The organism is Mycobacterium mantenii (genome assembly GCF_001667865.1).
Classification (GTDB): Bacteria; Actinomycetota; Actinomycetes; order Mycobacteriales; family Mycobacteriaceae; genus Mycobacterium; species Mycobacterium mantenii_A.
Genome location: NZ_LZJP01000010.1, coordinates 1 through 57671, shown reverse-complemented (window position 1 = coordinate 57671; position 57671 = coordinate 1). Strand labels below are relative to the sequence as shown.

At 64.7% G+C, this 57671-nt stretch carries 50 protein-coding genes (1 of these 50 running past the window's edge); 29 read left to right on the top strand and 21 right to left on the bottom strand.

From position 1 onward, the window contains the following. Together A5688_RS01030 and A5688_RS01025 are read left to right on the top strand one after the other, a co-directional pair. Positions 1-2175: the 3' portion of a cation-translocating P-type ATPase gene (locus A5688_RS01030; RefSeq protein WP_242660406.1), read on the top strand. 528 nt of this gene lie to the left of the window's left edge; the window shows 2175 of its 2703 coding nt (coding positions 529-2703); the start codon falls outside the window, past its left edge; it ends in the stop codon at positions 2173-2175. After that, positions 2172-3593 carry a bifunctional lysylphosphatidylglycerol flippase/synthetase MprF gene (locus tag A5688_RS01025; protein WP_067914656.1) on the top strand — a complete coding sequence of 474 codons (1422 nt, stop codon included), beginning with the start codon at positions 2172-2174 and terminating at the stop codon, positions 3591-3593. Before A5688_RS01030 ends, A5688_RS01025 begins: the two co-directional genes overlap by 4 nt. A gap of 16 nt (positions 3594-3609) precedes the next feature. Here the strand turns inward: A5688_RS01025 and A5688_RS01020 are convergent, their stop codons facing one another. The 6 genes from A5688_RS01020 to acsA form a co-directional block, all read right to left on the bottom strand. Beyond that, positions 3610-4590, bottom strand: a complete 981-nt coding sequence (locus A5688_RS01020) for an Acg family FMN-binding oxidoreductase (protein ID WP_067831706.1) — start codon at positions 4588-4590, stop codon at positions 3610-3612. A gap of 109 nt (positions 4591-4699) precedes the next feature. Beyond that, complete coding sequence (locus A5688_RS01015; RefSeq protein ID WP_067831509.1) at positions 4700-4957, bottom strand: acyl carrier protein; 258 nt, start codon at positions 4955-4957, stop codon at positions 4700-4702. Between the two features lie 6 nt (positions 4958-4963). Further along, complete coding sequence (locus tag A5688_RS01010; protein WP_067914654.1) at positions 4964-6172, bottom strand: dihydrolipoamide acetyltransferase family protein; 1209 nt, start codon at positions 6170-6172, stop codon at positions 4964-4966. Beyond that, a complete protein-coding gene (locus tag A5688_RS01005) occupies positions 6169-7146 on the bottom strand; it encodes an alpha-ketoacid dehydrogenase subunit beta (RefSeq protein WP_067914652.1) in 978 nt (325 codons plus the stop codon). Before A5688_RS01005 ends, A5688_RS01010 begins: the two co-directional genes overlap by 4 nt. Then, positions 7143-8114: a pyruvate dehydrogenase (acetyl-transferring) E1 component subunit alpha gene (gene pdhA, locus A5688_RS01000; RefSeq protein WP_067831514.1), complete on the bottom strand. Its 972-nt coding sequence runs from the start codon at positions 8112-8114 to the stop codon at positions 7143-7145. Before pdhA ends, A5688_RS01005 begins: the two co-directional genes overlap by 4 nt. Beyond that, the gene (gene acsA / locus A5688_RS00995; RefSeq protein ID WP_067914650.1) at positions 8111-9910 is read right to left on the bottom strand and encodes an acetate--CoA ligase; all 1800 of its coding nucleotides are present in this window, start codon (positions 9908-9910) and stop codon (positions 8111-8113) included. Before acsA ends, pdhA begins: the two co-directional genes overlap by 4 nt. 342 nt (positions 9911-10252) lie before the next feature. On the opposite strand from acsA, the gene A5688_RS00990 reads away from it, so the two are divergent. The 11 genes from A5688_RS00990 (at position 10253) to A5688_RS00940 (ending at position 21429) form a co-directional block, all read left to right on the top strand. After that, positions 10253-11239 carry an Acg family FMN-binding oxidoreductase gene (locus tag A5688_RS00990; RefSeq protein WP_082951137.1) on the top strand — a complete coding sequence of 329 codons (987 nt, stop codon included), beginning with the start codon at positions 10253-10255 and terminating at the stop codon, positions 11237-11239. Positions 11240-11481: 242 nt separating this feature from the next. Beyond that, on the top strand, positions 11482-11730 hold the full coding sequence (locus A5688_RS00985; RefSeq protein ID WP_067831520.1) for a hypothetical protein: 249 nt from the start codon (positions 11482-11484) through the stop codon (positions 11728-11730). Between the two features lie 214 nt (positions 11731-11944). Further along, positions 11945-12382 carry an Hsp20/alpha crystallin family protein gene (locus A5688_RS00980; RefSeq protein ID WP_067831522.1) on the top strand — a complete coding sequence of 146 codons (438 nt, stop codon included), beginning with the start codon at positions 11945-11947 and terminating at the stop codon, positions 12380-12382. 9 nt (positions 12383-12391) lie between these two features. Further along, positions 12392-14437: an erythromycin esterase family protein gene (locus A5688_RS00975; RefSeq protein ID WP_207546575.1), complete on the top strand. Its 2046-nt coding sequence runs from the start codon at positions 12392-12394 to the stop codon at positions 14435-14437. A gap of 23 nt (positions 14438-14460) precedes the next feature. Further along, positions 14461-15441, top strand: a complete 981-nt coding sequence (locus A5688_RS00970) for a 1-phosphofructokinase family hexose kinase (protein ID WP_067831711.1) — start codon at positions 14461-14463, stop codon at positions 15439-15441. A 150-nt stretch (positions 15442-15591) separates the two neighbouring features. After that, the gene (locus A5688_RS00965; protein ID WP_067831524.1) at positions 15592-16362 is read left to right on the top strand and encodes a universal stress protein; all 771 of its coding nucleotides are present in this window, start codon (positions 15592-15594) and stop codon (positions 16360-16362) included. A gap of 16 nt (positions 16363-16378) precedes the next feature. Beyond that, entirely contained in the window at positions 16379-17233 is an 855-nt protein-coding gene (locus A5688_RS00960; RefSeq protein WP_067831527.1) for a universal stress protein, read from the top strand. Between the two features lie 81 nt (positions 17234-17314). Next, positions 17315-17971, top strand: a complete 657-nt coding sequence (locus tag A5688_RS00955; protein ID WP_067914679.1) for a response regulator transcription factor — start codon at positions 17315-17317, stop codon at positions 17969-17971. A gap of 216 nt (positions 17972-18187) precedes the next feature. Next, on the top strand, positions 18188-19837 hold the full coding sequence (locus A5688_RS00950) for a GAF domain-containing sensor histidine kinase (protein WP_082951139.1): 1650 nt from the start codon (positions 18188-18190) through the stop codon (positions 19835-19837). Positions 19838-19981: 144 nt separating this feature from the next. Next, positions 19982-20536, top strand: coding sequence for a GNAT family N-acetyltransferase (locus tag A5688_RS00945; protein ID WP_067914648.1), 555 nt, complete (start codon positions 19982-19984; stop codon positions 20534-20536). After that, positions 20533-21429, top strand: coding sequence for a universal stress protein (locus tag A5688_RS00940; RefSeq protein ID WP_431602703.1), 897 nt, complete (start codon positions 20533-20535; stop codon positions 21427-21429). The genes A5688_RS00945 and A5688_RS00940 overlap by 4 nt, the downstream gene beginning before the upstream one ends. A 13-nt stretch (positions 21430-21442) precedes the next feature. Here the strand turns inward: A5688_RS00940 and A5688_RS00935 are convergent, their stop codons facing one another. Together A5688_RS00935 and otsB are read right to left on the bottom strand one after the other, a co-directional pair. Continuing rightward, positions 21443-22252 (bottom strand): universal stress protein, encoded by an 810-nt coding sequence (locus A5688_RS00935; protein WP_067914646.1) that lies wholly within the window; start codon positions 22250-22252, stop codon positions 21443-21445. Between the two features lie 132 nt (positions 22253-22384). Further along, positions 22385-26161 (bottom strand): trehalose-phosphatase, encoded by a 3777-nt coding sequence (gene otsB, locus A5688_RS00930; RefSeq protein ID WP_082955218.1) that lies wholly within the window; start codon positions 26159-26161, stop codon positions 22385-22387. A gap of 51 nt (positions 26162-26212) precedes the next feature. Here otsB and A5688_RS00925 point away from each other — a divergent pair, with 51 nt between their 5' ends. The 8 genes from A5688_RS00925 (at position 26213) to A5688_RS00890 (ending at position 37265) form a co-directional block, all read left to right on the top strand. Further along, complete coding sequence (locus A5688_RS00925; RefSeq protein ID WP_067914643.1) at positions 26213-27097, top strand: universal stress protein; 885 nt, start codon at positions 26213-26215, stop codon at positions 27095-27097. 41 nt (positions 27098-27138) lie between these two features. Next, the gene (locus A5688_RS00920) at positions 27139-28674 is read left to right on the top strand and encodes an AAA family ATPase (protein WP_082955221.1); all 1536 of its coding nucleotides are present in this window, start codon (positions 27139-27141) and stop codon (positions 28672-28674) included. Between the two features lie 20 nt (positions 28675-28694). After that, positions 28695-30995: a phosphoenolpyruvate synthase gene (ppsA, locus tag A5688_RS00915; protein WP_067914641.1), complete on the top strand. Its 2301-nt coding sequence runs from the start codon at positions 28695-28697 to the stop codon at positions 30993-30995. Positions 30996-30998: 3 nt separating this feature from the next. After that, positions 30999-32102, top strand: coding sequence for a 3-oxoacyl-ACP synthase III family protein (locus A5688_RS00910; RefSeq protein ID WP_067914639.1), 1104 nt, complete (start codon positions 30999-31001; stop codon positions 32100-32102). Next, positions 32086-33024, top strand: coding sequence for a 3-oxoacyl-ACP synthase (locus A5688_RS00905; protein WP_067914637.1), 939 nt, complete (start codon positions 32086-32088; stop codon positions 33022-33024). Before A5688_RS00910 ends, A5688_RS00905 begins: the two co-directional genes overlap by 17 nt. Beyond that, complete coding sequence (locus tag A5688_RS00900; RefSeq protein WP_067914635.1) at positions 33012-34430, top strand: WS/DGAT/MGAT family O-acyltransferase; 1419 nt, start codon at positions 33012-33014, stop codon at positions 34428-34430. Before A5688_RS00905 ends, A5688_RS00900 begins: the two co-directional genes overlap by 13 nt. A gap of 160 nt (positions 34431-34590) precedes the next feature. Further along, positions 34591-36009: a PAS domain-containing sensor histidine kinase gene (locus tag A5688_RS00895; RefSeq protein WP_067831544.1), complete on the top strand. Its 1419-nt coding sequence runs from the start codon at positions 34591-34593 to the stop codon at positions 36007-36009. Between the two features lie 473 nt (positions 36010-36482). Next, complete coding sequence (locus A5688_RS00890) at positions 36483-37265, top strand: SDR family oxidoreductase (protein ID WP_067831546.1); 783 nt, start codon at positions 36483-36485, stop codon at positions 37263-37265. A gap of 62 nt (positions 37266-37327) precedes the next feature. Here the strand turns inward: A5688_RS00890 and A5688_RS00885 are convergent, their stop codons facing one another. From A5688_RS00885 to A5688_RS00860, 6 genes are all read right to left on the bottom strand, one after another. After that, positions 37328-40216, bottom strand: coding sequence for an RND family transporter (locus tag A5688_RS00885; protein WP_067831548.1), 2889 nt, complete (start codon positions 40214-40216; stop codon positions 37328-37330). Beyond that, a complete protein-coding gene (locus A5688_RS00880) occupies positions 40213-40647 on the bottom strand; it encodes an MmpS family transport accessory protein (RefSeq protein WP_278184230.1) in 435 nt (144 codons plus the stop codon). Before A5688_RS00880 ends, A5688_RS00885 begins: the two co-directional genes overlap by 4 nt. A gap of 299 nt (positions 40648-40946) precedes the next feature. Beyond that, a complete protein-coding gene (locus tag A5688_RS00875; RefSeq protein ID WP_067831553.1) occupies positions 40947-41555 on the bottom strand; it encodes a TetR family transcriptional regulator in 609 nt (202 codons plus the stop codon). Between the two features lie 212 nt (positions 41556-41767). Continuing rightward, the gene (locus A5688_RS00870) at positions 41768-42694 is read right to left on the bottom strand and encodes an alpha/beta hydrolase (RefSeq protein WP_067831555.1); all 927 of its coding nucleotides are present in this window, start codon (positions 42692-42694) and stop codon (positions 41768-41770) included. Positions 42695-42767: 73 nt separating this feature from the next. Further along, on the bottom strand, positions 42768-43436 hold the full coding sequence (locus A5688_RS00865) for an enoyl-CoA hydratase-related protein (protein ID WP_067914633.1): 669 nt from the start codon (positions 43434-43436) through the stop codon (positions 42768-42770). Positions 43437-43477: 41 nt separating this feature from the next. Next, positions 43478-44107, bottom strand: a complete 630-nt coding sequence (locus A5688_RS00860; RefSeq protein WP_068268021.1) for a TetR/AcrR family transcriptional regulator — start codon at positions 44105-44107, stop codon at positions 43478-43480. Positions 44108-44250: 143 nt separating this feature from the next. Here A5688_RS00860 and A5688_RS00855 point away from each other — a divergent pair, with 143 nt between their 5' ends. The 3 genes from A5688_RS00855 to A5688_RS00845 all read left to right on the top strand — a co-directional run bounded on the left by A5688_RS00855 (position 44251) and on the right by A5688_RS00845 (position 46647). After that, positions 44251-45258 (top strand): CobW family GTP-binding protein, encoded by a 1008-nt coding sequence (locus tag A5688_RS00855; protein WP_067831561.1) that lies wholly within the window; start codon positions 44251-44253, stop codon positions 45256-45258. Positions 45259-45283: 25 nt separating this feature from the next. Continuing rightward, positions 45284-46111 (top strand): acyl-CoA thioesterase, encoded by an 828-nt coding sequence (locus tag A5688_RS00850; RefSeq protein WP_067831563.1) that lies wholly within the window; start codon positions 45284-45286, stop codon positions 46109-46111. A 305-nt stretch (positions 46112-46416) separates the two neighbouring features. Beyond that, positions 46417-46647 (top strand): DUF6400 family protein, encoded by a 231-nt coding sequence (locus A5688_RS00845; RefSeq protein WP_165606900.1) that lies wholly within the window; start codon positions 46417-46419, stop codon positions 46645-46647. A gap of 792 nt (positions 46648-47439) precedes the next feature. On the opposite strand, the gene A5688_RS00840 is transcribed toward A5688_RS00845, so the two are convergent. Next, positions 47440-47946, bottom strand: coding sequence for a nuclear transport factor 2 family protein (locus A5688_RS00840; RefSeq protein WP_242660404.1), 507 nt, complete (start codon positions 47944-47946; stop codon positions 47440-47442). A gap of 190 nt (positions 47947-48136) precedes the next feature. Between A5688_RS00840 and A5688_RS00835 the strand changes: the two genes are divergently transcribed. Then, complete coding sequence (locus A5688_RS00835) at positions 48137-48955, top strand: alpha/beta fold hydrolase (RefSeq protein ID WP_067914629.1); 819 nt, start codon at positions 48137-48139, stop codon at positions 48953-48955. Between the two features lie 140 nt (positions 48956-49095). Here the strand turns inward: A5688_RS00835 and A5688_RS00830 are convergent, their stop codons facing one another. Next, entirely contained in the window at positions 49096-49341 is a 246-nt protein-coding gene (locus tag A5688_RS00830) for a hypothetical protein (RefSeq protein ID WP_067831570.1), read from the bottom strand. A gap of 221 nt (positions 49342-49562) precedes the next feature. Here A5688_RS00830 and A5688_RS00825 point away from each other — a divergent pair, with 221 nt between their 5' ends. Next, positions 49563-51248: a GMC family oxidoreductase gene (locus A5688_RS00825; protein WP_067914627.1), complete on the top strand. Its 1686-nt coding sequence runs from the start codon at positions 49563-49565 to the stop codon at positions 51246-51248. A 130-nt stretch (positions 51249-51378) separates the two neighbouring features. Continuing rightward, positions 51379-52206, top strand: coding sequence for a DUF1906 domain-containing protein (locus A5688_RS00820; protein WP_067831574.1), 828 nt, complete (start codon positions 51379-51381; stop codon positions 52204-52206). 27 nt (positions 52207-52233) lie between these two features. Here A5688_RS00820 and A5688_RS00815 read toward each other — a convergent pair whose 3' ends face one another. Continuing rightward, the gene (locus A5688_RS00815) at positions 52234-52842 is read right to left on the bottom strand and encodes an LGFP repeat-containing protein (RefSeq protein WP_067914625.1); all 609 of its coding nucleotides are present in this window, start codon (positions 52840-52842) and stop codon (positions 52234-52236) included. A 270-nt stretch (positions 52843-53112) separates the two neighbouring features. Between A5688_RS00815 and A5688_RS00810 the strand changes: the two genes are divergently transcribed. Then, positions 53113-53571, top strand: a complete 459-nt coding sequence (locus A5688_RS00810; protein WP_067914623.1) for an MPT63 family protein — start codon at positions 53113-53115, stop codon at positions 53569-53571. A gap of 190 nt (positions 53572-53761) precedes the next feature. On the opposite strand, the gene A5688_RS00805 is transcribed toward A5688_RS00810, so the two are convergent. The 3 genes from A5688_RS00805 to A5688_RS26555 all read right to left on the bottom strand — a co-directional run bounded on the left by A5688_RS00805 (position 53762) and on the right by A5688_RS26555 (position 56577). Next, positions 53762-55840, bottom strand: a complete 2079-nt coding sequence (locus A5688_RS00805; RefSeq protein ID WP_242663190.1) for a putative bifunctional diguanylate cyclase/phosphodiesterase — start codon at positions 55838-55840, stop codon at positions 53762-53764. Positions 55841-56291: 451 nt separating this feature from the next. Then, on the bottom strand, positions 56292-56468 hold the full coding sequence (locus A5688_RS28475) for a hypothetical protein (RefSeq protein WP_431768071.1): 177 nt from the start codon (positions 56466-56468) through the stop codon (positions 56292-56294). Beyond that, complete coding sequence (locus tag A5688_RS26555) at positions 56395-56577, bottom strand: hypothetical protein (protein ID WP_082995926.1); 183 nt, start codon at positions 56575-56577, stop codon at positions 56395-56397. The genes A5688_RS28475 and A5688_RS26555 overlap by 74 nt, the downstream gene beginning before the upstream one ends. A gap of 20 nt (positions 56578-56597) precedes the next feature. Here A5688_RS26555 and A5688_RS00800 point away from each other — a divergent pair, with 20 nt between their 5' ends. After that, the gene (locus A5688_RS00800) at positions 56598-56798 is read left to right on the top strand and encodes a hypothetical protein (RefSeq protein ID WP_068268019.1); all 201 of its coding nucleotides are present in this window, start codon (positions 56598-56600) and stop codon (positions 56796-56798) included. Between the two features lie 5 nt (positions 56799-56803). Here A5688_RS00800 and A5688_RS00795 read toward each other — a convergent pair whose 3' ends face one another. Continuing rightward, positions 56804-57442 carry a TetR family transcriptional regulator gene (locus A5688_RS00795; RefSeq protein WP_067911225.1) on the bottom strand — a complete coding sequence of 213 codons (639 nt, stop codon included), beginning with the start codon at positions 57440-57442 and terminating at the stop codon, positions 56804-56806. Between the last annotated feature and the right edge of the window lie 229 nt (positions 57443-57671).

The window sequence follows — 57671 nt, the reverse complement described above, 5'->3', positions numbered from 1 at the left end:
ATGGCCGACGCGAACGTGCCGCTGCTGTCCGCGCATGAGTTGGTGTTCAGCGGCAGCAACTGCACCAGTGGCGAAGCGCGCGGGGTGGCCTTCGCGACCGGCATGGCGACCGAGATCGGCCGCATCGCGGCGCTTTCCGAGCGGGTCAAAACCGAACCCAGCCCGTTGGAGCATCAGGTTCGCCGCGCGGCCTGGCTGATAGCCGCGGTCTCGGTGATGCTGGCGCTGTCCTTCATCCCGATGGCGACCCTGGCCGCGCACCTGACCCTGATCAACGCGCTGGTGTTCGCGGCCGGCCTGCTGGCCGGGATGGTGCCGGAAGGCCTGCTGCCGGTGATCACGCTGGCGCTAGCGGTGGCGGTGCGGCACTTGGCAAGCCGCGGCGCGCTCGTCAAGCGCCTCTCGGCAGTGGAGACGCTGGGTTGTACCGACGTGATTTGTACCGACAAGACCGGCACTCTGACCGAGAACCGGATGATTCCCGTCGCCGCGTGGGTGCCCGGGCAACGAGTTGCGCTCGGCGACGAGACGTTTGCCGCACCTGGCGCCATCGGCCCGGCGGCTTTGCAGTCATTGGGCCGTGCCGCCGCCGCCTGCAACAACGCGCGGCTGAACGACGGGGACGATCCGACCGGAGACCCCACCGAGATCGCCATTCTGATGGCCGCCGACGCATTGGGCGCCGACCCGGACTGTCGAGAGACGCAGCGCCGCGGTCAATTTCACTTCGACCCCGAACTGAAGCTGATGTCCACCGTCGACCAGATATTCGATCAAACGCCCGTCGTCCATACCAAGGGTGCACCCGAAGCGGTGCTGGCGATCTGCAGTCACATCCTTGACACCGAAGGCCATCCGAAACCCTTGGACGCTGCGGGGCGCCGCGAAGTGGAGGCGGCCATCAACGCGTTCGCCGCCGACGGCCTGCGAGTGCTCGCCTTCGCGTCGCGCGCCCTGGGGGCCGACGGATCGCTACCGCGGCGCCGCAGCGATGCGGAACGGGACCTGTGCTTCACGGGCCTGATCGCGCTGCTGGATCCGCCACGCGCGGGCGTCGCCGAATCTGTCGCTCAATGCCGGACGGCGGGGATCCGCATCATTGTGATCACCGGGGACCACCCGCTCACGGCCAGAGCCATCGCGGAACGGGTCGGCATCACCGGTGATCACCCCACCGTCGTGACCGGCGATCAATTCGAGCGACTCAGCGAGCCGCAACTCGCCGCGCTGATCGAGAGCAACCCGGAGGTGATCTTCGCCCGCGCGTCGCCGGAAGCCAAATTGCACATTGCCGAGGCGCTGCGTGGTGAAGGGCACGTGGTCGCGATGACCGGCGACGGTGTCAACGACGCACCGGCGTTGCGCTGTGCGGACATCGGCGTCGCGATGGGCAAATCCGGCACCGACGTCGCCCGTGAAGCCGCAACGATGGTGCTCGTCGACGACAATTTCAGCACCATCGTCACCGCGGTGCACGCGGGCCGGCGGATTTACGACAACGTGCGAAAGTTCATCGTCTACATCTTCGCCCACGCCACCCCGGAGACGGTGCCGTTCCTGGTGTTTGCGATCGGGGGCGGCTCGATACCACTGCCGCTCACGATCATGCAGATTTTGGCCTTCGATGTGGGCAGCGAAACGCTGCCGGCCCTGTCACTGAGCCGGGAACCCGCCGAACCGGGCATCATGGCGCGCCCGCCGCGCCCGCGCAAGGAGGGCGTGATTCGCGCCCCGATGTTGGCCCGGGCCTGGTTGTTCCTCGGCGCCATCGTCGCCGCCCTGCAAATGGCCGGGTTCTTCTATGTGCTGCTGAAAGCCGGCTGGCACCCGGGCGCACCCGTGGAAGGCAATGCCCCGCTGCATCACGCTTATCAGCAAGCGACGACGATGACGTTCCTGGGCATGATGGCAGGGCAGGTCGGTACCGCCTTTGCCGTGCGAACCCAACGGGCCTCGCTGCGGTCGGTGGGCGTCTTCACCAACCGGTACCTACTGGCCGGCATCGCGGCCGAAATCTTGTTGGCCGTCGTTTTCGTCTACGCACCGCCGATGCAAGCCCTGCTGGGAACCGCGCCGCTGCCGGCTTCGGATCTGCTTCTGCTGCCGGCATTTCCGGTGATCGTCTGGGGAGCCGACGAAATCATGCGGTACCTGCTCAGGAAGCGGGCGGCATGAAAATCGGCCAGCGCAGCAGTCGCGCCGGCGCTAGACCGGGCCCCGAGCGGTTCCTGGTGAGAGGGGATGTGCGGGCCGCCCGCGCCATCGGCACCCTGTTGTTGCTGTCCTCGTTGAGTTGCCTCGCGGTGCTGCTGATGCGCGAACATTCCGGCGCCGAACGGCTCGCTCCGGGCCGATTCGGCTGGTCTCTGGCGTTGCTCGCCGCAGTGGCCTTCATCGCGCGCGGCATTTATCTCGGCCGGCCGGTGACGACCGGGCACGCGGTCGCCGCGGCAACGGTGGTGTGTGCGGGATTGGGTGCACACTTTCTGTCGTCCGGCCTCCTGGGCAACATCCTCGTCGGTGCCAGCGGGTTGACCCTGATGTTGCCCACCCCGGCGCGGCCGCAGCCCGAGTTGCTGGGACCGGTATGGGCGCTGGTCAATGCGACACGGGGGGATCCACTGGCGCCCTTCGCGATGCATTCGAGCAAAAGCTATTACTTCAGCGTCGACAAGACCGCGGCGATCGCCTATCGGGTCCGGCTCGGGTTCGCCGTGGTGAGCGGCGACCCGATCGGTGATGCCACCCAATTCAGCGGATTGGCACCGGATTTCGCGCGAATGTGTCGTTCCCGGGGCTGGCGGATCATCGTGTTGGCGTGCAGCCAGCAACATGTTGGGCTGTGGCGCGACGAGACGATCGGTCGCCCGAGGCTGGCGGTGCCGATCGGGCGCGATGTCGTCGTCGACGTCCGTCACTTCGCCCTCAGCGGCCGCAGCCATCGCAACTTACGCCAGGCGGTACAGCGCACCCACAACTGCGGGTTGACGACCGACATCGTCGGCGAGCAGGAACTCGATGGTCCACTGCTTGCCGAGCTCACCGAGGTGCTGTATGCCGCGCGCCGAGCCGGGCGCACGGATCGCGGATTCTGCATGAACCTCGACGGGGTACTACAGGGCCGCCTGCCCGGTATCAAGCTGGCCGTCGCCCGCGACCGGCACGGGCGCGTCGTCGCCTTCCACCGATACGCCACCGCCGGCGCGGGGTCAGAAGTCAGCCTCGACGTGCCCTTCCGGTGCCCGACCGCTCCCAACGGCGTCGACGAGCGGCTGTCGTTCGACATGATCAGAGCATCGAAAGAGGATGGCGCAGAACGACTGTCGCTCGCGTTCGCGGCCTTTCCGGAGATCTTCGATGCCGCCCACCCAACCAGGTGGCAGCGCCTGGCATACGAGCTGATTCATCTGCTGGATCCGCTGATCCGGCTCGAGTCCCTTTATCGCTACCTGCACAAGTTCCACTCCCTGGCCGAGCGACGCTACGTGGTGTTGTGTGCCCACCACATACCGCTTGCGCTTGCGGTGCTTCTGTCGCTGGAGTTCGTGCCGCGCCCGCTTCGCCCGCAGCGGACTCAGCGCAGTACCAGATAGCGCGACTCCCGCACGATTACCGGCGGATCTCCAGGACCTCGTTCAGCGGGCGTCGCGACGTCGGCACCGGGGGCCGCTCGGTTGGCGGTGCCATCCCCACGCGGACCAGCACCTGCGGCTCGCCGTGCCCAGCGATCAAGCCACGCACGATATCGCGGCTTTCGTCTACTTCGATCAGGTGGGTCAGGGTGCAGGTCGCCATGCCGGCCACGGTGCACTCCAAAAGCACCGTCGACAACGCTTCGCCGCACCTCAACACATCGGTGCGGGTATCTTCCGGCGTTGACAACACAAAGATTTTCGAGCAATCCACCTCGACCTCCATACGCCGTTGCGTATGGCTTCTGACCGGAAACTCTCGTCCCACATCGACGCGGATGTGTTCGCTTTCGGATGCCAACGCCGTAGCGGGGACTCCTTCGGTCACGACGAAGGGTGAAGTCCACCAATCTAATTCGACATGATAAGACCAATCATCGCGGCGGAGCGCCTCGGTGAAGAGCGACGCCTGTACCAGCTGCGGTCGCAGTTCGTCGGGGAGCACGTCAAGGCTCACGACGCTGTCGTCGACGCTGTCCTTGAGCACGGGTTCGAAGACATCCCAGTACCGGGGCCGGCCCAACGGAAGCCGATCGGTTCTGCGCTGCAGGATGGCCTCGGCACGCAGGAGATCGGCATCGGTGACTTGGTCGGCGGGGCTGAAATCGATCAATGCCAGATTGTCGGGTTCATTCGGGTCGGGAAACCGCTTGATCCGGGCTTGCCAACCCGCGGCGAGCATGGCAATCCGAAGGTGATCGAGCACTGCGCCACAACTGATGATCGTCTCTCGACCGGACTGGTCGGCGCCCGGCACCGTCCGATAACGATCGACGAACAAGCGCAGCAGTTCGCCCTCGGCCACCCATCGCCACGGCTGGCTGTTGTGGATGGACGGCGCCCGGCACGCGACGAGTACCGCCTCCCGCAGGATCTGGCTGTTTAGCTTCGGATGCATGACGTCCACCCCTTGCCGAGCTTCCGCTTTGCCTTGACGCTAGGGGCATTACAGCGCTTGGTACTAGGGTCCTACGTCCCGGAGAGCATCGGACGTGCGCAGTCGACGATCAATGCGGGGTTCTAGACGCATTGCGTTCCACGTAGCCCACCACGTCCGCCAACGTCCGTAGCGAAGCGTAGTCGGACTCCGGGATATCGACGTTCAACCGCCGATGTATACCGCGCAGGAAGCTGAGCCAGTCCATGGAATCAAGATCGACCTGATCCCGCAGCAGAACGTCGTCGCGGATTTCGTCGGGTTCGACCTCGGGCGCGATGGTTGTCAGCACGGACAGGACCACGTCACGTATGTCTTCTTCGGTCATGGCGTTTCATTTCTCCAAGAGATCGGGTTGCTGGAGCAACTCGTCGATTGCGGTCAGGAACAACGCACCGCGATGGCCGTCACTTGCCCGGTGGTCTGCGGCGAGGGTGGCTTGCACGGCGGTGACGACTCGGATTCCGCCGTCGATAACGCAAACCCGCTCGGCCGGCTGGCCGAAACCGAGAATGGCCACCTGTGGTGGGTAGATGACTCCGAACACCGCATCGACGCCTTGGTCACCCAGGTTGGTGACGGTGATGGTGGGGTCCGACATCTCCGAACTCCGCAGCGAGAACGAACGCGCCCGGGCCACCAGATCGGTGAGGTCGTCCATCAATTCGTCCAGCTTCTTCTCCGGGACGTCGTGAATGGCCGGGGCGACCAGGCCACCACCGCGCAGCGAGATCCCCACCCCGACATGCACGCCATTCGCGGGCTCGAAGCCGTCTTCTCGCCAGAATCCGTTGAACTCACCGAATCGCTGCGCGGCGATGCCCACAGCTTTCAGCAGCAGGACGGCGGGCAGCACCCGCTCGTCAATGGACCGCTGGGCGTTTCGGGCGGTCAGCCAGCTCAACGACTTCTCCAAGAGGATCTCGTCGGCGAGGTAGTAGTGCGGAATCTCCCGCTTGGACCGGCTCATCGCGGCCGCGATCGACTTGCGCATCTGGGCCGCGCGATCGGCCGGCGTGGCCTTGGTTGCCGGCTTGACCGCCGGTTTGGCGGCCGGTTCGGCAACCGCTGCGGCGTGCTCGACGTCGCTTAGGGTGACGGCACCCTGCGGGCCGGTGCCGCTAACCGCATCGATGGCGACGTGCAGCGATTGGGCCAACCGCCGTGCGGCGGGCGATACCCAGCGCCGATGCCCGGGAGCGGTCGCGGCGGCCGGCGATGGCGCCCTCGACGGCGCGGCCGCCGGCTTTTCGGCGGGTTTCGTCGACGGCCGAGATGGCCGGCGCGGTCGTCGCTCCTCCTTTTCGCCCGGTGCCAGCAAGGTGGCCAATACCGTTCCCACCTGGACGGTTTCGCCGACCGGGATGAGGAGCTCGCTGACGGTGCCCTCCTGCCAGCATTCGACTTCGACCGCGGCTTTGGTGGTCTCGACGACGGCTACGATTTGGCCGCGGGTCACCTTGTCACCGGGTTTGATCAGCCATTCGTTCAGGGTGCCTTCGTCCATGTCGGAGCCCAGAGCCGGCATTGCGAACTCGATCATTGCTGCTCACCGAACAGGCTTTGCACCATCGCGACGATCTTGGCGGTTTGGGGTAGGGCCGCCTGTTCCAGATGCTTCGCGTACGGCATGGGGACTTCCGCGCTGCACACCCGCGCCACCGGGGCGTCGAGGTCGTAGAAAGCCCCCTCCATCACGCGTGCCACGACTTCGGCGGCCAAACTGCCGGTGTGCCAAGCCTCGTCGACGACGACGGCGCGGTGTGTCTTGCGGACCGATTCGAGGATGGTGTCGTCGTCGAGCGGTCGCAGGACCCGCAGATCGACGACCTCGCAATCGATTCCGGCCAGTGACAGCTCATTCGCGGCGTCGAGCGCCTTCCCGAGGGAGCCGCCGTAGGCCACCACGGTCACGTCGTTGCCGGTGCGCCGGACCGCCGCCCGGCAGATGTCGGTGGGGGCGAGGGTGTCGACATCCGACGAGGTGTTGTAGAGCTGAACGTGCTCGAAGATGACCACTGGATCCGGATCGGCCAGCGCCGGTCCGAGCATGCCGTAGGCATCCTCGAGCGTCGCCGGTGCTACCACCTTGATGCCCGGGATATGGGCATACCACGGTTCGAGGCTGTGCGAATGCTGGGCGGCAAGCTGGCGCCCAGCGCCGGTCGCCATTCGGACAACGAGGGGTACCGAGAACTGCCCGCCTGACATATGACGAAGGGCCGCCGCGGTATTGACGATCTGATCGAGCGCCAGCAGGCTGAAGTTGACCGTCATGACTTCCACGATCGGCCGAAGCCCGTTGAGGGAAGCCCCGATTCCGATTCCGACGAAGCCCAATTCGGACAGCGGGGTGTCGCGCACTCGCTCCGGACCGAATTCGTCCAACAGGCCTTTCGACGCCGCGTAGGTCCCGCCGTAACGTCCCACGTCTTCACCCATCAGTACGACGCGCGGGTCGTCGCGCATCGCGTCGCGAATCGCATCGTGGACCGCGGTTCGGTAGGTGGTTTTCATCGCGTGGCCTCCGGCGTCAGCACATCGCGTTCGAGATCCTCCACGTCCTCCCACGTTCCGGCCTCGGCGAACGCCACCGCCTCCTCGATCTCGGTGGCGGCCGCATCCTCGATCTCACCCACGTCGGCCGCCGAAAGGGTGCCGTCGGCCAGGCACTTCTCGGTGAACGCGTGAATCGGGTCGCGTTTGCGCCACTCTTCGATCTCCGCCTTGTCCCGATACAGTTCCGGGTCGAACATCGAGTGCGCCCGGAACCGGTAGGTGCGGAACTCGATGAAAAACGGGCCGCCGGTGTCGCGGACGTGATCGACCCCTTGTTGTGCGGCGGTATGGCATGCCTCGACATCCATCCCGTCGACGGCCAGGGTGGGAACCCGGTACGCCGCCGCCTTGACGGTGAGATCGGTCTGCGACTGTGCTCGATCCAAGGCGGTGCCCATCGCGTAAAGATTGTTCTCGCAACAGAACAGCACCGGCAACTTCCACAGCGCGGCCATGTTCAGCGACTCGTGAAACGCGCCTTCGGCCACCGCTCCGTCGCCGAAATAGCATGCGGTCACCCGCTTCTGCTGCAGCATGGCGTCGGCGAGCGCGATGCCCACCGCGAGCGGCAGGCCGCCGGCGACTATGGCGTTGCCTCCGTAGAACCGCTTGGACGCATCGAAGAGGTGCATCGACCCGCCCCGGCCGCGTGAGCACCCTTCCTGTTTGCCGAACATCTCGGCCATGATCGAGGTCATCGGGATGCCGCGCAGCAGCGCGTGCGCGTGCTCGCGGTAGGTCGCGACCACCGCGTCGTCGTCGGCCAACGCACGCAGCGACCCGGCGGCGACCGCCTCTTCGCCGACGTACAGGTGCAGGAAGCCGCGAATCTTGGCCGCGCTGTAGAGTTCCGCGCATTTTTCCTCCATGCGGCGGACGCGGACCATATCCGACAGGAGTTCGTGGGCCAGTTTGGTATCGGTCATGACGGTACCCCTTCGACGTTCTGGTCGGGGTGCTGCTCGATGGTGGAGGTATCACCTTCGGGCAGTCCCAGTTCACGTGCCTTCAGCAGCCGGCGCATGATCTTGCCGCTGCTCGTGTGGGGCAGCGAGTCGACGAAATCGAGCTCCTTCGGCGCCACCGTGGCCCCGAGTCGCTTGCGCGCGTGGCCAATCAGTTCCAGACGCAGGTCCTCGTCGCCGACTATGCCGTTCTTCAGGGTGACGAAGGCTTTGACCATTTCACCGACGGTCGGATCGGGCTTGCCGATGACCGCCGCCTCGGCCACCGCCGGATGATCGGTCAGCGCGCTCTCCACCTCGAAGGGACCGATCAGATGTCCCGCCGACTTGATCACATCGTCTTTGCGTCCGACGAACCAGAAGTACCCGTCGGCGTCCTTCTTGGCGAGGTCTCCGGTCAGATACAGTCCGTCCGCGAAACAGTTTCGATATCGCTCCTCGGCGTTGAGATAGCCGCGGAACATCGATGGCCAGCCCGGCTTGAGCGCGAGCTCACCCTCGACGTCGGGTTGATCGATGACCGTGATGGAGCCGTCGTCGTTGTGGCCCACGATATATGCGTCCACGCCGGGAAGCGGTCGGCCCATCGAGCCGGGCTTGATGTCGAACGCCGGGGTGTTCGCGATCATGATCCCGCCGGTTTCCGTCTGCCACCAATTGTCATGAATTGGTAAGCCCAGCACTCGCTTTCCCCACCACACCGCCTCGGGGTTGAGCGGCTCGCCCACGCTCGCGATAAAGCGCAGCCGGGGAAAACTGTACTGCGCCGGCAGTTCGGGGCCCGCTTTGATCAGCATCCTTATCGCGGTCGGCGCCGTATACCAGACCGACACACCCTGATCTTGCAGGACCCCGTACCACCGCTTCGCATCGAACTCCGCCTCGTCGACGATCGAGGTGACTCCGTGCAGCAGGGGACTGATGATCCCGTAGGACATTCCGGTAACCCAACCGGGATCCGCTGTGCACCAATAGGTGTCGTCGCGGTGTAGGTCAAGCGCGTACAAGCCGGTGACGTAGTGCATCGCAACCGCGCCGTGGACGTGAATTGCGCCTTTGGGCGTACCGGTGGTGCCGCTGGTGAAGTGCAGCAGCGCCGGGTCGTCGGCGGTGGTGGGTTCGATCGGCGTGTTCTCGTTGGCGGCGTCCATCCATTGCCAGAAGTTCAGCGTTCCGGGCAACTGAACGTCGGATCTGCTTTCGTCGACCACCAATATGTGCCGGACCGACGGTATCCGATGGCGGACCTTGGCGATCTTGCGCTCGTAAATCGCCTTGGTGGTCACCAGCACGTCGGCCTGACCGATGTCTATTCTCGTCGTGATCGGTTCGGGTCCGAAGGCCGAGAACAATGGTGAGACGACACTGCCGTTGCGCAGCGCACCCATGATGGTGATGTACAGCTCGGGGCTACGCCCCATGAGCGTGAAGACGCGACCGCCCTTGTAAATGCCCAGCGAGCGCAGCACGCCGGAGAATCGCCTGGAAAACCGGGCGAGCTCGGCGTAGCTGAGATCGTGTGTGCCGATCGCACCGTCCCAGCCCTTGCCGGTGATGAACCGCAACGCCGTGCGGTTGGCGGTCACGCCGACTGCGTGCCGGTCGACGGCGGCGTAGGCGATGTTGCACCCGCCCGGACCCATGCCCTCGCACAGCTGCGGCACATCGGACCAGCGAAATTTCGCGCGCGCCTCCTCGTAGTTCATGAGGTTCGGCGGGATGGTCAAGTCACGGGGTTGTTTGCGGATGATATCCATGCAGAAGTCCTAGAGGTCTGACCGATCGGTGACAGCAAGGACCTTCCGCAAGCGCGGGTGGGTGCTCCCGGCGTAGTGCTCGACGCGGCAGATGGCTGCCATGACTGTCCCTTTTCGTCGCGTGGGTGTGTTCATCGTTTTCCGGGTACTGCGTGCCGCAATAGAGACGAAAGTCATCGACAGAGACGTGTTTCGTCCTTTGAATCGCTGCCGTTCGACGCGGGAGTCGGCTGCGCGACGTCTTGCCGCCGTAGAGTCCAAGGCCGCAACGGTGGGGACCTAGGACCCTGGCGTCGGGTGCCCGTTTGCCGAAAGGTCGTAACCACCGACTGACAGGTGAAAGTGATGACCCAAATGACGGCGGACACCAACGTGATCACGGCGGCGGTCGAGTTGGCCTGTCACGCTCCGTCGCTGCACAACAGCCAGCCCTGGCGCTGGATTGCCGGCGGCTCCGGTGTGGACCTGTTCCTTGATCCGCACCGGACGGTGACCTCGACCGACAAATCCGGACGAGAGGCGATCATCAGCTGCGGTGCGGCGCTCGATCACTTTCGGATCGCCATGGCCGCGGTCGGCTGGAACACGAACGTCGAGCCGTTTCCGAATCCGAACAATCTCGGCCACCTCGCCTCGATCGACTTTGTGTCGACCGATTATGTCGCGCCGGCCCGCCGCGACCTTGCCGACGCGATATTGCGCCGCCGGACGAGCCGGTTGCCGTTTGGAGCTCCCGAGCATTGGTCGTCGTTCGAACCGGTGCTACGCAACGCGTTGGAGGATGCATTCGTCACCCTCGACGTGCTGGGTGCAGAGGCGCGGCCGCGGCTGGCGGACGCGGCGCGGCTCACCGAAGCCCTGCGCCGCTACGACGACGGTTACCACCATGAATTGGATTGGTGGACATCGCCGTTGAGAAAGTACGAGGGTATTCCCGAAAGCGCACTGATTTCGGAAGCGGACGACCGCAGAGTGGATGTGAACCGCCGATTCCCCATCGACCCGTTGGACGAGCGGAGTTCAGCGGGGACCTACGACGAAGCGAAAATCCTCGTCCTGTCGACACTCGGGGACTCGCGGCTCGATGCGCTCCGATGCGGCGAGGCGCTGTCAACGATCTTGCTGGAGTCCACGATGGCCGGCTTGGCGACATGCCCGGTAACCCACATCACGGAGCTGGAATCGACCAGGGAGATGATTCGGGATCTGACCGGCCGGTTCGCCCTACCGCAGATCCTCGTCCGGGTGGGAGTCGAACCCGAGGGTGAGTTGCATCCGGAGCGGACGCCGCGGCGACCGCTGAGCGAGGTCTTGGAGATCCGACGCTAGGGCCTTCGGCGCGCTGAGTTTGCCGGACGAGTGGCAGTTGTCAGCGGTCGAGCAGCCCGATCAATAGGGACTTCAGGCCCTAGGCGATACCCGATCGCAACGAAAAAATGAGGCGGCCAACGATTTAATCGGGGTCGCCTTGGACCCGCGATAGGGCACTGAAATGACATTGGCACTGCAAAGAAGCTGATATCGACGCGACGGCGCGGCGCATACCGCAGGTACATATACAGGGAAGTGAAATGGTCTCTCCGCTGGGTGATCGATTACTGCTGACTGGTTCCGATGTCGACGCGCTCGCTTGGCAATTCACCATTTCCACCTATGCGGACGACATCTATGCGGATTGGCCGCTGGATCGCCGGCTGGAGGGGTTTCTCCGCCAGCGCGGCCTGTTCAGCATCGCTGAGGATGGCGACGCATTCGGCCTCGTGTTCGACCGTGTCATGGAATGCATCAGTGCGCAGTCGCAACGCATTCCACGCGGCTGAAGGCCGCCCGCGACCACGCGTCGTTCTGCCGCCGAAGGCGTTCGAGGGTGGCCGCCAGATACCTTTCGCCGCCGCTCCGAGTCAATGTCATCGTGGCCGGTCGGGGAGCTGACGAACGACCTACGACCCGGGGACTTCGGTCCCTTTCGGCATTGCCGGCCGATTGGTGCGATGGAAGCGCAACCATTGCAAATCTCGATATCAGGAGATACCCATGAGCACCGTTTCCCTTCGGCGCCGGCCGATGTCGCTGTTCCCGGAGTTCTCGGAGCTATTCGCCGGCTTCCCTTCCCTGGCCGGGCTGCGTCCCGCCTTCGACACCCGCGTGATGCGGCTCGAGGACGAGATGAAAGACGGTCGCTACGTGGTGCGCGCGGAAATGCCGGGCGTCGACCCCGCAAAGGACATCGACATCACCGTGCGTGACGGGCAACTGACGATCAAGGCCGAGCGTAGCGAGAAGAAGGACTTCGATGGGCGCTCGGAGTTCTCGTACGGCTCGTTCGTGCGGAGTGTGTCCCTGCCGGCCGGCGCTGACGAGGGAAGCATCGAAGCCACTTACGACAAGGGAATTCTCACTGTCGCGGTGGCAGTCTCGGAAGCGAAGCCGGCCGAGCGACACATCGAAGTGCAATCGGCCAATGGTCAGTGACCGCGGCGCATGATGACCAGAGCGGCTGACGTCACCCGGCGCTCGCCGCGGCGCGTGTTTCGCGACCGCCGCGAGGCCGGTCAGGTGCTGGCGAACCTGCTCACCGCGTACCGGGATCGACCCGACGTGATCGTCCTGGGTTTGGCCAGGGGAGGGTTGCCCGTGGCATGGGAGGTGGCCGCAGCGCTGCACGCCCCGCTGGACGCCTTTATCGTGCGCAAGCTCGGCGCGCCCGGGCATGAGGAGTTCGCGGTCGGGGCACTGGCGAGCGGGGGCCGCGTCGTCGTCAATGACGATGTCGTGCGGGGCTTGCGGATCACCCCGCAGCAACTGCGTCTCATCGCCGAACGCGAAGGCCGCGAACTGATTCGGCGCGAGGCCGCCTACCGTGACGGACGTCCACCTGTGGAGGTGGCCGGCAAGACGGTCATCCTCGTCGATGATGGTCTGGCCACCGGCGCAAGCATGCTCGCGGCGGTGCAGGCATTGCGTGAGGCCGAGCCCGCCCAGATCGTGATGGCCGTGCCCGCGGCCCCGGAATCTACCTGTCGGGAATTCGCCGGCCTGGTTGACGACGTCGTATGCGCAAGTATGCCAACCCCATTTCTCGCCGTTGGGGAGTCGTTCTGGGACTTCCGTCAGGTCACCGACGAGGAGGTTCGTCAGCTGCTCGCCACGCCCACGACAGCGGTGCCGGCTACGACGGCCGCGGAGTGGACCCCGGCCCAGATTGTCGCCAGTGTGGCCATCGATGCGCCGGCGGGCATCCCGTCGCGTGAAACGTTGGACCAGCTGATCGGTGATGCGCGGATCGTACTGATCGGCGAGAGTTCACATGGCACGCATGAGTTTTACGAGGCGCGGGCCGCAATCACGAAATGGCTGATCGACGAGAAGGGGTTTTGCGCAGTCGCCGCGGAGGCCGACTGGCCGGACGCCTACCGGGTGAATCGCTACGTTCACGGCCGGGGCGAAGACGAAAGCGCGGATGCCGCATTGAGCGGGTTCGAGCGCTTTCCGGCCTGGATGTGGCGCAACACGGTAGTCCGTGATTTCGTTGACTGGCTCCGTGTGCGCAACCAGCGGCAGGAGTCGAACGGGCAACGGCAGGCCGGATTTTACGGACTCGATCTGTACAGCCTGCACCGATCGTTGCAGGAAGTTATCGGCTACCTCGAAAAGGTCGATCCGAAGGCGGCGACGCGGGCGCGGGAGCGCTATGCGTGTTTCGATCACGCCTCCGCCGCTGATGGGCAGGCGTACGGTTTTGCGGCGGCATTCGGCGCCGGCCCGTCGTGCGAGACGGAAGCCGTCGAACAGCTGGTGGACATCCAGCGTCACGCACTTGCTTACGCGCGCATGGATGGACTGCTCGCCGAAGACGAACTGTTCTACGCCGAGCAGAATGCGCAGACCGTTCGCAACGCTGAGATGTACTACCGGACGATGTTCAGCGGGCGCGTCAGCTCGTGGAACCTGCGCGACACGCACATGGCGCAGACACTCGGAGCGCTGGTGAAACATCTAGACCGTCATTCGGATGTTCCGTCGGCGCGAATCGTGGTGTGGGCTCACAACTCTCATGTCGGAGATGCCCGGGCGACGGAGGTTTGGGCGGATGGGCAGCTCACGCTCGGACAGCTCGTCCGTCAGGAGTATGGCGAAGAGTCCCGACTGATCGGGTTCAGCACGTACGACGGCACGGTCACCGCCGCCAGCGAGTGGGGCGGGGTTGCGGAACGAAAGACCGTGCGGCCGGCGCTCAACGGAAGTATCGAGGAACTCCTGCACGAGGCCGGGAAACCGTCGTTCCTGGTGTCGGCACTCATCAAGCCGGAAGCCGCCGACCCGCTCAGCGCCGTTAGGTTGGGACGCGCCATCGGCGTCATCTACCGGCCCGAAACGGAGCGGCAAAGCCACTACTTCCACGTGCGGCCCGCGGACCAGTTCGACGCGATGATCCATATCGATAGCACCCGAGCGCTCGAGCCCCTGGAGCCCACCAGCCTCTGGATCGCGGGCGAAACACCGGAAACCTACCCCACCGGACTGTGATCAACGAAGCGGAGCCAACGGACATGGATGCGCCAAACCACGCAGTGCCCGGCAGGGTGCAGATCGTCACGTTGACCCTGAATCCGGCCCTGGACATCACAACTAGTGTCGACGTGGTGCGGCCGACAGACAAAATGCGCTGTCAGGCAACGCGTTACGATCCAGGCGGCGGCGGCATCAACGTTGCTCGCGTCGCGAATGTGCTGGGTGCTTCGGTATCCGCCATATTCACCGTCGGCGGACCGACCGGTGCTCTTGTGGCGTCATTTGTCCGCGAGGAGGGAGTGCCCTGTCAGCTGATCGAGATCGAGGCGTCGACTCGTGAAAGCTTCACTGTCAACGAAAATAGTTCGGGTCGGCAATACCGTTTCGTTCTTCCCGGACCATGGCTGTCGTCCGCCGAACAGGCGCGGTGTCTCGACCGGCTGCGGGCGGAGGCGGAGTCGGCCGACTTCGTCGTGGCGAGCGGTAGCCTGCCACCAGGCGTACCGCCCGACTACTACCAGCTGGTTGCCGACATATGCCGGGATGTGGGCGCCCGGCTTATCCTGGACACGTCCGGCGGGGGATTGCAGCACATCTCTTCTGGTGTGTATCTGCTCAAGGCGAGCGTGCGGGAACTGGGCGAGCGCGTCGGAGGCCTGCTCGTCACGGAGTCCGAACAATTGGCCGCCGCAAATTCGCTTGTCGAAAGCGGTTGCGCACAAGTGGTCCTCGTGTCACTGGGGTCTCGCGGAGCGCTGCTCGCCACGCCGCAGGGCAGCCAGCGATTCTCCGCAATCACGGTCCACGGCGGTGGGAGCGGTGTCGGGGCGGGCGATGCCATGGTTGGCGCCATCGCGACCGGGCTCGGCCGCGGGTGGCCGCTCGTCAAATCCGTCCGCTTGGGGATAGCGGCGGGCGCGGCGATGTCAATGACACCTGGTACGGAAGTCAGCACCCGGGCGGACATCGAAAAATTGTTTGCGTTGGCCGCCGAGCCGTCCGACCTCAGCCGCCGTTAAGCGGTGCTCAGATACGAAACCGTCTTCGGTGTCGCACCTTCGGGACGAACGGCTGTCGAGGTAAGGCCTAAGGACCCCTCCATTACGGGTGGAGAATCCCTAGCCTGGCAGTGGGCCGATAAGTGATGGACCGCAACCGCAGGAGCTCTGATGAATCAGCTGCACTCGAAGTCGGTAGTCGTCGGCGTCGACGGGTCGCAAGCTGGGGTGAACGCTGCGAAATGGGCGGTCGACGAGGCGATCACGCGACAGCTACCCCTTCGCCTCGTCCATGTCGCCGGACGCAAGGGATCCCGATCCACATCCGCGCAGCCTTCCGACTGGGAGCTCGAAGCCGGCGAGACCGCCCTTTGCCAGGCCGAAGTTGCCGTGCAGGGTGCGGGAAAAGCCGTTGAGGTTGAAACGGTCCTGCTCTCGGGCGACCCGGAGCAGGTTTTGATCAATGAATCGGTGGATGCGGCCCTGGTGTGTGTCGGAACCGATCGGCGTGGATGGTCGGCCGAGAAGTTGCTGGGGGCAACGGAGGCCGCGTTGGCGATGAAAGCCCACTGCCCGGTGGCAATCATCCGAACCAACCCTGACGGATCGCCCGCGCAGCCCGGTGTGATCGCCGTCGTGCTCAACGATGAACCCGATAACGAAGAGGTTATCCACCAGGCCATGGAGGAAGGTCGGCGCCGCAACGCCACTGTGCGGCAGATCGATCGGCGCCTCAACAGCTGGGTTCGGCGCTACCCGGACGTGCCCGTTCAGGTCGTCGCCGCCGGCACCGGCTCGAGGTCCTCTGAGAACCATAGCAGTGCAATCGAACTCGCCGTTGTCGGCAAAGCCGATGCGGATCAAATAGCCGAGCTCGGCACACCCAACTCGCACCCGATTCTGGGTTATCCCAACTGCTCAGTGCTGATCATCCGTGACTAGATCCGAAAGCCTCGCGATGAACGAGTTACGGACAGATCGACCGATCGCCGTCGGTATCGACGGATCGAAGGCGGCGGTGCAGGCGGCGCTTTGGGCGGTGGACGAGGCGATGACCCGGGACGCGCCGCTGCGATTGGTATATGCGATTGAGCGGGGCGACGGGGATGCCGAACCGGAGGTCATCGCGCGCGCGTTCGCCGCGGCGGAAACCGCAATCGAACGTGCCCTCACGGCAATCGAATCCACGGGACAGCAGGTCAAGACGGAGACAGAGATCGTCCAGGGGCCGGCGATCAGGTCGTTGATTGCGGTATCGGCATCAGCGGCCATGGTGTGTGTGGGCGCGATGGGGTTGCGCCATTTTCGTGCGGGCCGGGTGGGTTCCACCGCCGCCGCCCTGGCTATCTCCGCGCAGTGTCCCGTGGCCATCGTTCGGGGACTTCACGATCAGACCGGACAGCTGGGCGGCAGGATCGTGGTCGAGGTGGGCAACCCTCCCGATTGCGTTGAATTGCTGGGCGTTGCCATGGAAGAAGCTCGGACGCGCAGCGCAACGGTTCAGGCGATCATATGCCGGCGAACCGTGTCCTACGGCACGGCGGCCGAGGACAAGGACGACCGTCGCGCAATCGCCGACCTTGACCGCCGCCTGTCCGGTTGGAGACGTCGTCACCCCGAGATTCGGGTGGAGTCGGCAGCGGTGCACAACACCCTTTTCGAATATCTGGCATGCAACCGCGGATCGGTGCAGCTCGCCATCGTCGGCTCCGACAACCGTGAACACCTGAAAGAACTGGTCGGGCCGGTCGGCAGTGCCGTGCTCCAAGACGGCGACTGCTCGCTGCTGGTCGTCAAAGGCCGGCATCTGTGAGATCGGACGACGATGACGATGCAAAATATCGCGAAATTTCCCGACCCGGGTGCCTCGCCCGGCCGACAGGAAGGACTCGCCATGGTTACGGTCTTCTTGGTCGATGACCATGAAGTGGTCCGCCGCGGACTTACCGATCTGTTGACGGCGGAACCCGGGCTGGACGTCATCGGCGATGCGGGCTCAGTGTCCGAAGCGATGGTGCGAATACCGGCGGTGAGGCCCGATGTCGCCGTGCTCGACGTGCGCCTCCCGGATGGCAACGGCATCGAATTGTGCCGTGACCTGCTGTCGGAGCTCCCAGGCCTGCGGTGTCTGATGTTGACGTCGTTCACCTCCGATGAGGCGATGCTCGAGGCGATCCTGGCCGGCGCCAGCGGTTACGTCGTCAAGGACATCAGGGGGATGGAGCTCGCGCAGGCGATCAGGGACGTTGGCGCCGGCAAGTCGCTGCTGGACAACCGCGCGGCCGCCGCGCTGATGGCAAGGCTCCGCGGCGCCTCGGAACACAGGGATCCGCTGTCCGGATTGACCGAACGCGAGCGAACGTTGCTCGGCCTGCTCGGCGAGGGCCTGACCAACCGGCAGATCGCGGCCCGGATGTTCTTGGCCGAGAAGACGGTGAAGAACTATGTGTCCCGGCTGCTGACCAAGCTCGGTATGGAGCGGCGGACCCAGGCGGCGGTGTTTGCCTCGACGTTGGAGCGGCGCTTCGATCCAACGGCGATCGGCAGCTGACCTGCGAAGACGGCCGCCGCGGCCAGCGTCGATTGTTGGGCTCTTGGCGCACCCGGACTAAGCTGGCCTGTGCGCCGTCGCGTTGATGTTGCGATCATGCAAGTGCGACGCGCGGTTGCTGTAGGGCCGGAATTGTCGGAGGTAGCGGGTCGAGTGGCCAACGACGACAGCGGCTCGGGTTACACCGGGTTGGGCCAGCGTGGGCTGGTAGGCAGGATGCACCAGCAACTCGACGAGTTGCTGGTGGCGCGCGATCAGATGGAGCGATTGCTGCATGTGATCGTCGAGATCGGCTCGGGTCTCGAACTCGACGCGACCCTGCGCCGGATCGTTCACGCCGCCAAGGACCTGACTCGCGCCCCCTACGGCGCGCTCGCCATACGCGACTCCGATGGTGGGTTGATCTCGTTCGTCCATGACGGGATCGATGAAGAGACAGCGGCGCGGATCGGCCACCTGCCGGTCGGCAAGGGCGTGCTTTCCATCTCGCTTCTCGACACGCCCGCGTTGCGCCTGGACGACCTCACAAGGCACCCGGCCGCTGTCGGATTCCCCGAGCATCATCCTCCGATGCGTGGCTTCATCGGGGTGCCCATCACCATCCGCGGGGCGGTGTTCGGGAACCTCTATCTGACCCACGACGAGCCCGGACGGGTGTTCTCCGAATCCGATGAGGTTGCCGCACGCGCATTGGCGATTGCGGCGGCCGTTGCCATCGATAACGCGCAACTGTTCGAGCGCGAGCGCACCTCGGTGAAATGGATGGAAGCCAGCAGGGAGATCACCACCGCCCTGTTGTCCAACGCCGAATCGGGCCCGAAGCTCTTGCAGTTGATCGCCGACCGCGCATGCGCGCTGACCGAGGCCGAGCAGGCGATCGTGCTGGTACCGGTCGATGCCGACCTCCCCGTTGACGAGATCGACACGCTGGTGATCTCTGCGGCGGTGGGGCTCAACGCCTCCGAGGTGGTCGGCCAACAGGTTCCGGTGGACGGTTCCACCAGCGGTCGCGTTTTCCGCTCCGGGGCGGCGGTGATCAGCGAGTCGTTGAGCTACCCGATTCAGGCTTTCACCGATGTCGGGCAACGCAGCGCAATCCTGATGCCGTTGCGAACCGATGACGACGTCATAGGCGTGATCGCCGTCGCACGGAGCGCAGACCGGCCACCGTTCGATGACAGTTACCTAGACCTGGTCAGCGATTTCGCCACCCACGCGGCGCTGGCACTGGTGCTCGCGTCGGGTCGCGAGCACGCCCGCCAGCTGACCCTGGTCGGCGAGCGTGAGCGCATCGCACACGACTTGCACGACCATGTCATCCAACGGTTGTTCGCCGCAGGCATGGACCTGCAAGGCACGGTCGCGCGGGCACGTTCGCCGGAGGTCGTGGAGCGACTCAACCGCACACTGGATGATCTTCAAACCATCATCGAGGAGATCCGCACCACCATCTTCCAACTGAAATCGCCTCTGCAGCACGAAAGTGGCTTCCGGCAGCGCATTCAGCGCGTGGTCACCGATCTCACCGAAAACCGTGACATCGTCACCACCGTGCGCATGCATGGGCCGATGACCGCTGTCGGCGGCGAGCTTGCCGAGCATGCCGAAGCGGTCACCGCGGAAGCCGTGAGCAATGCGGTGCGCCACTCCGGGGCGTCGCGGCTGACGATCGAAGTCGACGTCGCGGACATGCTGACTCTCGACATCATCGACAACGGCAGCGGCATACCCGACGACAATCGTCGCCGCAGTGGTCTGGCGAATATGGCGTACCGCGCCGAACAGGTCGGTGGCCGCTGTGAGATCTCGAACCATGCCGCGGGTGGTACCCGCGTGCACTGGACCGCTCCGCTCACCGATCACTGATCCGCCAACGGCGTTCACCGATCGCGGGGACCAATGGCACGGACGGGGGGTCCAACGACCCTGCCCGATTGCGCGACATCCCCATAGCGTCATGTGCGGGGCGCCCAATGCAGTAGGGGGCCTGTCGGCGTTCGAGGAGGGGCGATGGGCGGTCAAGCGGTGGGAGATACAGCGACGTGCCAATTGCTGGACGGGCGGCTGATCTCACTGCGCCGGCTTGATGGCGATGATGCCGAAGCCGTTGTCGCTCTTCATCGAGAGCTCAGCGATCACGATCGCTACTTCCGTTTTTTCACAGTGCATCCGGCCCATCTGGACGAGCTCGTGAGCAGGCTCATCAAGCCCGCGGACGGCCGGTACGCGTTGGGCGCATTCGATGGGGACCGGCTGATCGGCGTAGCCGACTATACGGTCTGCGCCGATCGGACAACCGCCGATATCGCCGTCGTCGTCGCTCACCAGGACCATTCGCATGGCGTGGGAACGGCGTTGCTCAAACGGCTTGCCCAGATCGCCAGAGCTCATGGGATTGTGCGGTTCGCGGCCGACGTCCTGGTGCAGAACCAGCTGATGCTCGCTGTCATATCCGATCTGGGATGGCCTCGTGATCGAAGTGATTGCACGTCCATCGTCCACCTGGACATCGCTCTGCCCGAGCGCGTCGGCGTGTCGTCACCGGCAGGCCAAGAGATTTCATGAAGGAGTGGGAAATGGCAACGACTGTGAATCACGGGATATTGGTCTGTGTCGACGGATCGGCGGCTTCCGACGCCGCGGTGGCGTGGGCCACCCGCGAGGCCATCATGCGCGGCTTACCGATTACCGTGATGCACGTCGTTGCCCCGGTGGTCGTCGGCTGGCCGGTCGGCCAGTTGTATGCGGACATGCCCGAATGGCAGCGCGAGAGTGCGCAGCAGGTTGTTGATCAGGCGTGCAAGACGGTCACCGCCAACCTCAATGGCGCGAAGCAGCCCGAAATACGCACCGAGACAATCTATTCAAGCGTTGTACCCACCTTGATCGAAGCGTCCAGGGACGCATCGATCATCGTTGCCGGCAGCCAGGGACTCGGTGCGCTGGGCCGCCTGCTGCTGGGTTCGGTCACTGCCCGGCTGCTGCACCATGCGCACTGCCCGGTGGCGGTCATCCACCCCGATGCGGACGTGACACCCGCTGCCAACGCACCCGTGCTGGTGGGCATCGACGGATCGCCCGCATCGGAGGCGGCAGTCTCCTTGGCTTTCGACGAGGCGTCTCGCCGGGGCGTCGATTTGGTTGCGCTGCATGCCTGGAGCGACGTGGGTGTCTTTCCCATGCTCGGGATGGATTGGCGGGACAGCGAGGCCGAGGGTCAGGAGATTCTCGCCGAACGTCTCGCGGGCTGGCACGATCAGTATCCGGACGTGTGCGTGAAGCGACTGGTCGTGTGCGACAAACCTGCTCGGTGGCTGCTCGCGGAGGCCGAAGACGCTCAGCTGGTAATCGTCGGCAGCCACGGCCGCGGCGGGTTTGCGGGCATGATGCTGGGCTCCGTCAGTTCGCTTGTGGCTCAATCGGCGATGGTTCCGGTGATCGTGACCCGCGGACGCTGACCGCTCGGAATACTCAGCGCACCACGAGCACCGAACATCCGGTGTGTCCGAAGCGAGGGGTGAGTGGACCGACCATCCGGGCGACCTTGTCGGAATACGAGCTGTCCACCACCGCGAGTTCTACGGGTTCCTGAGTGCCGACCAAATATTCAGCGGCTCCGTGTCGTGCCGCGGTTGGGTGTACGTGCACCTCGGGGTACTCGGTGACCCACGGGTGGAGCCGACGGTCCAACTGACGGTACGGAATTTCTCCGAAACCCCAACGCCAAACGCCCATCGCGAGAATCGGTGCCTTGCGTAGCCGCGCTTCCCTGAACCCATGCTCGAGCACGATGTCGTTGTTCGGCGAGTCGTCGACCACGACCGCGATCGATCCCGAATGGGACTCCGCGGCCTCGCGGTTCGCGCGAATGACCGCTACCGGGCAATGCGCCTTCTGAGCGACAGCGTCGGCGGTCGAGCCGATGACCTTGCGGGCGATCTGCCCGATTCCCACAGAACCCACGCAAACCATGGCCGCGTAGCGCGATTCCTCGATCAGCGCGCTTGTCGGTGAGCCATGCACGAGATCGGTTTCGACTTTGACTTCCGCGGTCATGGCGTGCAGCGCCGCGCAAGCGGCGCGCAGGGCCGATTCGCCGCACTCCACATCGAGGTTATCGTCGGCCGGCGCATCCGCCTTTCGTTGCGGGATCGCATAGATCAGGCGAAGGGGGATATCGCGGCTGGTGGACTCGGCGATCGCCCACTTGGCCGCGTTGACCGCCGCATCGGAGCCGTCGATACCCACAACTATCCGCTGTGGCGAGTGCGGATGGTTCATTGCATTTCTCCGATCGAGACGCTGGACTGCCGGGATAACCCGTGGTCAATCGGAGACGTTATTGAGCCTTGACGGCGAACGGCAGGGCCGTTCGGCCCCTCGCCGTGCGGCAATGGTCATCTGCCCTGACATTCACCCGACCTCGATGGTGTGTCCCGGCACGAGTTGTTGCACGCGACCGCGACATTCCACCTCGATCGGTTGTGCTTTCCGGGCTTCCGCGGTCACGGTCGCGGTTCGTCCGCTGATCCGAAGGTGAAGACGGTGGCGACGGTACACCATGGCAAATTCCATCGGACCCAGTCTCTCCGGCCACAGCGGGCCGAGTATCAGCCGGTCGTCGCGCATTTCCAGACCGGTGAAGCACCGTTGCAGCAGATCGATGCTGCCGGCCATCGCCGCCAGGTGTATTCCTTCAAAGGTGGTGCCGCCCTGGATATCAGCGATGTCGGACTCCAGCACCCGGTCGAAGTACTCCATGGCCTTGTGCCGGTGGGCGCGAGCGAGAACCCACGAATGCACAACGGCGCTCAACGTCGATCCGTGCGAGGTGCGCGCGAGGTAGTAGTCGACCGTCTTCGGGATTTGTTCGGCCGCAAAGCTGTAGCCGAGGCGGCCGAACAGAGCCAGCAGTTCGTCCGAGGACAACAGGTAGAACAACATCAGCGCATCGGCCTGCTTGGACGCCTTGTAGTTGTTCACGCTGTCGTCCTCGGCTTCGAGGATGCGGTCTAGCCGCTGAATGTTTCCATAACGCTCCCGATAATGCTCCCAATCCAATTCCGCCAGGTCCGCGTAGCCTTCGAACTGGCTGATCACACCTTCGTGGAACGGGACGAACATTCGTCGCGTCACATGCTCCCACCGATCGAGTTCCTGCGCCGTCAGATCGATCCTCCCGACGAGGTCGAGCCGATCCCGCAACGGCAGCAGGTCCAGCGCGTCCATTGCGCGCAAGATCACCCAGACCGCCATGACATTGGTGTACGCGTTGTTGTCTATTCCGTCGTACTCCATGCCGGGATAGCCCGAATGAAACTCGTCGGGTCCGATGATGCCCCGGATCGTGTAGCGGTCGCGGCTGTCGTCGAATTGCGCCAGGCCGACCCAGAAGCGTGCGACCTCGACCATCATCTCGGCTCCGTAATCGACGAGAAACTGGCGGTCACCGGTCACCTGGTAGTGCTGCCAGGCGTTGTACGCGATCGCGAGACCCACATGATGTGCACGCGCGCTGGGATCCGGATTCCACCGTCCCGACTGCGGATTGAGGTGCAGTTGCTGGCTCACCTCCCGGCCGTCGCTGCCCGATTGCCAGGGATACATTGCCCCGAGGTATCCCGCCCTTCGTGCCGCGCGGCGGGCCTCGGGTAGCCGTCGATACCGATAGAGCAGCAGGGAGCGTGCCAGGTTCGGCATGCGCACGCTCAGCACCGGCGAGACGAACAGCGAATCCCAGAAGACATGTCCGCGGTAGGCCTCGCCATGTAGGCCCCGGGCCGGCACCCCGACGTCGAGTTCGGCGGTGTGCGGAGAGATCGTCTGCAGCACGTGCACCAGATGCAGCCGGAGGATTCGCACCGCTTCGGTGCTGCCACCCAGGTTGACGGTGCACTGTTCCCACAGCCGGGCCCAAGCTCGGGCGTGCTGAAAATGCAGGTCGGCGTAGCGACCGGCTCCCTCGAGGTAATGCTGTGCGGCACTTGCCGGTTCGGATACGGCTGGGTCCCGCCCGGTAACCACCGTCGCGACCTTTTCCAGCGTGACCGACTGTCCCGCGGACAGCGCCACCTGGATGTCATGACCTGCACGGTAACCGTCTCGCACGGTCCGGTACCGCGCATCAGCCCGGGCATCGTCCAGCCAGACCGTATTGCGCGCGGCTACCGCGATCGCGATGCGTGACTGCGACGTTTCAGTCCGCAACACCACGGAATCGGGCGATATTTCGTCGATCGCCGGCTCGGTGAGGTGGGTATCTGCCAAGGAGCGGTAGCGTTCCACCAAGGTATTGCGCACGCTTCCGTCCACCAGCGATCTGAACTCGACCGTTCCTGACCAGTTTTCGGCGGAGACGGTGGTCAGCATCGCAAAGATGTGGGGCTGGTGCATCGACGCGAACCGTTGCTGGGTCAGCGTGGTGCTGTGGCCGGAACCGTGCCGGAACCGGAGTGTGCGCGTCAGCGTCGCATGGCGCAAATCGAATACCTGCCGATAGGACAACAACTCGGCGTCATCAACGCGGAACCACGGTCCATCGTCGATGCGGAACGTCAGCGAGAGCCAATTGGGCAGGTTGACCAGGCTTTCGTTCTCGATAGCGCGGTCCGCGATTCGATCGTCGAGCTGGTTGTACACGCCGGCCGCATAGGTGCCCGGATAATGCACTTCGCATGCCGACGCTTCCGGCGCGCACCCACGGGTAGCGACGTAACCGTTGCCGACCGTGCAGAGCGCCTCCCGCAGCAGCTCGTGGTCCGGCTGGTAGCCGTCGTAAACGAGTTCCCACGACTCCGCCGGGCTCGCTGCAATCTCTTCCAGGTCGTCCGCGAGTCGCCGAATGAATCCGCACACTGCGGAGGGGTTTTCCAGGCTGAATATCGCCGAAGACGAGCGATCGTCGTCCGCGTCGTGGCGCACGACTATCCCCACGCCGTCGAACTCGACGGCGTCGAACGCATCCTCGTCGGTGAGGTCGTCACCGACGTAGATGGGTAACACCAGACGCCCCCCGCCATCGCGGGCCTCGATGTGCCCGAGCAGCCAATCGAGTGTCGTGCCCTTGTCCCAGATGATGTTTGGGCGAAGTTCGATGACCTTGCGGCCGATGCTGGTGCGAAGGCCCTCAGAACGACCGTATCGGCGGACCGTCGCGACCACCCGACCGATGTCCCTGGCATCGGCATTGCGGTAATGGACGGCAACCGCAAAGCGCTTGTGTTCTACCTTTGTTCCCGCGACGTCCTTCAGCATCTCCGTCAATCGGGAGGCGGCCAGCGACAAGGCATCGAGAACCCCTGTGGCAGAGGTGTTCTCGTGGTGGGTGCCATCAGGTTCCAGCAGTTCAAATCCGTGGCTGCCCGCGTACCATATGCCGTCGACGTCTACCCGATCGCGCACATCTGAGAGATCGCGGCCACTTATCACCGTGACCGGACAATGTGCGGCCAGTGCCCGCAGCGCATCGGCGGCGCCGTCGACGAGCGTCGCCGACTCGGGATGCTTGACGATATCGGACAGCGTGCCGTCGAAGTCGAGAAAGACCGCCGGTCGCCGGGCGCCCACCAGTTCTTTGAGCTGGCCGTAGACCTGAACGGCATCGGCGATGTCCGACACCGCGGTGCTACCGTCTCGCACCGAGATCCCGGCGAGGTCGGCGACGGCCGTGTCGGCGCCGCACGTCAGTAGTTCGTCGGCATCTCCCTGGTCCTCAAGGCCGATGACCAAGCCGAAGCCATCCGCTATGGCGGCTTTGACACCGACGTCGTCGTGTTCGATCACCACGCAACGCGCGGCGGGGAAGCCCAAGTAGGCCGCCACTTCCGCGAGCGGCGACGAGTCGACCGTTGTAGCGGTGTCCGCCTTGCAGACAAGGTCGATGGATTCGTCTATCCCCGCGCTGCGTAAAACCCGCTTGCAGCCCGGGGTGCGAGAGTAGACGGCTGTGGCGATGCCGGCATCTCGCAGCCGCCGGAGCAAGAAGGGAGCGGAATCGCGGGCCTTCGCCGCTTCCGGCGCAGTATCGGTGACCACGCAAGCGAGGTTGAAGATCACGGCATCGTGGTAGCGCCTATCGAGAGTGGCGGGCCACTCGGTCACCCGTATCACGATTCCACAAAGCGCCTCCCGGTCAAGGCCGGCGCCCCAATGAAGGTCTCTCGTCCATGCGGTTGGGGACGAAAGTCTCATGACCTTCGCCCGTTCGGTCAATAGCGTTCTGGATGAACGAGGGAGAACCACATGACCGCATCCATGAGGCGCCACGGCATCGTGGTCGGAGTTGACGGATCGCCCGCATCGAATTTCGCCGTCTGCTGGGCGGCGCGTGACGCGGCGTTGCGCAATGTCCCGCTGACCCTGGTCCACATGGTGAACGCCACGACGATGTGGCCTCAGGTGCCGATGGCGGCCGAAGCCGTGGCGTGGCAGGAGGACGACGGCCGCCGGGTGTTGGAGGAGGCGGTCAAGATCGCCGAGGACGCCATAAGGACAACCCGGAAGATCGACATCACGAGGGAACTGTGGCATGCACCGCCGGCGCCGACGCTGGCCAACATGTCGGAAGAGGCCGACATGGTCGTCGTCGGGTCCCACGGCCGCGGAGCCGCAGGGCGGGCCTTGCTCGGTTCGGTCAGTTCCGGCGTCGTGCGGCGCGCGCACTGTCCGGTCGCCGTCATTCGCGACGAAGACCCACTGATGCCGTACCCCCAGCAGGCGCCCGTCCTGGTCGGAATCGACGGCTCACCGGCTTCCGAACTTGCGACGGCCATCGCCTTCGACGAAGCGTCACGACGTGGCGTCGAGCTCAAGGCCGTTCACGCGTGGAGCGACGCCCAGGTCTTCGAGCTTCCCGGAGTGGACTGGGCGGCTGTGAAGTCGGAAGCGGAGCGGAGCCTGGCCGAACGTCTGGCGGGCTGGCACGAGCGTTACCCCGACGTCACCGTGCACCGAATCGTCGTATGCGACCGGCCCGCTCGGCAGCTGATCGAGCAGTCGGAAACCGCCCAGCTGACCGTCGTGGGTAGCCACGGCCGCGGCGGCTTGACCGGTGTACTGCTGGGTTCGGTGAGCAACGCCGTCGTCCACTCGGTTCGCATGCCGGTTATCGTGGCACGGCCGTCCTAAGGCCATCCCGAATGTCCTCGGCGACGCACAAACCGACGGTGATGGGGCGCGAGCTCGTGGCCGCTGACGTCGGGGCCCCCGGTACGCCCACGGAACCCTATGTCGATGTTCACGAAACCCACACCGGTGTGGTCGTGCTGGCCGGCAAGCGTGCCTTCAAGGCGAAGAAGCCGGTGCTGACCGACTTTCTCGACTTCCGGACACCCGAACAGCGCGAACGTGCCTGCCGTCGAGAAGTCGAATTGAACAGCCGGCTTTCTCCGGAAAGTTATTTGGGGATCGCACATCTCACCGATCCGGCCGGCGGGCCCCCCGAACCGGTCGTCGTGATGCGGCGCTACTTCGACAGGGACCGCTTGGCATTCAAAGTGTGCTGTGACCCCGACGAATCCATTTACCGCGTGTTGGACACCATCGCCGCCATGTTGGCCCGATTTCACCGACAGTCCCAGCGGAGCACTGCCATTGACGCCCAGGGCCAGGTCTGCGCGATCGACGGACGGTTCAGCGAGAACCTGCAGGAACTGAATCGGCATGCGGACAACCCCGATTCGGGATTTTCCTTCGATGATCTGGCCCCAATCCAGCGCCTGGCGGTCGATTTCACGTCGGGGCGTGCTCCGTTGTTCACGCATCGGATCGCGGATGGGTGCATCGTCGACGGCCACGGCGATCTGCTTGCCGACGATATTTTCTGCGTGGAAGGCGAACCGGCGCTCCTCGACTGCCTGGAGTTTGATGACAAGCTCCGCTATCTCGACCGCATCGACGACGCCGCTTTCCTGGCAATGGACCTGGAGTTCTTGGGGCGCGCAGACCTTGGAGACTATTTCCTCGATCGCTATGCGCTCCATTCGGGGGACACGGCCCCATCGTCACTGCGAGACTTCTACATCGCGTACCGCGCCGTCGTCCGGGCAAAGGTCGATTGCGTAAGGCTGTCGCAAGGACACCCGGAGGCCACTGCCGATGCGGCTCGGCACCTGGCGATTGCGACCCGGCATTTGGAGATGGGTAGCGTTCGGATGGCCCTGGTCGGGGGGAATCCTGGAACGGGCAAGTCGACCATCGCGCGAGCTCTCGCCGAAAAGACTGGGGCGCAGGTCATCTCCACCGATGACGTACGCCGAGAATTGCGGGCGGTGGGTATGGTCGCCGGCGATTCCGGCGATCTGGATGCGGGGTTGTACCGTCCCGGCAACGTCAGGACCGTCTACGAAGTTGTCCTGCACCGGGCGCGGGCCCTGTTGACCAACGGTCAATCGGTCATCCTCGACGGGACCTGGCGCAATCCGCAGGTCCGCGCCCATGCCTATCGCATTGCCCGCGAGACGTTTTCGGCATTGGTGGAGATCAGGTGTTCGGTGAACGCCGATGTGGCGGCGGACCGGATAGAAACGCGCCGGCAGGGGAGTTCCGAGGTCACTCCCGGGATCGCGGCGGCCCTGGCCGAACAGCACAGCGGCTGGGAGACGGCGTACCCGCTGGACACCTCGCGGTCGGTTGAGTACTCCGTCGAACAAGCCCACGATGTCTGGCGCCAAGCGGTCCACGCGCCGGCTCTGCAGAACCGCTGAAATATTAAGAGAGGCTGGACATGTCATCTGAAACCCTCACCGCCAAGTATGTCTCGGATATTGCGACGCTGCGCCTCGGGGACGCCGAGGAGGCCGGTGGCAAAGGCGCCAACATGGGGGAGTTGGTGGCCGCGGGCCTTCCGGTGCCGCCGGGGTTCGTGTTGATGCGGAGTAGCTACCTGGCTTCGATGGAGGCCGGCGGGGTGGATACCGAACTCGCCGCTCTGCATCGCGAAGCGTTGACGCAGGTGGACAGCGCCGCCCGGCTGGCCGAGCTCTGCCAACGAATGCGGACGCTGGTGGCGAAAGCCGGCGTGAGCCGGGACGTCCGCGATCGGTTGCTCGAGTCCTACCGCGCTCTGGGAACGAATTGCATTGTGGCCGTGCGCTCGTCGGCAACCGGTGAAGACGGCCGCGATGCATCGTTCGCGGGAATGAACCAGACGGTGACTAACGTGGCAGGGGAAAGTGCCCTGCTCGAGGCGGTAATCACGTGCTGGGCCTCGCTTTTCAGCCCGCGGGTCATCACCTATCGGGCCAGCCGCGGATTCGGGGCCGATCCCGCGATGGCGGTGGTCGTCCAGCAGATGATTTCCTCCGAACAATCCGGGGTCGCGTTCACCACCGATCCCAGCACGGGGGAGCGGGAACACATCGTTATCGAAGCCGCTCTCGGGCTCGGCGAGGTCGTGGTGTCCGGGAAGGTCCAGCCCGACACCTACGTCGTCGACAAGAAGACCTTGAACGTGCTCGACGTCAAAGTCGGGTACCAGGCTTTCAAGATCGAGCGCGGTCCCGACGGGCACGACGTCATCGTCGAATTGGACCGCGCGCAGGCCGAGGCGCGAGTCCTTGACGACGCGGCGTTGCGCCGCATCGCCGAGTTGGCGATTGCCGTTGAGGCGCATCATGGTTGCCCCCAAGACGTCGAATGGGCGATCGCGTCCGGCAAGGCCTGGTTGGTCCAGGCCCGGCCGATCACGACGCTGAGCACGCAGGCGGCCGATGGGGAGGAAACCACGGGCGTCCTGCTTCGGGGGCTGCCGGCGGCGCCCGGGTCGGCCTCCGGCCGCGTTCGGGTGCTCCGCACTCCTGAAGAGGGCAACCGGTTGGTCGACAACGAGATTCTGGTGGCCCCGATGACCAATCCGGATTGGCTTCCCGCTATCCGGCGTGCGGCGGCGGTGGTGACCGAGACCGGCGGTATGACCTGCCATGCGGCCATTGTCGCGCGCGAACTCAGAGTTCCCTGTGTGGTGGGTGCCCGCAATGCGACCACCGTTCTGCACGACGGGCAGTCGGTCACCGTCGATGGCTCGCGTGGGAATGTCAGTGCCGGAAGCCTCAGCCCGCAGGTCAGCGTGTCGGCCCCCCGGCAGCCGGTGGTTACCACGAGTGCCGTCGAGACAACCGGTACCAAGATCTACGTCAACCTGGCCATCCCCGACTCGGCTGAAGCGGTCGCGGCCCAAGACGTCGACGGCGTCGGCCTACTGCGGGCCGAATTCCTGCTCACCCAGGCGCTTTCCGGCAGGCACCCGCGTGACCTCATCGCTCGCGGCGAGCAGTTCGGTCTCATCGACGCCATCGCGACATCGATCGGACGAATCGCCTCGGCCTTCGGGAACCGGCCGGTGATATACCGAGCGACGGATTTTCGTAGCAACGAGTTCCGCGGCTTGCAGGGTGGTGAGGCCTACGAACCCGTCGAGAACAACCCGATGATCGGATACCGCGGGTGCTATCGATACGTCAAAGAACGCGACCTGTTCGGTCTGGAGCTTCAGGCGTTGGCACGGGTGCGGGAGCAGAATCCGAACGTGCATCTGATGATTCCCTTCGTGCGGACGCGCTGGGAGCTGGAGACGTGCCTGTCACTGGTCGACTTGAGTCCGCTGGGTTCTCAGCGCGGTCTGCATCGGTGGGTGATGGCCGAAGTGCCCTCGGTGACGTACTGGCTACCCGAATACATAGGGCTGGGTGTGGACGGCGTATCCATCGGCAGTAATGACCTGACCCAGCTGATGCTGGGGGTCGACCGCGATTCCGAGATCTGTGCCGAGTTGTTCGACGAATCCGATGGGGCCGTTCTCGATGCCATCGGCCGCATTGTCGCGACGGCGCGGAAACACGGCATCACGTCGTCGTTGTGCGGCCAGGCGCCCTCGACCAACCCGGCTTTCGCCGAGCACCTGGTCAGGATGGGCATCACCTCGGTGTCGGTCAACCCCGACGCGGTCGCTGCCACCCGGCGGACGGTCGCGGCCGCCGAACGACGGTTGCTGTTGGAAGCGGCCGCGCAGCACCGAAGCCAGGTGTGACCCATGCCGCGGCATTGGCTGGTGATGGACGCCGCGGGGGAAGGGATCACGGCACCCTACGTCACCCGATTGGCTGGTGCCGGCCGTCATCTGCCCGAGACCCACCTGACGACCGACGAACTGATGGCCACCACGCGCCATCGCACGCACATCGACCTGGAACGCCTGACCGGAATCCGTGAACGCCGGGTCTCCGTGGGCGAGGAGGACTCGTACACCCTTGCCGTCTCGGCGGCGATCGACTGTCTGTCCAGGGCGCAACAGGATCCCGCGTCGCTGGACGTGGTGATCAGCTGCAGTATCACGAAGTTCCGTGGTGGCCTGACGCAGTGGCTCGAGCCCACGATGAGCAGTGCCGTGGCAAATGGAATCGGGGCGTCACAGGCGATGACCTTCGATGTATCCAATGCGTGCGCGGGGATGCTCACCGGGGTGACGATTCTGAACAATTGGATCCGCCAGGGAATCGTCGAGCGTGGGCTGGTGGTCAGCGGCGAGTACATCTCGCAGCTGAGCCACAATGCGGCACGCCACATCCGCAACATCATGAGCAAGGAATTGGCGTGCCTGACTTTGGGTGATGCCGGGGCGGCACTGCTGCTCGAGCGGGCTCCGGCCGGCTCTGCCGGTATCACCCTCGCCGGATTCACCACTGTCGCCGATTACAGCCGGCTGTGCTTGGCGTATCCGCAGGGACACGATCCGGGTGCGCGGATGTTCACGAATTCCCGCGCCATCCAGCGGGCCGCGATCGCCGACACGCCGTTGTTGCTTCATGAAGTCCTTGATGCCGTGGGTATTTCGATTCACGACATCGACCACGTGATCACCCACCAGACCTCGGCGCGCGCGATCCGCAAGGGCATGGCCCGAATGTCGGAGACGTTCGGCGACAGCCCCCGGCACGACGCCGTGATCACCGTCGACCGGTACGGCAACACGGCATCGACGACCCACACGGTGGCATTGGTCGAGGAACTGGAAGCGGGACGCATCGCGGCGGGGGAGAGGATCGCGCTGCTGGCGCTGGCGTCGGGGCTGGAAATCGGCGTGGTGTTGGTCACTTTGGACGAGGATTTGGTGAGCCGCTATGGGCACGATCATTGATCGAGTCGCCATCGCATATCCACGGTGGCTAGGACGGCGCAGCGCGCTGCACCTGGCCGTGACCGCGGGTAAGGACTGCCTGCAGCGGGCCGGCTGCGACCCCGGTGAACTCGATCTCGTCGTCAACGCCGGGATCTATCGCGACCGAAATCTCGGAGAACCGGCATTGGCGGCGCTGATCCAGGATGACATCGGCGCCAATCCCGAAGATCCGCACACCGGCGCCCACGGCACGTTTTCGTTCGATATCGCCAACGGCGCTTGCGGGGTGCTCACCGCGCTGCAGATCGTCGACGGCTTTTTGCGGTCACGGGCCGTCCGGCTGGCACTCGTCGTCGCCAGCGATGCCGACCCCGGCCACGGAATGAGCGAGCATTTTCCGTTTTCGGCCGCCGGCGCGGCGTTGCTGTGTCGCTGGACCGACGAAGACTACGGGCTGAGCCCGGTGTCCTGGTCGAATGCCGAGGAGCCGATGGGGGACGGTCAGAGCTTCACCGCCACAGTAGGATTCGCGGACTCTCGCAACGTTCTCCGGTTCGGTCAATCGGGTGACATGGACGAGCGGTTCCTCGTGGCTGCGGTGTCGGCGGTGTGCGCATGCCTCGAGGCCCAATCGACACGGCTGGCCGATGTCGACGTCATTGTCGCGGCGCCCGCACGCCACGAGTACCGCACCCTGTTGAGCGACAGGCTTGGGGTGCCGGTCGACAAAATCATCGTCGCCGACGATCAGAACATGCACACCGCGGCGCTGGCGGCCGCCTTCGGGCAGCGAGCCGAAACGTTACCGGTCGGCGCTCGAGTGCTTTTCGTCGTCGCCGGCGCGGGTACCACCGGGGGCGCCGCTCTCTACCGGCAACCGCCATCCGCATTTTCTGGATCAGATGGCACCGCGCGGAAGGTAGCCAAATGGAGCAACTAACTGCCTTGGATGCAGGTTTCCTCGAGGCCGAAGACTCCGATCCGCACGTAAGCCTGGCGGTCGGCGCCGTGTCAATCGCGGAGGGTCCGGCCCCAGGCTACGACGAATTCGTTTCTGCTATCGCCGACCGGATGCCGGCGATCCAGCGATTCAGGCAGATGCTGCGGACTCATCCGCTCGATCTGCGCCCGCCCGAATGGGTTGACGACCCCCATTTCGAGATTTCACGCCATGTGCATCGCCTTGCGCTTCCGCATCCCGGGGGGGACACCGAACTATTCGAGATGATCGCGACTTTGATGGAGCGCCGCCTGGATCGTGAACGGCCACTGTGGGACTGCTGGATCATCGAAGGGCTGAGCGACGACCGCTGGGCAGTGCTGACCAAGATTCACCACTGCATCGCAGACGGCATCGCGGCAACCCAGCTGATGGCGAAGTTCAGCGACGATGACACCGGCGAAAGTTTCGTGACAGCTATTCACGCGGCTCAGCGGCCGGCCCGGCACGAGTCGGGTTCGGTGAAACCAAGCCTCAACCCGATGAACTGGGTGAGTGAGATGGGACGAAGCGCCATGGGCGTGGCAACCGCCGCCGAGCACGTTGCCGTGGGTGCGGCCGAATTGGCCGCCAGTCTGCTCATCCCCGGCCCGGAATCGTCACTCAACGGACCGGTTACGACGATGCGCCGGTACAGCGCAGCCCGGGTTCGGTTGACCGACATGCAGAAGGTGGCCCAGAAGTTCGGTGTCACCGTGAACGACGTTGCGCTGGCGGCGATTACCAGCAGTTACCGCTCGGTCCTGCTGGCGCGCGGGGAGCAGCCCGGGCGGAATTCCCTGCGCACGCTGGTGCCGGTTTCGGTCCGTCCGATCGACCAGCTCAAGGTGGCCGACAACCGGGTCTCGGCCATGTTGCCGCTGCTACCGGTCGACGAGGAGGATCCCCTCAAACAGCTGCGACTGGTGCACGATCGGCTCAAGCACGCCAAAGCGAGCGGTCAAAGCGAAGGTGGCAGTGCCGTGGTTTCGGCGCTGGCGCGTGTTCCGTTCGCCTTCTCCGCGTGGACGATTCGATTGCTGATGCGCCTGCCCCAACGTGCGGTGGTCGCCCTGGCCACCAACGTTCCCGGCCCACGAGGCCAGCAGCGATTGCTGGGGCGCCGGGTGCTGGAAATTCTGCCCATTCCTCCCATCGCCCTTCAGCTGCGCACGGGCATTGCGATGGTCAGTTACGCCGACAACTTCGTTTTCGGCATCACCGCCGACTTCGACACGGCGCCCGACATCGAGGCGCTCGCCCGCGGGATCGAAGACGGTGTCGAACGGTTGGTGAGGGCCAGCCGACCGCATCGGCGTAGCCGCGCCGCGAAGCTCGAACCGTCAAAAGTCAAGTCCGCGAAGTGAACGGGCGCGCCAGACACCGCGATCCGCTGACGGGGTTCGCTTCTCTCGATGCACGCCCAGGGTGGCGCATGCCCGGATCTCAGGTTGCGTTTTGAAGTCAGGCACACGACGGGACGGTAGTATCGGTGCAGCCGCAGGCAAGGAAAGAGGGCCACGCCTGATGACATCGCCCAGCGCCGAACGCTATCTGAGCTCGGCGTTACTCGACAAGAGCTTGCGAGAGCGGCTATGCGACGTCGACGCCATGGTGGATGCGATCACCGACTACGCGATCATTCAACTCGACGCGATCGGAGACGTGATCCGCTGGTGCCCGGGCGCCGAGGCGATGACGGGCTACACCGTGGCGGACGTGCTCGACCAACCCGTCTCGGTGTTGTACACCGAAGAGGACCGCGCCGGCGCGCGGGCCGGATGCGAGTTGGACGCGGCGCGCGACTCGGGACGCATCGAGTTCGAAGGCTGGCGAGTGCGCAAGGACGGCCGGCGGTTTCGTGCCGCCGTGGCGTTGGCAGTGATAAAAGACGACGCGGGTGCCGTCACCGGGTTCACCAAAGTGATGCGCGACGTAACCGCCGAGCACCAACGAGCCGAAACGATGTTCCACGCTCTGCTGGAATCGGCCCCGGAGGCGATGGTCATCGTCGGCCCGGACGGGCGCATCATGCTCGCGAACGCCCAAACCGACCAGATGTTCGGCTACCCCCGCGAAGAACTGCTGGGCAGGGAGATTGAGATGCTGATCCCGCCCCGGCTACGCGGCGCCCACGAACAGCATCGCGCCGGCTTCTTCGACAAGCCGGGGCCACGGCGCATGGGGGCCGGTCTAGAGCTCTGGGGGCTGCGTCGCGATAGAACCGTGTTCCCTGTCGACGTGAGCCTCAGCCCGTTGCAGACCGAGCAGGGCGTCATGGTGTCGGCGGCCATTCGCGACATCACCGAGCAGTTGGCCCTCCAGGCCGAGCTGAGCGAAGCTCGCGCGCAGGCCGAAGTATTCGCCGAGCGGGACCGCATCGCAGGCGATCTGCAAGACCACGCAATTCAGCGCGTCTTCGCCGTCGGCCTCGCGCTTCAGGGCACCATCCCGCGGGCGCGCTCGGCCGAAGTGCAGCAGCGCCTCAACACCGCGGTCGACGATCTCCACGCGGTGGTGCAGGATTTCCGCACGGCGATCTTCGATCTGCGCCGCAGGGACACCGATGTCACCGGTCTGCGCCAGCGTCTGGATGAAGTGATCAGCCGGCTATCAGACGATTTGGCCACCACCGTGCAGTACAAAGGACCGCTTTCGGTGGTGGAGGGCGCGCTGGCCGAGGACGCCGAAGCCGTCGTCACGGAAGCGATCAACAACGCGGTGCGGCACGCGGCGGCGACCAAGCTGACGATCGCCGTCGAGGTCGCCGACGAACTGTGTATCGAAGTCGTCGACAACGGAAGAGGCTTGCCCCACGACGTCACGGAAGCCGGCCTGATGAGATTGCGCAAGCGTGCCGAATCGGTCGGGGGCACCTTGGACGTCGATCATGCTCCCGGCGGGGGCACCCGGCTGCGATGGATTGCTCCGCTTGTTCTGATCTAGTGCCGCGTTCTGGGCGCTGTGGCCGAACGGCCCCCGTGTTAGAGGCTTCAGTCCCTATCGGCTGGTGCGGCTGCCGCGATAAATGTTGTAAATACGACATTTTGAGCGAGGCAACATCGTCGTGAGAGGAACAGCCACATGGCAACTGGTGTTGCGGCCAAAATAATTGTCCTGCAGACGCACTCGGCTTGGAATGCGGCTCAGCTGCGCGCCCGCGAGCGCGAGGAGTCGATGCGCCGCCATCCGTCATCTTCGGCCGGACCCGATGTGGCTGAAGGCCTCATCGAACAGCCCGCACGCCGGCTTCCAGAAGATGACGGAAGCGAGGACGATCCGCGCCCGTGGGCGTTGAGGGTCCTCAGGTGATAGTGGTCGGAAAATCCGCGTAAAACAGCGCCCTGGTCATACATGATGTCGCATCTGTATGGTGCTCGTAGGCGTCTATCGGGGCACCCTACGACAGGAGAATCGCAGTGGCGGAACGGTTGGCGGGAAAGGTCGCCCTGATCAGTGGCGGTGCCCGGGGGATGGGTGCATCGCACGTGCGATCGCTGGTCGCCGAGGGCGCCCGGGTGGTCTTCGGTGACATCCTCGACGACGAGGGCAAGGCGGTAGCGGCGGAGGTCGGTGACGCGGCCCGCTATCTGCACCTCGACGTGACCAAGCCCGAGGATTGGGATGCCGCGGTGACCACCGCCCTGGGCGAGTTCGGCCACCTCGACGTGTTGGTCAACAACGCCGGCATCATCAACATCGGCACGCTGGAGGATTACGCACTCTCGGAGTGGCAGCGCATCCTCGACATCAATTTGACGGGCGTGTTTCTCGGCATCCGCGCGGTGGTCAAGCCGATGAAGGAAGCGGGCCGCGGATCGATCATCAACATCTCCTCGATCGAAGGCATGGCCGGCACCATCGCCTGCCATGGGTACACGGCAACGAAATTCGCGGTGCGGGGTCTCACCAAGTCGGCCGCACTGGAACTTGGGCCAAGCGGAATCCGGGTCAACTCAATCCATCCCGGGCTCATCAAGACCCCGATGACGGATTGGGTTCCCGACGACATCTTCCAGACGGCGCTGGGCCGGGCCGCCCAACCCGTGGAGGTGTCCAACCTCGTCGTCTACCTGGCCAGCGACGAGTCCAGCTACTCCACCGGCTCGGAGTTCGTGGTGGACGGCGGCACCACCGCCGGCCTGGGACACAAGGACTTCTCCAGCGTCGAGACCGACGCGCAGCCGGACTGGGTTACCTAAGTTCCGTCTCGTGTCGCGAGACTGTAACTGGCACCGTGTTCCGCGAGTAGTGCCGTCGACAGTTACAGTTTCGCGGCGAGACTGGCCGGTTGCGGCCAGGGCGAGGGAACCGGGCGCTGCCTCACCCGTTGGGGCCACCAGAACCACTTGCCCAGCAGCGCGGCGATGGACGGTGTCATCAGCGACCGCACGATCAGGGTGTCGAACAGCAGACCCAGTCCGATCGTGGTGCCGACCTGGCCGATGACCGTCAGCTGGCTGACCGCCATCGTCATCATCGTGAAGGCGAAGACCAGCCCCGCCGATGTCACCACCGAGCCGGTGCCGCCCATCGACCGGATGATGCCCGTGTTCAGGCCGGCGTGGATCTCCTCCTTGAACCGCGCCACCAGCAACAGGTTGTAGTCGGCGCCGACGGCCAGCAGGATGATCACCGACATCGCGAGCACCATCCAGTGCAGCTCGATGCCGATGAGGTGCTGCCAGATCAGCACCGAAAGCCCGAAGGACGCGCCCAGCGAGAGCAAGACGGTTCCCACGATGACCGCCGATGCCACCACACCTCGCGTGATGATCAGCATGATGATGAAAATCAGGCACAGTGAGGCGATTCCGGCGATCAACAGGTCGTAGGTGTTGCCGTCGCTGAGGTCTTTGTAGATCGACGCGGTACCCGCGAGATAGATCTTCGAGCCCTCCAGCGGCGTGCCCTTCAGCGCCTCGTAGGCGGCCTTCTTGATCAACGGGATGTGCGAAATACCTTCCTGCGACATCGGATCGCCGTCATGGCTGATGATGAACCGCACGGCATGCCCGTCGGGGGAGATGAAGTTCTTCATGCCCTTCTTGAACTCTTTGTTGTTGAAGGTCTCCGGGGGCAGGTAGAACGAGTCGTCGTTCTTGGAGGCGTCGAACGCCTTACCCATGGCGTTGGAGTTCTTCTGAGCCTCGTTCTGCTGATCCTGCAGACCCTTCTGCGTCGAATACATGGTCAGCATCGTCGTTTTCATGGCCTTCATGTTTTCGATCATGGAGGGCATCAACGCCACCATCTGGGGCATCAGCGTGTCGAGATGATCCATGATCGGCAGCAGGCTCTGGATGTCGTCGGTCATCGTGTCGATGCCGTCGAGGCCGTCGAAGACCGAACGAAGCGACCAGCACACCGGGATGTCGTAGCAGTGCTTTTCCCAGTAGAGGTAGCTGCGGATCGGGCGGAAGAAGTCCTCGAAATCCGCCATGTGGTCGCGCAATTCGTTGATGTCGATGGTCATGTCATGCATCTTCTTGACCATCTGGTGCATGTCGTTCGACATTTGCACGGTGATGCTGGACATCTTTTCCATGCTGTCGATGGTCGTCTGCATCATGTCGGCCTGGTGGAGCATGTCGGCCATCTGATCTTCTTGGTACTTCTGGTTCATCTGCTGGGTGACGCCCTGCATGCTGATCTGGAACGGGATCGAGGTGTGCTCGATCGGCGTGCCTTGCGGGCGCGTGATGGCCTGCACGCGACCGATTCCCGGCACCCGGAAGATCGTCTTGGCGATCTTGTCGATGACCAGGAAGTCCGCCGAGTTCCGCAGGTCGTGATCGCTTTCGATCATCAGCACTTCGGGATTCATCCGCGCCTGCGAGAAGTGCCGGTCGGCGGCCGCGTAACCCTCGTTCGCGGGCAGGTCCGCGGGTAGGTAATTGCGGTCGTTGTAGTTGGTGCGGTAGCCCGGCAGGGTCAGCAAGCCCACCAGCGCGACCCCGATCGTCACCACCAGGATCGGGCCGGGCCAGCGCACGACGAGGGCGCCGATCTTGCGCCACCCGCGAATGCGTTGCGTCCGTTTCGGTTCGAGGGTCCTGCCGAAACGCGTGGCCACCGCGATGACGGCCGCACCGAGCGTCAGGGCCGCCGCGACCACGACCACCATGCCGATGGCCAGCGGAATGCCCAGCGTCTGGAAGTACGGCAGGTTGGTGAAGTGCAGGCAGAAAGTCGCGCCGGCGATGGTCATACCGGACCCGAGCACCACGTGGGCGGTGCCCTTGTACATGGTGTAGTACGCCTCTTCGCGGGTCTCACCGATAGCCCGGGCTTCCTGATATCGGCCTATCAAGAAGATCGCGTAGTCAGTGGCGGCCGCGATTCCCAACGTGACCAACAGGTTCGTGGCGAACGTCGAGAGCCCAATGAGGTTGAAGTAGCCCAGGAAAGCGACCATGCCGCGCGCGGCCGACAGCTCGAGCACCACCATCACCAGCGTCAGCAACACGGTGACGATGGACCGATAGACCAACAGCAGCATGCCGATGATCACGGTGAACGTGGCCAACGTGATGAGCTGCAAGCTGCGGTCGCCAGCCTCGTGCTGGTCCGCCGACAACGCTGCGGGGCCGGTGACGTAGGCCTTCACCCCCTTGGGCGTCGGCACGCTCTTGACGATATTTTGTACGGATTCCACCGACTCGTTGGCCAGGGCCTCACCCTGGTTACCGGCGAGGTAGACCTGGACGTAGGCGGCCTTACCGTCGTTGCTCTGTGCGCCCGCCCCGGTCAGCGGATCGCTCCACATATCCTGAACGTGCTCAACGTGTTTGGTGTCGGCGTCGAGCTTCCTGACGATCTGGTCGTAGTAGGCGTGCGCATCGGCACCGAGGGGATTCTGGCCTTCGAGGACGATCATCACCGAGCTGTTGGACTTGTACTCGTTGAAAATCGCACCCATTCGCTTGGTGGCGACCACCGATTGCGCATCGTCGGGTGCCATCGACACCGAACGCATCTTGCCGACCTCGTCCAGCTGGGGGACGACGACGTTGAGCACCGCGATGATCGCGATCCAGCCCAGGATGATCGGCACGGCCAACGTGCGGATGATCCGGGGGATCTTGTCGTGCACGGGTTCTTTGACGACGGGGATGGCGTCGGTGCGGGTGTCGTCGACTGTTGTGCTCATGCGGATTTCACCAAGCAGAAGGTCAGGGCGTGCACGCCGTGGGTGATGTTCTCGGCCTTGACTTCGTCATCGATGGTGATGCGGCAACCGAGGGAACTGCCGTCGCTCTGGGCCGAGAGATTCGGGAAGACCGAGGGGGCGGTGGTGCTGAGGACCAGCGTCCACGGCAGCGGCGCGCCGTCGACCCGCCGCGGATCGGCGGAGAGGTCCAAGTAGTTCACGTTCGCCTGGTCGGCCGAGCCGAAGACCTCGTATTTGACGACCTTGGGCTTGAACGGCTTCGAATCATCGAGCCGCGGGCTGCTCATGATGCCGGTGTCGTGGGCGCCGAAAAACGATTTGACTCGGACGACCGCAAAGCCGCCGACCACCACGACCGCCACGATCAACAGCGGCAACCAGGCGTTGCGCACAAGTCTCGATATCTGCACCTAGGTGGTCCCTTCCCCATCACGCGGTCGTGACGTGGATCAGCGTTCGCGCGACCGGTCGTGGGCAGGTGAGTGCCCACAAGTCGCATTGCTCAACAACGAATTACGTCGATTGCTACGGTTCGCGCGCGCTCGAGCGTCACACGCGGTGAATGCTGCCCACCCACACCGGCCGACGTCCCCGGCACCGACACCCGGCTCGCCTTGTTGCTGAAGCCTCCCCGGGTACCGCCACCAGCGCATAGTACATGATGTGCATATCTTGCAGTGCATGCAACATTTGCTACTGGTGTTTCAGGTCACTTTGTGAAGATGCTGTTCACCAGCGCGGCAGCCCGCTCAACATAGGGCATCGGCGTGTCGGCGGTTTCATTTGCCTCGCCGCCGGCCCACCTCTCGATGCCGGAACGTACCGCCGTCAGCGCCAGCGCAGAGATCAGTGCCGCCATCTCGTCGTCCGGCTTCATCGCCTGGCGGCGCACGATGATCTCGGTCAACTGGTTTTGGAACCGTTCCAAGTCGGCGAGGAACGCCGCCAACACGGCGGGAGAGGTTTTCGCGAGCTCCAGCATGTGCGCCGCGTGTTCGCGCTGCGGCGGCACGTCGCGCAGGTGATGCGCGGCCAACGTGATCAGCTCCGCCAGCACCACCGAATAGGGGGCCGGGCCTGCGGCGACGAAGTCCTCCACCAGCTCGGGGGGTATGTCCGAGGGGCCGTAGGCGATGGCCGATTCTTTGTTGGGGAAGTAGTTGAAGAACGTGCGCGTGGCGATTCCGGCTTCGGCGCAGATCTCGTCGACGGTGACCTTGTCGAATCCGCGCTCCAGCGTGAGGCGCACCGCGGCGTCGCGGATGTCGGCGCTCGTCTGGCGGCGACGGCGCTCGCGGAGCCCTACGGGATTGGCCATACCCATATAGTTGCACGCTGTGCACACTTTGCAGTCAAAAAGGTGTGCTTCCGGGCTCGCCGGCCCCGCGTGTCAGGGCGCGCAGCAATGGTTGGCCGATCGGGCAGGGGCTTGGGCGACGTGCGCTATAGAGACCTAACTTCGGTATGACCCTGTTGTCGCACAACAGAATTCAGCTATGCGCCGCGAATGGGGCGCTGGGATGAAGGCAGTCATCCACTTGGCGCAAGCGCGCCGCGCAAATACTCGCATTGACTTTCGAAGAACCTCGTCGAGACCGGCGCCTTGTCCGCGATCTGATCGAACGCGTGGAACGCGCCCGGAACGATCTCCTCCTGGACCGGGACACCGGCGTCGCGCAGGCGTCGCGCGTACTCCTGGCTCTCCCGATAGAAGAGGTCCAGCGTGCCGACTCCGATCCAGGCGGGCGGCAGGCCGGACAGATCGGTTCGGCGTGCCGGCGCCGCCTCTTCGGGATCTGCGCCGTTGAGGTACCACTGCCAGGCCAGTTGATTGTCGGACTCCGTCCACATGATGCGCCTCGGGCCGTTACGCTCGGCGCCAGTGCGATCGTCGAGCATCGGGTAGACGAGCATCTGGAACGCGATTTCGACGTCGTTGCGGTCGTGGGCCCGCTGGGCCACCGCGGCCGCGAAATTCCCACCCGCACTGGCCCCGCCGACGGCGACCCGATCCGGATCAACCCACGACTGGCCGGCCAGCCACAGCAGGGCCGCGTAACAATCTTCGACCGGTGTCGGGTAGGGGTGCTCGGGCGCCAACCGGTGTTCCACCGCGGCAATCGCAAACCCGGTGCGGTGCGACAGCTTCCGCAGGAACTTATCGTCCTGGGCCGCGTGGCCCATGATGGTTCCCCCGCCATGGATCCACAGCAGTGCGGGTGCGCGCTCGGGAAGGCCCGCCGGACGATGCAGCCGGACCGCGACGTGCGCGTTGACGGCGGCGACGGGCACGGTGCGGACGCGCCCGGCGTTGCCCATCAGATTCATCACTGCGCGCTGAAACTTCAGACCGCGGTGCAACGCGTATCCGCGAGGAACGAATCGCGCCACCTTGCGCAGGCCGGGATCCAACACCTGCGGGGACGTGAAGGCGTTGTCGGGGAGCCTGTTTGCCATCGAATGCCCTCTGTTCCCTCGCACCGGCAGACATCGCTGACCATACAGGAACGGAGTTAGTGTCCAAGGCAGCTTATTGCGGCCCGTTGTGGTCGCTGAGTGCGCCCACCACGTGATCGAACATGGTCTGTTTTATCGCGGCCAGCGTGCCCGGGTCTTTGCCCCGCAGTGGGCGCAGCACGTCGAGGGCGGTGTCGGTGACCGCACCCTCGGCACAGGTCGCGTCGACGATGCCGAAGTGCTCTGCATCGGGACCGCTGAAGCGTCGGCCGGTGGTCATCGAGGCGACGGCCGCGCGAGGGGTGAGTTTGGCTTGGATGAGCGCGGCCATACCGGGGTTGAACGGTATGCGGATGTCTACCTCGGGAAAACAGAAATATCCGCGGTCTGCGCGCATCACGCGAAAGTCATGCGCGATGGCCAGCATCGCTCCGGCACCGAACGCGTGACCCACCACTGAGGCCGCGGTGGGCAGGGGCAGGGTCAGCATGCGCGCCAGCAGCCGGTGCACCCGGCCGATGTACCACTGCGCCCGGTCGGTGTTGGCGCTGAGCCAGTCCAGGTCCAGTCCGTTGGAGTAGAACTTTCCGGCGGCGGTTGTGATCAGTCCCTGGGCGCCGGCTGAGACGGCTTGGTCGAGTGCGTCATCGATGTCATCCAGAAATGTTGGGGAGAAACGGTTCTCGTCTTCACCCAGGTTAATGATGGCGATTTTGTCGGCGTAGTCCAATGTCACTGTCATGGTGTTTCCTCTTGAGTTGCGCTGATGGTTACAAAGATTCGTCATCCGCGTTGCTGTCGCGGCGGAGGGGGGCCGACCGCCAGCACCGCGCGCACCGCCGCGTGCAGCTGCGCGCGTGCGGTGACACTTTCGATCCGGTCCCGGCGCAGCAGCAGGGCGGTGGGCAGGTCGACGACGCAGCTGGTGATCGCACCCACCGCCCCCGCGTCCTTGCGGTCCCACATCGCGATGGCAAGCCGCACCATCAACGCGACGAGATGCTTGTCGAGACGTCGCAGCTCGTCGGCAACGTCGTCGGGCACATCGTCGGCGAGCACTTGCTCGCGGGGCACCCGCAACACCAACGTCGATGAGCCGGGGAACTGCTCGGCGAACACCACGGCCGCGTCGGCAGCGGCCACCACGGCCTCGATGGGACCACCCTGGTCGCCACTGCCCACCGCTTCGTCGACCAGCGAAGTCTGCACCGACAAGAATCGTCTACCCGCCCGCAGCCAGGCCTGGCCCATCAGCCCGCCCCGTGATGTAAACGTGTGATACACAGCGCCGTTGGACACACCCACCGCGGAACTGATCGCTCGGATGGTCACCGCGGATGGGCCCGACCGCGCCACCAGATCCTCGACGGCGACCAGGACGACGTCGGGATCGTGCATGCGCGGGCGCGGCATGCGGTCACTATAACAGAGCACTTGCTCTAATAGCTGTCCGGTGCCTTCCCGCTGGAGGATGCCGGATCCGGCGGCCAGGATCAGAACGTGAATTTTGCGCCGGTTAGCATCGGATGTCCGGATGTCGACGCGGAGGGTGAGGCTTGGCTGCGATACCCGTCATCGCGCTCACCGGTCATCTCGGAGCCGGCAAGACGACGCTGCTCAACCACCTGCTACGTCACCCGGGCACCCGAATCGGAGTGGTGGTCAACGACTTCGGCGACATCAACATCGACGCCGGCCTGGTCGCCGGCCAGGTCGACGAGCCCGCCTCGATCGCCGGCGGATGCATCTGTTGCCTACCCGACGGCGGAGGGCTCGACGACGCACTCATCAAGCTCGCCGATCCAGCTCGGCGCCTCGATGCCATCGTCGTCGAGGCCAGCGGTCTGGCCGACCCGGTGGCCATCGCGCGGCTCATTGGCTTCAGCGAGATCCGTGGGGTCCGACCCGGCGGCCTTGTCGACGTCGTCGACGCCGCGAACCACTTCGACACCGTCGACCGCGGCACACTGCCCCCGGTGCGCTACGGCGCGGCGTCGCTGATCGTCGTCAACAAGCTTGACCAGCTGCCTGAGCGGGAGCGGGCGGCGGTGGTACAACGCGTCACACAGCGTGCGGCGCAACGTAACCCGCGGGTACATGTCGTGGGCACGACGGGTGGCCGGATAGCCACAGAGCTGCTCTTCGACGCATCCGCCACCTCCGGCCAGGTTGGACAGCTCTCGTTTCTGGATCTGGTGCCCGAGCACGACCACGTCCACGTCCACGCCGACGCCGTCACCGTCAGCAGCTCCGGCTGCGTCGACCCCGACGCCCTGCTGGACCTCTTGGAAGATCCACCGCCTCGGGTCTTCAGGCTCAAAGGCATCGTGGCAGTGCGCCACCGCGCGACCGTCCACGGCTACGTCGTCAACTTGGTGGGTAACGCGATCCACATCGGGACCGCGCCGCGGGGCGCCATCACCAACTGCCTGGTGGCGATCGGGATGAATCTCGACGTCGAGGCTGTCCGCGCCCGAGTCGACAGCGCGCTGCAGCCCGCCTCGGGGCGGCCGTCAGCGCAGGCCCTGCGGCGGCTTGACCGGTACCGGCGCCTGAGCGCGTGAGCAACGATCCGGCAAGATACGGGTGATGTCATCTTCGCTGGGCGACGTGCTCGCTACGTTAGAGCTAGAGAGGGTCGGCGAGTGGCTCTTCGTCGGGCAGCAGTTGCCGGCGCCCGCCAACCACATTCTCGGCGGCCATATCTCGGCTCAGGCTCTGTTGGCTGCGAGCCACACCGCGCCGGGTCGCGTGCCGCATAGTGTCCACACGTACTTCCTGCGGCCGGGCGATTCGCGTCGGCCGGTGGAATTCGAGGTTGTCGATCTTCAAGAAGGCCGGACGTTTTCGGCGCGCCGGGTCACTGCGCGCCAGGACGGCAAGATCCTGATGGAAGCGATGTCCTCGTTCAAAGCCGCAGATTCCGCACCCGCTCAGGTCGTCTACCAACCGCCCATGCCCGAGGCGTCCAGCCCGGAGTCGCTGCCATGGGTCGCGCCGCACCTGGCGGAGTCCGACGAGACCGCCCGGGGGCGGTGGGCGAGCCTGCGCTGGTTTGAGCGACGGATCATCGACACCGAGGTCGCTCCACCCGCACGGGCGCGGATGTGGTGGCGACCCGACGGGCCGGTGCCCGATGATCCGGTGCTGACCGCCAGCCTGGTGGCCTACCTGTCGGCGGTGACGTTGACCGAGCCGGCATACGCGGCGCGCGGGGGCGCCGGGGCGTCAGCGCAGCGTGATCATTCGGTGTGGTTCCACGCTCCGGCGGCGTTATCGGGTTGGCTGCTCTACGACCGGTCATCGCCAAGTAGCGCGGGTTCGCTATCGCTGGCGAGTGGGACGATGTTCAACCGCGACGGCGGGCTGGTGTGCACGGTAAAACAAGAGATGTATTTTCCGCCGCGCACGGCCTGAAATCTCATCGGTTGTTGGCCAATAACGCTGTGCTGCAGGAACATTCGTCACAGTGACGTATTGTCGGTGACGGGCGGGGACGGGAAAAGGGGGAGTCCGCGGTCCGGTTTGGGCGTGCGACATCCTGACGCCCCGCGCGGTCGCACTTCGTGTGCCGGCCCGCGGTCGCGGAGCTGCCGGTGCGGAATGCGTCGGCGCCGACTGTGACGAACGTCAACCGGCGAGAGTGACGTGGGTCATAGCTCGACCGACCTCAATTAGGTCATCCTGACCGTTCGTTTGCATATCTAATGGCTGGGAGCGCGATGGCCGACCTCGACTTTGCCTATGACCTGACCCTCGACGAGGCGCGCAGACGCAGCGCAATGCTCGAAGCGATTGGTGACGACTGGGACCCCATCGCCGTGCTGCGCGAGGAAGAGAAGGCCTACGACATGCTGTACTCGAACCTGGACGAGGAGCAGCAACGGGTCTACGACGAGTTGGTCCGCGCCGGCGTGCTGCCCGAACGGACGATCGCTCGTGCTGCCGATTGATCCGACCGCCGACCGCGGCCGCCGCGCCTGGTTGCCGTGCCCGTCCTGCGATCACCGTGCCACGTGCGGTGAGTGTCGGAGCAGCCGGAATTGCGATACGCACTGGCAGTATCTCCTGAGCAACAGGGGCACGCTGGTGCACCTGCAGTGCTCGGATTGTGGCCATCTCTGGTCGACCGACACGCATCGTCGCACCCGCCCCAAGCGGTGGGGCCACAAGCTGAACTGACGCCGCCAGCGCCCGTAACCCAATAGCCCTGCGCCGCAAAGTGATTCGTCACAGTGACGTATTGACGGCGATGGGCGGGGAAGCGGGGATGGGGAGCCCGGGGGCGGTGCAAGTGCGTAAATCCCCGTGGCGCCGGTCCATTCCTCGATGGCCGCCTGCCGGCGATTGAATCCCGAAGCTCGGCGCGCTCGACGGCCGGCGCTGAGCAATCCTGAGCGACCGCCGGGCCCGATCCTGGGTGGCATCCCGAACCGCCTGCGGGGCATGGTAATTCGTCACAGTGACGTATCACCGGCCGTGTCGCCGGAACGCGGGAGGGGTAAGCGGCCACCCGCTGCGTGCGTTACTGGCCCGGTCGGATGGCGCCTCGAGTTGATGGCTCTCGTATAGCGGCGGCCTCGTCGTCCGCGCCGATTGGGTTGTCCGGGCGGCGGTAGGGCGACGTCGTCGCATGGCCGCGCGGGCCACGGCGTTGTAAACCAGCAGCTCACGGCGAGCGTGGCTTGAACTCGGGATTAGCCTCTGCCGATAAGCGACATTATGTCAAGTAAAGTCCGCCGTCCTCATCCGGTGGACCCGGCGCTGGCCCACACTTTGGAGCGGTGCCAACGCCTCGCTACCGACGGGTGGCGCAGCAGCGTTGGCAGCACTGCTAGCGGGTCGAAGTAGGTGATGCGCTCGATCCCTTTGCCGTCTCGCAGCCGGAGCCGGTTGACGTTCGGCCAGTCGAGCACGTCACGTCCGAGGCTGGCGCGGAGCCGAAATTCGATGAAGACGATGTCGTTGTCGCCGCTCCAGTGGTCGACGTCGGCAGTCAGTCCGGGAATGCTGTAGAAGAATCGGTGAAACTGTGCTTGTGCGGCTTCGAGTCCGACCGTGCGTGGTGCGAGCGGTTGCACAAGAACCACATCTGGATGCAGCAGCTCCGGCAACCGTTGCGGTGATGGATGGCGCCAGAAGTCAGCGAACCTCGTGACGAACTGCTCTGCATTAGACGGCGTGTTCATGCGGACAACGATGCCCGTGGACGGACTGCTATCTCGACCCGGCGCGCTGCCATCGGCTGCCATGTCGCTAATTGCGTGCCGATTAACGAACGTCCGCGACCCGTGAAGGACACCGCCTTGGAATCAGGGCTCCCCCATCCGCTCGCATGGGCCGACTTGCCGGAAAGCTAGCAGGAAGAAACTTGTGGCGTGCGGTTGACTGTCACTCGATCGTGAGGAACGTCCGCGCGAGGTGACTGTGAGAGGACCGACTATGCCCACCATCACCACGTCGGACGGTGTCGAGATCTTCTACAAGGACTGGGGCTCTGGGCAGCCGATCGTTTTCAGTCATGGCTGGCCGTTGACGGCCGACGACTGGGATGCGCAGATGATGTTCTTCTTGCACCAGGGCTATCGGGTGATCGCTCACGACCGGCGCGGCCATGGTCGATCCGAGCAGGTTGGGACCGGCAATGACATAGATCATTGGGTGGCCGACCTGGCCGCGCTAACCGAGCAGCTCGACCTTCGCGACGCCGTCCACATTGGGCACTCCACCGGCGGCGCTGAGGTGGCCCGTTATGTGGCGCGCCACCAAGAGCGGGTCGCCAAGGCGGTACTCGTGTCCTCACCGACCCCGAGCATGTTGCGGACAGAAAACAATCCGGGCGGGCAGCCCCAGGAGTGGTTCGACGCGGTGCAGGCCGGTGTCTCGGGAAATCGATCGGAGTTCTTCCGCGCGGTTCCGGAGGGCCCGTTCTACGGATTCAATCGATCCGGAGTGGAGCCGTCTGAGGCTGTCATCGCGAACTGGTGGCGGCAGGGTATGTCCGGCAGCGCCCACGCTCACTATGAGACAGTGTTTTCCTGGCTGCAGGACTACACCGAGGACCTGCGGACCATCACCGTTCCCGTTTTGGTGATGCACGGCGACGACGATCAGATCGTCCCGTTCACAAGCGCGGTGCCCCGTGCCGTCGAACTACTTCCGAACGGTGCGTTGAAGACCTATGCCGGCTACCCGCACGGCATGTTGACCACGCACGCCGATGTTCTCAACCCGGATCTGCTTGCGTTCATCGCATCCTGATCGGCAGCGTCGGACCAGCCCGGCACCACACTGATGCATCGAGGCGTAACGTCGAGACCTGTTGCACCACACCAGAGGTCGCCGAAAAGTCTGATCGAATCCTCTCGCGGGGCCGTTAAGGCCACGCGCCGTATCGGCCGCTAGCCCATTGTGAAGATCGCGCCCGCGGCGAAGCCAATCACTGTTACGAGGGCCACCAAAATCACCGCGACCGTCGCGCGCACTATCTCTTCTTCAGTGAGTGGCCAGCGCGGCTTCGTTTCGACGGGAACGGTGTCCCCTCGACGGGAAAATGCGTTGATTTTTGCGACCGCCAATAGGAGATCGTCATGGCCGTCGGCCGCGTCTTGGTCGACGGAGTTGTGCGCGGCGATTGCGGTGGTCATATGAGCCCCCAGGCTTGCGGACGCCGATAGGCGTTATTGGAAGTCGAATGCTTCGGCCTTCTTGCCTAAAGATACGAGTGCGAGGTCACGATTGCGGTAACGATGCTTAACGGTCACGGCACACAATCGTGCTCCCGCATTGCGCGGCGAGCCGTATGAGTTTCTGGTGCAGAATTCCTTTTTCGGTTGTGCACCAACCTATTTCGTTGTCCAATATCGGAATGAGCCCCGTCGCCGAATACGACTTCATCATCGTGGGAGCAGGCAGCGCGGGCTGCCTGCTCGCCAATCGGCTCAGCGAGAACCCTGATCGCCGGGTGCTCCTGATTGAGGCCGGCGGCAAAGACGACTGGTTCTGGATCAAGGTGCCGGTGGGCTATCTGTACACAATCGCCAATCCCCGCACCGACTGGTGCTTCACGACCGAGGCCGACCCCGGCCTGGCCGGCCGCAGCATCCACTACGCGCGCGGCCGGGTGATCGGCGGCTGCTCATCGATCAACGCCATGATCCACATGCGCGGACAGGCCAGCGATTACGACCTGTGGGCACGCGCCACCGGGGACGACCGATGGCGTTGGGGCGGCCCGGACAGTCCGGGCGAGACACTGGCGATCTACAAAAAGTTGGAGGACTACTTCGGCGGAGCCGACGAGTGCCACGGCGCCGGTGGTGAGATCCCTGTCGAGCGGCCACGCGTGCGTTGGAAGATCTTGGACGCCTGGCAGGACGCCGCTGCCGAGGTGGGCATCTTCCCGATCGATGAATTCAACCGGGGCGTCAACGCCGGCTCTGCCTACTTTCATGTCAACCAACGGCGTGGCCGTCGCTGGTCGATGGCGGATGCCTTCCTGCATCCGATCGCCCACCGGCCCAACCTCACCGTCTACACGCAGACCCAGGCCGTGCGGCTCCTGATGGATGACCAGGTCGCTGAGGAGCAACGTCGCGGGGCCTGGACGACGGCCCAGCGCCGCGTCACCGGCCTGCGGCTTCTCCGAGGCGGCCACATCGTCGACGTCCGAGCCCGCCGCGAGGTGATCTTGAGCGCCGGAGCTATTGGCTCGCCGCATCTGATGCAGGTCTCGGGTCTGGGACCGGCTGGACTGCTTGCCCAGCATCAGGTGCCGGTGGTTGTCGATCTGCCAGGAGTGGGCGAAAACCTCCAAGACCACCTGCAGATTCGAACGATCTACCGGATACAGGGCGCCCCGACCGTCAACACCCTGTACCGCAACTGGATCACCCGGGCGGGCATGGGGCTTCAGTACCTGCTGCTGCGATCGGGGCCCATGACGATGCCGCCGTCCACGCTGGGGGCTTTCGCCAAGAGCGACCCCGCCCTGGAAAGCGCCGATCTGGAGTGGCATGTGCAGCCCCTGTCGTTGCCGAAGTTCGGCGAACCGCTGCACCCCTTCGGAGCGATCACTCCCTCGGTCTGCAATCTGCGACCTACCTCGCGTGGCTACGTGCGCATGGCCAGTGCAGATCCCCTTACCTACCCGAAGATCTGCTGCAACTACCTGTCGACTGACGCCGATAGTCAAGTCGCCGTGCGGGGACTTCGGATGACTCGGCAGATCATGGCTGCGCCGGCACTGGCCCGCTACGGTCCGCAGGAGTTGCTTCCCGGCCCGCAAGTGGCGAGCGACGAAGAGCTGCAGCAGGCGGCCAGCGAACTGGGTACGACGATTTTCCACCCGGTGGGCACCTGCGCGATGGGAGCCTTTGACGCACGCGGTCGGCCGCGGTCGGCTGCCACGGTGCTCGACACCGATTGCCGCGTGTACCGCGTCGCAGGCCTTCGAGTGGTCGATGCTTCCGTGATGCCCAACATCATTTCCGGCAACACCAACGCGCCGACCATGCTCATCGCCGAGCGCGCCGCGCGGGCGATCGTGGGATAAGTCATTCCCCCGCATGTGCTTTCGCGGTTATAGCCGAACGGTATCCCCTTGGTATCTATCTGGGAACGCAGCCGCGTTTCGGCTGGACCAGGCCTATCGGTAACAGGAGTCACATCGTTAACATCGCGCGATGCACAATTTGCCCCTCGCGGCCAGTAACGCGCGACCGCGTGTCGTTTCCCGGCGCGATGCGCTGCGCTACGCCGCCGCGTTGGCAGGTCTGGGTGCCGCATCAGTAGCCTGCGGCACGCCCACGGCGGCCGCCGCCGCTCCTCCCCAACTGATCGACTTCGCCGCGCGCCAGATTCCGGCGCAGCAGATCCGAGCTGCCGGCTATAGCGGGGTGGTCAACTACGTTTCGGAGTCGCGTCCCGGCTCATCGTTTGGCGCCAAGCCGGTCACTCGGTCCTACGCCGACTCATTGAAAGCCGCGGGCCTGGTGATCGTCAGTAACTACCAATACGGCAAGCCGGGTTCGTCAGCACCGTCGGACTTCACGCGGGGCTACGCCGGCGGCATCGCGGATGCCCGCACCGCCTGGCAGCTGCACACCGCCGCGGGCGGCGGCCAGAGTGCGCCGATTTTCTTCACCATCGACGAAGACATCAATCGCGACACCTGGAATCACACCGCGCTGCAGTGGTTTCGCGGAATCAACTCGGTTCTCGGAGTTCAACGCACCGGGGTCTACGGAGGCGTCAGGGTGTGTCAATGGGCCGCGGCCGATGGCGTTATCGGGTCTTCGAGCACACCTGGCCGCCGCTGGGTCTGGCAAACTCGAGCCTGGTCCGGCAATCAGGTTCACCCCGCCGCCGTTCTCTACCAGCGAGTCGTGAGCACCTCGTCCAATCCCGGGCCGAAGGTCGGCGGACTCGAAGTCGACGTCAACGACGTCCTGGCTTCCGATTGCGGCCAGTGGAACCTCCATGCGGGTCGTCCAAGTGGCGATGTGCGGTAGTGGCGAGATCGCTGCCCGCGATTCGAGCTACAGCCCGGATGGCACGGCTTTGCCGTTCACCGTCACCGCGACCTGGCCGGTCGTGGGGTTGAACTCGATCTTGCCGTGCTCGAAGGTCGACACCTGCAGATCGCCGACGGTGTTCACGTCGCTGGTGGGCAGACCCAGCGGACCTGCGGAACCGTTAGTCCCGGTGACCGCAGGCGTGCCGTCCGGCCCCCGCGGGACGTTCCAGGCCTCCCGGATCTTGCCAAGGATGATGTAGGCGGGGGTGCCGGCCTGACCGTTTCTGGCGGTAATCGCGCCGCCCTGGAACTGCTGAAATACCACGCCGCTGTCCCGTGTGCCCGCGTTGCGGTCACCCGTCAATGGCTTGCCGAGAGCCTGCCGCTGATCCTGGGTTGCCGACGAGTACTTGGCGGCGATCGGGCCGGTGAGAGTGACCTCGACGCCACGCTCCCCGATGAGCTTCACCTCGGAAGGCTGCACCGGAGCTTGGGACGTGGGGGTGGCGCTCACCTTGGTCTGAGGGGGTGCCGACGCGTCGACGCTCTTGCCACTGCTGCAGCCCCCAGTGATCAGCGCGACGGTGGCCAGGCCGACGCCTGCGGCGTGGCGGTATGCGATCGTTCTCATGGTTCCTCTCTCGCCTTCCTGTGGGTCCGGGTCAGGCTGCGGCTGACGTCCTCAACCGGCCGGGACCGCAAACCGAACCACTCGAGCGGTGCAAGCGGCGGCCGCGGTCTTCGTTGCTCCGAACGAACTTACGACCCGGTCATAGACGATGAACCGGCGCACCCGAGTAAGCGCGCTAGCAAACATCCGGTTTGAAAGTCCGAGCTTTGGATAAACCTGTCAATCAGCTGCCGCGCTTCGACAGCCGGCATTTCACGAAGGGAGCCCGACGTGGCGTTCTCACACATTGCATCGAAGACAACGGCAGTAACAGCCACGTTGGCGGCGGCCGGACTCGTCGCGGCGTCACCGGCATTCGCGGATCCGCAAGTGCTCCAATTCGGCCAGATGGCGGAGCTTTCCAGTAACGGCGGCACCATCGACTACACCGTGAGCAACCTGCAGCCCAGCGGCCACAACGACGGCGTGTGGTACTCCGACGTCACGGCCAAAGGCGTAAGCGGTAACGCAACTCCGAACATTGCCGATTTCAACGCGCGGGCCGCCAACAGCTCCACGTTCGCGGTGATGAAGGGCAACCAGACCGACGGCCTTCCTGAGGGGCCACTCCCCTTAGGCAGCCCTGTTACTGGGCGCATTTACTTCGACGTGCGCAGCGGTACGAACCCCGACAGCGTGGTCTACCGGGACGCCGGAGGCACGGACAAGGTCGTCTGGAAAGGCCAGTAACGCGCCTTCCTTCATCGAGGCCTTGCTCTATAAGCGTCACTGAGGCGACCTCAGACACGGACATCAAGCCCTTCGCGGCGAATACCACAGCGCCGCAACACACATGGATGACGGTCGCGCAACTGCTGCGATCTCTAGGCGTCGTCACCCGCGCGGCGGAGCATCGCGTCCGGTCATCGTTGCCCGCTGCTTACCCGGCGGTAGAAGGTACGGCGATATCGAGAAGCCCGGATGCCGCCCCGAACAGGTGGCCTTGTGCCAATGCGCATCCGGCTTTGAAAACCGTCTCGGCCTGCTCGACCGCTTCTATGCCTTCGGCGATCACGTTGAGACCCAGCGCCTCGCACAAGCCGATGACCGACCGGTACAACGTCAGGTTTCGGCCCGGCTCGACGCCCACTGCCAGGCCGCGGTCGAGCTTGACGATTTGCACGGGCAATTCGTGGAGGTACGTCAGCGAGTTGTAGCCCGCGCCGAAGTCGTCCAGGGCCACCCTGATGCCCAATTCGGACAACCGTCTGATCGCGGCCGCCCCGTCGGCGAGATCAACAACGGGAACCGTCTCGGTGATTTCCAGGACCAGCCGGTGCGGCGATAAGCGGTGCCGCGCCAGCGCGCTGCTGATGACATCTTCGAATTCAACGCTGCCAAGTCGGGCGGCACCGACATTGATATGGAGGTCCAGATCGAGGCCCGCGGCCTGGATCTCCGCGCAGGCCAGATCGAGCACCATGGCATCGAGTTGTGCCCCCATGCCGTTCGCTTCGGCCAGCGAGACGAAAGTCTGGGGAGGTATCTGCATCCCACTTCGTGTTGTCCACCGGGCAAGCGCCTCCACCGCGACGGGGATGCCGCGTGGGAGGGACACCACGGGCTGATACTTCAGCCGGAAACCCTCCGGAACGCGCCCCTTCGCCTGCCGGAGCGCGGTCGGAAAATCTTCCGACACGCTGAACGCCGGGTGGTAGACGACGGCGGTGTCCTTGCCCAGCCGCTTACCGGTGTACATCGAGATGTCGGCCTGCCTGAGCAAGTCGTCAGACGTCGGCGGGAGACCGTCGCCCCCGGGACTGACCAGGCCCATGCTGGCGCGGACCCGCACCGAACTCCCGTGCACCGAGAACGGGCTCCGTAGTGCCACGCGTAGCGTGTCGGCGAACATCTCGGGTGCCTCGACGCCACCTGCGATCAGGATGGCGAACTCGTCTCCCCCGATGCGGGCCAGCGTGTCGCCGGGCCGGAGGCAACGCTCAAGGCGCCCGCTGATCGCGCACAGGAGTTCGTCGCCGGCGGCGTGCCCGAATCGGTCGTTGACCTCTTTGAAGTCGTCGATGTCGACGAAGACCAAGACGAACGGCCCCTCGCGTATCGCTTCGTCCAGCCGCTGCGCCAACAACAGTCGATTCGGTAGTCCGGTCAATGCATCGTGCTGGGCCTGGTGGGCAAGTCGGCGCTTGGCGTCGACGAGCTGTTCGGTCAACAGCCGCTGCACACGCATCGCCACCACGTAGCGGGTCGCGACCAGCAGCGCCATCGCCAGATAAGTGCTGACGAAGATCGGGTCTACCCTGCGGCCGATGAGCACGTGGAACGTGAGGAGAGCGGTGCTGCCCATGAAGCCCACGTAGGGCAGGGTCAGCTGCGCCCAGTTGGTCGGTTGTTCCATCTCGTCGTGGGGGGGTCGCGGGCGCGGCGGCAGTTCAAGCAGGCTCCACGTGATCAATAGCGGAGCCATGACGAATCCGGTGCCCACCCACAGATCCAGCGTCGTCACCCCAATGCTCCGAAGATAAGCCAGCAGCCTGTCTGAGGAAGTCAGGGTAATCACCGCGGCTGCCAGCAGCATGTAGTTCGCCCGGCCCGGCCGGTACGGCGGGTACCACATCGCAACAAGAACGGCGGCCACCACCACGACGAGCTCAACGGCGGCGATGCCGAAGACGACTGCGGAATTGGTCGACCGCGGCAGCGCGGCGCCGTCCATGGCGCCCAACCGGGCGACGTACACCAGGTGGCAAAATGCCAGCGTCGCCAGCAGGCCGTCCAGGACGGTGGTGACGACCCCCGGCCGTATCCGCGCCCTTGTTCTGTCGTCGTGACGGTGGCCGGCACGCACGAGCAGCACCATCGCCGTGCCGAACAACAGGCCGGCGAGAAAGTAGCCGACGACGGCTGGTTCCGGTGCGGTTGCCCCGCGGTCGTGGGCGCGACTCGGGCGCGAGAGAAATTCGGCGGTCAAAAACGTCGCGATCGCCACGAGGAGCAACACCCGCCACCACCGCCATAGGCCGGTCACCCGGCGCGTGACTTCAAGACCAACGACTAGTGCGCCGAAACAGATCGTTGCTTCGAGGACAAACTGCACACGTTGCGCCGTCGCGACTCCCCACAGCCCGAGCGCGTTGAACCCCGCCGCGGCGACGAAGACGGCAGATAGCCCGCGATACAGGCGACGACTCCCAAACGGCAACGCGTCCCCTCCAGCCTGCGGCGTTGACGCTCCATATCCTGACAGAACAGTTTGGCGGCTGGAACGTTATCGCCCGATTGGGTGACCACAGCTACATCGCCTGTCTGACCGTCGTCGGCATCGACGAGCACCACTGGCGCGCTGTCGCTGACGGCACCGACATCTTGAAGCCGCCGACAATCGAGCGCTCGGCCAGGCAATCCCTCTCCCCTGAGTTGTCAGTGCTACTGCCATCCTCCGGGCGCCGTCATCATCGTGGTGAGACAACGCATCCGGTGACCGTTGCCATCAGCGCCTGCTGGAAGGTGTGTCCCGGCAACCTTTCTGGAACAGCTGGCCGGTCGGCGGTATTGCTACTGGAAGCCGTTGCGCGGGTGACCGATTCGACCGTCGAGGTAATCATCGTCCAGGTCGGCGGCACGGACAGCGGACCGACCGGTCACCGCGGCCGTCATCAGCAGCGACGAGGGGCCGGACCACGCCTGGCCGGTCAGTCCGGCCAGCTCGGCCGCGTAACCACTGGCGGTCGATTCCAGCTCTGCGGCGAGCGCGACTGTTGCTCTGCGAGTTCGTTATTCCCGTCCATCACCGCGACTTCCACGGCAAGTGGGTGGACATCGAGATGCTGGTCGTCGCCGGCGCGCGCGAACGCACCGCGGACGAGTACGGCGTGCTGTTCGACCAAGCCGGTTTCCAGTTGAACCGGGTCGTCGACACCGTGTCACCGCTCAGCATCGTCGAGGCGATCGCGGTGTAGCCGAGCTATTTCGGCGACGCCAGGTCCAGCCCCAGCTCGTCGGCGGGGGCGGTTAGGAACCGGTGCACTGCAGGCCCCACCAATCCGACCACCTCATCGACCCCGAGCGTCGACAGAGGCGGCACACGCATGATGTAGCGCAGCATCGCGGTGCCAACGAGGTTGGTCGCGGCCAGCATCGCGCGCAGCCGCGTTTCGTCGCCACCGCCCAACGCGTCGGACACCGCGGTGAGCAGATAGTCGTGCAGGAAACCGCGAAACGCATCGTTGGCATCGCTGTTCGACGTCGCCGACTGCACCATCGAGGCCATGCTCGCGGCCGTCTCGGGATCCTCCCAGATCCCGAGGTAGGCCCGCACGACGCGGAAGCCTAAGTCGTCGCCCTTCTCGGCGAGCTCGGTCGTCAGCAGGTCAGACGGCAGCACCAACTTCATCGACTCGCGAAACAATGCCGCCTTCGAGCCGAAGAGATAAAGGACCATCGCCGGATCCACTCGCGCATCGTCGGCAATCGCCCGCAGCGTCGTCTTGTCGTAACCGTGCATGGCGAACTGCCGCTTTGCCGCGCGCAGTACCGCGTCGCGCGACACGGGCTCGCCTTGGCGTCGACCGCGCCGCTTGATCGTTTGCCCAGCTGGCGACATCTGCGAACCATATCATTTCAACCGTCATTGAAAAGGTCGCCCAGCGGTTGTACGCTTCGCTGAGTTATGCCCTGGTCGTTGAAAAACGACCCATGGGTCTCCCTCTCGCGCCGCCGTCCGCGGAAGGGACTGACCGACATGGACTTTGCGTCTCTGCCCCCGGAGATCAACTCCGGGCTCATGTATGCCGGTCCGGGGGCAGAGACGCAAAGTCCATGTCGGTCAGTCC

Bases quoted from the DNA above. Each gene is read 5' to 3' on its own strand.
- A5688_RS00830 (WP_067831570.1), bottom strand. From the start codon at position 49,341: ATGACCACCGCAATCGCCGCGCACAACTCCGTCGACCAAGACGCGGCC.
- A5688_RS00945 (WP_067914648.1), top strand. From the start codon at position 19,982: ATGGGCGGTCAAGCGGTGGGAGATACAGCGACGTGCCAATTGCTGGAC.
- A5688_RS00850 (WP_067831563.1), top strand. From the start codon at position 45,284: ATGTCATCTTCGCTGGGCGACGTGCTCGCTACGTTAGAGCTAGAGAGG.
- A5688_RS00905 (WP_067914637.1), top strand. From the start codon at position 32,086: ATGGGCACGATCATTGATCGAGTCGCCATCGCATATCCACGGTGGCTA.
- A5688_RS01010 (WP_067914654.1), bottom strand. From the start codon at position 6,172: ATGATCGAGTTCGCAATGCCGGCTCTGGGCTCCGACATGGACGAAGGC.
- A5688_RS00835 (WP_067914629.1), top strand. From the start codon at position 48,137: ATGCCCACCATCACCACGTCGGACGGTGTCGAGATCTTCTACAAGGAC.
- A5688_RS00900 (WP_067914635.1), top strand. From the start codon at position 33,012: ATGGAGCAACTAACTGCCTTGGATGCAGGTTTCCTCGAGGCCGAAGAC.
- A5688_RS00865 (WP_067914633.1), bottom strand. From the start codon at position 43,436: ATGACAGTGACATTGGACTACGCCGACAAAATCGCCATCATTAACCTG.
- A5688_RS00885 (WP_067831548.1), bottom strand. From the start codon at position 40,216: ATGAGCACAACAGTCGACGACACCCGCACCGACGCCATCCCCGTCGTC.
- A5688_RS00975 (WP_207546575.1), top strand. From the start codon at position 12,392: ATGATGACCAGAGCGGCTGACGTCACCCGGCGCTCGCCGCGGCGCGTG.
- ppsA (WP_067914641.1), top strand. From the start codon at position 28,695: ATGTCATCTGAAACCCTCACCGCCAAGTATGTCTCGGATATTGCGACG.
- A5688_RS00970 (WP_067831711.1), top strand. From the start codon at position 14,461: ATGGATGCGCCAAACCACGCAGTGCCCGGCAGGGTGCAGATCGTCACG.
- A5688_RS00795 (WP_067911225.1), bottom strand. From the start codon at position 57,442: ATGTCGCCAGCTGGGCAAACGATCAAGCGGCGCGGTCGACGCCAAGGC.
- acsA (WP_067914650.1), bottom strand. From the start codon at position 9,910: ATGGATATCATCCGCAAACAACCCCGTGACTTGACCATCCCGCCGAAC.
- A5688_RS00820 (WP_067831574.1), top strand. From the start codon at position 51,379: ATGCACAATTTGCCCCTCGCGGCCAGTAACGCGCGACCGCGTGTCGTT.
- A5688_RS01025 (WP_067914656.1), top strand. From the start codon at position 2,172: ATGAAAATCGGCCAGCGCAGCAGTCGCGCCGGCGCTAGACCGGGCCCC.
- A5688_RS00825 (WP_067914627.1), top strand. From the start codon at position 49,563: ATGAGCCCCGTCGCCGAATACGACTTCATCATCGTGGGAGCAGGCAGC.
- A5688_RS00840 (WP_242660404.1), bottom strand. From the start codon at position 47,946: ATGGCAGCCGATGGCAGCGCGCCGGGTCGAGATAGCAGTCCGTCCACG.
- A5688_RS01015 (WP_067831509.1), bottom strand. From the start codon at position 4,957: ATGACCGAAGAAGACATACGTGACGTGGTCCTGTCCGTGCTGACAACC.
- A5688_RS00895 (WP_067831544.1), top strand. From the start codon at position 34,591: ATGACATCGCCCAGCGCCGAACGCTATCTGAGCTCGGCGTTACTCGAC.
- A5688_RS00845 (WP_165606900.1), top strand. From the start codon at position 46,417: ATGGCCGACCTCGACTTTGCCTATGACCTGACCCTCGACGAGGCGCGC.
- A5688_RS00965 (WP_067831524.1), top strand. From the start codon at position 15,592: ATGAATCAGCTGCACTCGAAGTCGGTAGTCGTCGGCGTCGACGGGTCG.
- A5688_RS00960 (WP_067831527.1), top strand. From the start codon at position 16,379: ATGAACGAGTTACGGACAGATCGACCGATCGCCGTCGGTATCGACGGA.
- A5688_RS00920 (WP_082955221.1), top strand. From the start codon at position 27,139: ATGGGGCGCGAGCTCGTGGCCGCTGACGTCGGGGCCCCCGGTACGCCC.
- A5688_RS00815 (WP_067914625.1), bottom strand. From the start codon at position 52,842: ATGAGAACGATCGCATACCGCCACGCCGCAGGCGTCGGCCTGGCCACC.
- A5688_RS00860 (WP_068268021.1), bottom strand. From the start codon at position 44,107: ATGCCGCGCCCGCGCATGCACGATCCCGACGTCGTCCTGGTCGCCGTC.
- A5688_RS00955 (WP_067914679.1), top strand. From the start codon at position 17,315: ATGGTTACGGTCTTCTTGGTCGATGACCATGAAGTGGTCCGCCGCGGA.
- A5688_RS00980 (WP_067831522.1), top strand. From the start codon at position 11,945: ATGAGCACCGTTTCCCTTCGGCGCCGGCCGATGTCGCTGTTCCCGGAG.
- pdhA (WP_067831514.1), bottom strand. From the start codon at position 8,114: ATGACCGATACCAAACTGGCCCACGAACTCCTGTCGGATATGGTCCGC.
- A5688_RS00870 (WP_067831555.1), bottom strand. From the start codon at position 42,694: ATGGCAAACAGGCTCCCCGACAACGCCTTCACGTCCCCGCAGGTGTTG.
- A5688_RS00935 (WP_067914646.1), bottom strand. From the start codon at position 22,252: ATGAACCATCCGCACTCGCCACAGCGGATAGTTGTGGGTATCGACGGC.
- A5688_RS00910 (WP_067914639.1), top strand. From the start codon at position 30,999: ATGCCGCGGCATTGGCTGGTGATGGACGCCGCGGGGGAAGGGATCACG.
- A5688_RS01020 (WP_067831706.1), bottom strand. From the start codon at position 4,590: ATGCATCCGAAGCTAAACAGCCAGATCCTGCGGGAGGCGGTACTCGTC.
- A5688_RS00950 (WP_082951139.1), top strand. From the start codon at position 18,188: ATGCACCAGCAACTCGACGAGTTGCTGGTGGCGCGCGATCAGATGGAG.
- otsB (WP_082955218.1), bottom strand. From the start codon at position 26,161: ATGAGACTTTCGTCCCCAACCGCATGGACGAGAGACCTTCATTGGGGC.
- A5688_RS00875 (WP_067831553.1), bottom strand. From the start codon at position 41,555: ATGGCCAATCCCGTAGGGCTCCGCGAGCGCCGTCGCCGCCAGACGAGC.
- A5688_RS01005 (WP_067914652.1), bottom strand. From the start codon at position 7,146: ATGAAAACCACCTACCGAACCGCGGTCCACGATGCGATTCGCGACGCG.
- A5688_RS00985 (WP_067831520.1), top strand. From the start codon at position 11,482: ATGGTCTCTCCGCTGGGTGATCGATTACTGCTGACTGGTTCCGATGTC.
- A5688_RS00940 (WP_431602703.1), top strand. From the start codon at position 20,533: ATGAAGGAGTGGGAAATGGCAACGACTGTGAATCACGGGATATTGGTC.
- A5688_RS00925 (WP_067914643.1), top strand. From the start codon at position 26,213: ATGACCGCATCCATGAGGCGCCACGGCATCGTGGTCGGAGTTGACGGA.